We start from the raw sequence: 57671 nt of genomic DNA on the forward strand, positions 1-57671 counted from the left end.
CGCAAGAGATGCGATGGATGTCTGGTGATTTGTAGTCATAAATTTTAGTCCCCACTTGTTTTTAAGTGGGGACTAAATTAAGGCTTATAGGATGAATTCATAAGGTGTGTTCAGCGGACGCTTACCGAATGACACAATCTTTGCGGGAAGTGGTAATGACTTAATAGCAGCGGGTGCTGGTAATGATCAAATTCATGCTGGTGCAGGAAATGATTTAATTTCGAGTGGATTAGGTGTCGACACTGTCATTTACGAGGTATTGGATGATACAGATGCGACAGCAGGTCATGATGCTGATATTTGGATAGACTTTAATTTAGGTCATCAAAATGAAGGTACTTCTCTAGCAGATTTTGATGTCATTAAGTTTGGGGAAAAATTCTTCGATGGCTTATTTGATGTAAATCAAACTGATATTGAAAAATTTATACAAATTGAAGCAGATGAAAATAATCATGTGGTTCTAAAAGTTGACCGTGATGGTGACGGTGAGAAGTTCACATCGACCGCCTTGTTAGTACTTGAAAATCAGCAGGGGCTAACATTGCAGCAACTGTTAGATCTGCATCAAATTATTATTGCTTAATTCCATATTTTTAAATCATAAAAAAAGCAGCCAATGGCTGCTTTTTTTGCTTAAGGCACTAGTATTTTCAGGTCGCGTAAAATACTACAGAGCTTAATCATTGGCATGCCCATAAGTGTTGTTTGGTCTTGACCGATCATTTCTTCAAAAAGACTGATACCCAAACTTTCACATTTGAAGCTACCTGCACAGTGTAAAGGCTGTTCAACTTCAACATAGCGTTCAATTTCCGCTAAGCCCAACTTACGAAATTTCACTTTGTAATGTTCAACCAAGGTGTGTTCAAACCCAGTCGATTGTTGCTGAACGCTAAGTGCAGTACTGAAATAAACGATTTTATCTGAGTTGGCTTGAAGCTGTTTGATGGCTTTTTCATTGCATAGCGGTTTACCAATAAAAATATCTGGTGCGCCTTCACGCCAAGCGACTTGATCTGAACCAATCACGATAGCTTCTGGATATTGTGCGGCGATAGCACGTGCTTTTTCAAAAGCCAATCGCTTTGCTAACTCGTCTGCGTGGTTTTCACCACGGGGACTTTCATCTATATCTGGTACGATTGAGTGATAATCAATCCGTAAACGGTCCATGAGGTCTTTACGGGTTTGGCTGCTAGAAGCCAATATGATTTTGGGAGTACTCATTACACTGCATATTCCATAAGTACATCAAGCGGAACATATGAAAGCGCCGCTTGGTGACACGCTTGTAATTTAACAGGTGGAGCAAAACCCTCTTGGTATGCTTCCACCCAGCGGGTCACACAGATACACCAAAAGTCACCAGGTTGTAAGCCTGGAAAACCGACTTCGGGTAAGGGTGTGATTAAATCGTTACCAACTTTTTGAGAAAAGTTTAAGAATTCAGATGTCATCTGTACACACATGGTGTGCTGACCTAAATCAGTCGTTGCTGTATGGCAAAAACCATTTCTAAAATAACACGTGATTGGATCAAAACAACAACTGGCGAGCGGCTCGCCCAAAACATTTAAACGATTTATTTTAGGGTCTGGATGAATCGACATAAGCGCTGAATCTTTATAAGGCTTTTGCCTATCATAACAAAACTTTTCGCCTGCATAGCTTTTCTGCAAAAGAAGCTAACGTTTTTTTGCATAATCATTTAAAATCGTGGCGTTTTGACATAAATAAAGAGAGCAATACATGAACTTTCAGCGTATGACTGACCTCGATTTGGCAGGTAAGCGTGTTTTGATCCGCGAAGATCTAAACGTACCGGTTAAAAATGGCGTGATTACAAGCGATGCGCGTTTACGTGCAGCATTGCCAACAATTAAAGCAGCGGTAGAAAAAGGCGCTGCGGTAATGGTGTATTCACACTTAGGTCGTCCTGTTGAAGGTGAACCTAAAGCTGAACAATCTCTAGCACCTGTTGCGGCTTACCTAACAGAAGCTTTGGGTCAAGAAGTTCAATTAATTACTGATTATTTAGATGGTGTTGAAGTCGCAGCTGGTCAAGTTGTATTACTTGAAAACTGCCGTTTCAACGTCGGTGAAAAGAAAAACAACCCTGAATTGGCTGCTAAATATGCTGCACTTTGTGACGTTTACGTTATGGATGCATTTGGTACGGCACACCGTGCAGAAGCATCTACTGAAGGTGTAGCACGTTGTGCAAAAGTTGCGGCTGCTGGCCCGTTACTTGCTGCTGAATTAGATGCTTTAGGTCGTGCGCTTAAAACACCTGAAACACCAATGGTTGCAATTGTTGCTGGTTCAAAAGTTTCAACTAAGTTAGATGTATTAACTTCACTTTCTGATATTTGTGATCAATTGATTGTTGGTGGTGGTATTGCGAATACCTTCTTAGCTGCTGCAGGCTTCAACGTAGGTAAATCATTGTGTGAAAATGATTTAATCGATACAGCAAAAGCAATTGCTGCAAAAGTTTCAGTGCCACTTCCAACTGACGTCGTGGTTGCAGATGCTTCAGAAATCAACTTTGATGATTTCTTGGGTTCATTAGCAGCAGCCAAAGCAACTGTGAAAAAAGTTGAAGACGTTGCTGATAACGACATGATTTTAGATGTCGGCCCAGAAACTGCAAAAGCATTTGCTGAAATCTTAAAAACGTCTAAAACTATTCTTTGGAATGGCCCAGTAGGTGTGTTTGAAGTTGATCAATTTGGTGAAGGTACAAAAACTTTGTCTTTAGCAATTGCTGAATCTGCTGGTTTCTCTATTGCAGGTGGCGGTGATACTTTAGCTGCAATCGATAAATATGAAGTTGCAGACAAAATTGGTTACATCTCTACAGGTGGTGGTGCATTCCTTGAATTTGTTGAAGGTAAAACACTTCCTGCAGTTGCTGCATTGCTTGATCGCGCATAATTTAAAATTTTCAATAAGATAGTGTATTCATTGAAAAGGCTAACTTCGGTTAGCCTTTTTTTATGGCTATTCATTTGAGCGTCATCAAAGTGCAATATTTCTGCAATAAAATTCTTCACAATACTTAAGACGTTGCAGTAGGTAACACCAATGAAATTAAAATTAGCTTTAGCTGTTCTTATAATTGCACCATTAACACTTACAGCTTGTGCTAAAAAAGAACAAGCACCAGCAGCGGGCACAGAAGCTTCTGCTGTTGCAACTGATGATGTACAAACTACACCTGAGCAGCAAAAAGCCATTGATGCACTTGATAAGCCTATATTAGACGAGAAAAATCAAGATGTTCCTGCAGAAGTAGCGAATGCACCTGCGGATGAAGCGACTGCTGATGCTGAAACAGCGGGTTCTGAAGCTGCTGCGCATTAAGAATGCAGTGTTTATTTAAAAAGTCCCTGCAAATGCAGGGTTTTTTTTTAAATAGTGTTATTTGTTGCTGAATTGAAATGATTGAACATGTAGAATATGCGGCATTACCTGGGAGGATATTATGGCTCTTATTTCATTGCGCCAGCTCTTGGATCACGCCGGCGAACATGCTTACGGCGTACCAGCATTCAACGTAAACAACTTAGAACAAATGCGTGCAATTATGCTTGCAGCAGATGCAACGAATTCACCTGTAATCGTACAAGCATCTGCGGGTGCGCGTAAATATGCAGGCGCTCCGTTCTTACGTCATTTGATTTTGGCAGCGATCGAAGAATGGCCACACATTCCAGTGGTTATGCACCAAGACCATGGTACAAGTCCTGACGTATGTCAACGTTCGATTCAACTTGGCTTTTCATCAGTAATGATGGATGGTTCACTTGGTGAAGATGGTAAAACTCCAACTTCATACGAATACAACGTAGACGTTACTCGTCGTACAGTTGCAATGGCACATGCATGTGGCGTTTCTGTAGAAGGCGAAATTGGTTGCTTAGGTAGCCTTGAAACAGGTATGGCGGGTGAAGAAGATGGCGTAGGCGCTGAAGGCGTTCTTGACCATTCTCAATTACTTACATCTGTTGAAGAAGCTCGTTCATTCGTATCAGATACGAATGTTGATGCGCTTGCTATTGCAGTAGGTACTTCACACGGTGCGTACAAATTTACACGTCCACCTACAGGTGACATTCTAGCAATTGACCGTATCAAAGAAATTCATGCTGCGTTACCAAATACGCATCTTGTTATGCACGGCTCAAGCTCTGTGCCACAAGAATGGTTAGCTGTAATCAATGAATATGGGGGTAACATTGGCGAAACTTACGGTGTTCCTGTAGAGCAACTTGTAGATGCAATCAAACACGGTGTTCGTAAAATTAACATCGATACTGATTTACGTCTTGCTTCTACTGGTGCAATGCGTCGTATGATGGCTGAAAAACCAGCTGAATTCGATCCACGTAAATTCTTTGCTGCGACTGTAGATGCAATGAAACAAATTTGTATTGACCGTTATGAAGCATTCGGTACAGCAGGTAATGCTGACAAGATTCGCCCAATTTCTTTAGAGAAAATGGTGAGTCACTATAAATAATCTTTCATAGATCGATTATTTTGTAAGAAAAGCCCACTTCATGTGGGCTTTTCTTTATCATAATAAAAAACTGTTTATTTACTTCACTTTAATAACAAGAGCATGCAATGGAATTAATTTTTGCTGCGGCAATATGCAGTGTCCTTGTTTCGATCGTACTGAAAGCATGTCGAGCGAAAGGTTTTAACCCTGTACAAATGATTACGTGGAATTATGCTTCGGCAAGTTTACTGTGCTTTTTATGGTTTAAGCCAGACTTAGCACACATCTCCATATATAAAACGCCATGGATTTTAATTGTCGCATTGGGTGTCCTATTACCGGCAATTTTTTACTGTCTTGCACGCTCTTTGCAAACAGCTGGTATTTTAAAGACTGAACTTGCACAGCGACTATCTGTGGTTTTATCGCTCTGTGCTGCTTATTTTGTTTTTAACGAATATTTTAATGCGATCAAGTTGGTTGGCATCGCATTAGGTGTATTGGCAGTACTGCTGATCTTATTTTCACAACGAAAAGGCAATGCCAATAATGATAATTCGGGGATTATTTTTTTATTAAGTGTATGGGCAGGCTATGCATTGATTGATGTATTGCTAAAATTCGCATCGGGTTTGGGCATGCAGTTTGCTGTAACACTCAATTTGGTCTTTATTTGTGCATTTATCCTGTCGTCGATTTATAACCTCGTCCAATATAGTAATTTAGGTCAAACTAAAAATATCATCGCAGGTTTGGGACTTGGGGTACTTAATTTTGCCAATATTGCACTTTATGTAAAAGCACATATGTTATTAAAAGAAACACCTGCAGTTGTTTTCGCAGGAATGAATATTTTGGTGGTGATTTTTGGTGTTGTTGCAGGACTGATCATCTTTAAAGAGCGCCTCAGAACTGCAACGGTATTTGGTTTGATTGCCGGTATTATGAGTGTCGTTTGCTTAGCATATGCCATGTCTCTTTAAGATAGCTTGACGCAAATATCATTGGATGATGGAACACATCTCCCATTTCTGCGACACCCATTAATAAGCCGGCTTTCTGACAATCAGGGCAAGTCGGGTAATGGTGATCTTCATATTGATAATGGTGAACATAGCAATGATTGCAGTGCGTGCACTCAAACTTCATGGGCATTTTAAGAAGATAGGACATGCTTCACCTCGCTGATATTGTTGTTTTGATAGATAGAACTCAGCAAAAAATAGACCAAGTCGCTGTAAAAATGGCCAAAATGGAGTTGCGATATTGTTTCAGAATATATGCAAAATAAAAAAAGCCCTCAGTTTAGAGGGCTTTGTTTTATTGGACTTATTTTATCGACTGAATTATTGAAAGCGTTGTAGGGTATTTTCTAAATAGCATTTGCCAATTGCGACAGGGTGCTTCCAAAGGTCTTGTTTTTCAATTGTCCCTTGCAATTGACCTGGTTTCTGACAGGTAGGGCAGTTTGGATAGCTATGTAGCATGTCGCTAAAATAACGCTGTATATAAACTGTATTACATGAGGTGCAATTAAATTTCATCGGTAATTTTATTGAAGTCGGCATGTGGGAGAGACCTAAGTTTATTTTGTGCAAAATATACGCGATAAATGTTTAATTAATAAGTCCCGAAATGACAAAAAAGGGACTTTAAAGCCCCTTTCGTCGGTTTTATAGAAGGATTAAAGGTGTGTGAAAATTTCTTCTGCTTTTAGGCGTGATTTTGGCAATTTTGCATTGAAATCATTTTCGCTGCGATAGCCTAAAGTCATAATAACCGATGGAATCAAGCCTTTTTCTGTCAAGCCTAACTCGTCGCTAATAATTGCTTCATCAAAACCACCAATTGGGGTTGCATCCACGCCTTCAATACCCGCAGCCAATAGCATTTGACCAAGTGCAATAAAGGTTTGATTTTCAGCCCAACGTTGAATATCACCTTTTTCATTGCGGTAATAGTCAACATACCCTGTACGACTATCTTTTTGACCTTGCTTGGCCTTGTCATCTTTAAAACGACCACTGAGGTCATCTTGGTTTAAAAGATTGTCTAAATGTTCAGAAGTAATATCCGCCTTAGTACAAAATAAAATCGTATGAGATGAGTCCAAAACTTTTGGTGCGTTATAGGCATATTTGCCAACAAGAGCTTGGGCAATGCGTTGTTTAGCAGCATCATTATCTGCAATAAAAAAGTGCCATGGTTGAATGTTAATTGATGATGGTGCTAAACGTAGTATTTGTAATAAACGCTCAAATTGTTCTTGTGGGATCTTTTTTTTAGGATCGTAAGCTTTTGTGGTGTAGCGTTGTTTTGATACGTTTAACAAATCCATCGTAATTCTCCAATTAGATATAGCGTTATTTTAACGGATTTAAGCACTTGAGGTCTAAGCAGTTTATTTTCCAACAATAGATCTTAGTCGTATAAGCTGTGGGGAATAGAGCTAAATATAACAATTTATAGTGAAATATTACTGTATTAGAGTTATATAAAATCATGACATAGATAAATGCTATTGGTACTTTTTGCCAAAAGGCGTTTAATCAAGATGAGTGAATCATAGTTTTAGCATGAGTAAACAGCGATGGATTACACCAATCATTTTAAACAGAAGCTAAAAACCGAACAGCAGATTGGTTTGTGGGTGGGCCTAGCGGATGCCTATGGAACTGAGATTGCAGCCAATGCAGGTTATGACTGGTTGTTAATTGATGGAGAACATGCGCCTAGTGATTTGCGTACCACATTATCACAATTACAAAGTATTGCCGCTTATCCTTCACAAGCAGTCGTACGACCACCAATTGGTAGCGTGCAACTAATTAAACAATTATTAGATATTGGTGCACAGACCCTGTTAATACCAATGATTGAGACCGTTGAACAGGCTGAATTGATGGTAAAAGCAGTGCGTTATCCACCCGAGGGTATACGTGGTGTAGGAGCGGCACTTGCACGTGCGACACGTTGGAACAGTATCCCAGACTATTATGCGATTGCACATGAAAATATTTGTCTATTGATTCAAATTGAGTCTGTAGAAGGGATAAAAAACCTAGACGAAATTTTAAAAATTGAAGGCATTGATGGTGTATTTATTGGTGCTGTAGATTTGTCTGCAACGATGGGTTATCAAGGTAATCCAAATCATCCTGAAGTACAAAAAACAGTCATTAATGCAATTCAACGTATTCGTGCCGCGGGGAAGGCAGCAGGGATATTATCAACCTTGCACGAAGCAACTCAAAAGTACTTGGAGCTCGGAACAGAATTTGTAGCTGTGGGCGTTGATACCAGTGTGTTAATGAACTCGCTAAAAGAATTGCTATCTAAATACAAAGCAGATGCGCCTGTTGTAAAATCTGAAGGTGGTTATTAAATTTCTAAAATTTAAATACTTATATATCTGAAAAAGCGGCTGATGAAGTCGCTTTTTCTTTACTATAATTTTTGGTAGTGTTTAAAAGCTAACAGCTAATTTAAGTTGTGAGTTATATTGATAAGACTATTTTTAGCAGATACATGTTATATAAGTTTGCTTTTTTGTTGGGAATGGTGTATAAAACGGCCACTTCAGAGTAAGTATTGTTCTTACTATTTTTTTTAGCTTTTTGTGATTTATTTTTTCAGTCGTTTTAATTAATTTGAATCTGAAAATAATTGATGTACCCACATACTGTAACAACAGAAATATTATTAAATTTGTTTTTATTAATCTCTTCGCGTTCAATCACAAAAGCTCATATCATGAGTGAATATTTTGAAAAATTTAAATGAAAGTTATATCGCAACCGCTGTAAATGGTGGCGAAATCAGTGTGAAATTAATTCCGTTACAACGTAAGCAAAGTACACCGAATGGTTTTATTATGGTGGATGTTGGTCAAATGGTTGAGCTTGAATCGGGACAAATTTTACCGTTAAATATGGATGGTAAAAGCTTCTATACAGGCATTAATCAAATGTATCGTTTGTAATAGAAATAAAAGTTTAAACTTAGTTTTATAAAAAAGTGGTGTTTAATAACACCACTTTTTTAATTCTAGGGAGTGAATGGTTTGTTCAAGCTGAATTTCTAAAATCTGCGCTTCATGTTCACGCCAATCACCTAGAACGATTCGTTTTTTATCTTGTATCTGATGAATATTTGGGCGATGCGTATGTCCATGAATCAATACATCGACATTTTCTAGCGCCAAATTTACAGCTTGTGCATTTACATCCATAATGTCATAGGACTTCACTTGCTTGGTTTCGGCACTTTTTTTACGGAAGCCATTGGCAATTTTTTGCCTGAAGCTCAGCGGCAGACTTTTTAAAAAGCCGAGTAAAAGTGGATTGCGAATAATCTTTCGAAATTTCTGGTAAGACACATCATCGGTACAGAGTAAGTCACCATGTTCTAAACGGATTTTGATTGTCCCAATACTTAGATGATCGATGTCTTGAAGTAAATGGCCGTTAAATTTATCTAAGAATTTTTGACCCAGTGCAAAATCACGATTGCCGACTTGAAAGTAAATTTGATTGTTAGCTTCGGTAAAGACTTTTAAGGCATGAATGATTTCGTCTAACCACGGGGCAGTGAAGTCATCACCAATCCATGCATTAAACCAGTCACCTAAAATATAAAGCTGGGTATTTTGATTTTTGTATTGATCTAACAAAGCTAAAAACCCCCGAACGAGTCGAGGGTGTTCAGGTGACAAATGTAAATCAGAGATAAACAGATAGGTCACGGATCTTTTCCTTGTCATCCTCAAGGTTTCTCTAGATAGAGAAACCTTTTTCATTACTCCATTTTAAAGCGATGCTTTAAAACTCATAAAGAATGGAGAGGACGTTTTTTTATTCAGAAATGATTTTAGCTGATTCGATCACAACGTTCTCGAGAGGAACGTCTGCGTGGTAGCCACGGTTACCAGTACGAACGCCTTTGATCGCATCAACAACGTCAAGACCTTCAGTTACTTTACCAAATACTGCATAACCCCAACCTTGTGCTGTTTTACCAGTGTGGTTAAGGAAAGAGTTGTTTTTCACGTTAATGAAGAACTGAGCTGAAGCAGAGTGAGGAGCTTGAGTACGTGCCATAGCAATTGTGCCAGCATCATTGCTTAAACCGTTGTCAGCTTCGTTTTCAATAGAATCACGAGTCGTTTTTTCTTTGAAGTTTTCATCCATGCCACCGCCTTGGATCATGAAACCATCAATTACACGGTGGAAAATAACGCCGTCATAGAAACCGTCACGAACATACTGTAAGAAGTTTTCAGCAGTTTTAGGTGCTTTTTCAGTGTTAAGCTCAAGAACAATACGACCTTTATTGGTGTTTAATTCAACTTGAGGAAAACTCATTGTGTAATCTCCTATACATGGACATGAAAGCCATGGGTTTTTTGGTTGTGAGAAGCATAAGCAAACTGTAAACTACAAGGCAAGTAAAAACGTTACTTTCTTTGTTAAAAATGAAGAAAAGCGTTTTAATTGTCCTATTTTTCAATTTATAAGTGATTTTATTACCATGAAGCCAAATGATGTTGTTTCATCCCTGCCTAACAATCCGACAATAAATAGCAATGCCCCTGTCGAAGCTGCGCAGCAGGAACAACAGCCTGGCTTAGACTTTGTACGTCAGGTCATTACTGATGATTTATCTGCCGGTCGTACCCAGAAAGTGGTGACACGTTTCCCGCCAGAACCAAATGGTTATCTACATATTGGTCATGTTAAAGCGATTTGCTTAAACTTCGGTATTGCAGATGAGTTCAATGGTTTATGTAACCTGCGTTTTGATGATACGAACCCAGATGCTGAAGAACAAGAATATGTAGATGGTATTGCCAACGATGTGAAATGGTTAGGCTTTGAGTGGAACGGCGAGCCACGTTATGCGTCAAGCTATTTTGATCAGCTTTATACTTGGGCAGTTCAATTGATTGAACAAGGCGATGCTTATGTCGATTTGCAGTCACCAGAAGAAATTCGTTTAAACCGTGGTAACTTCGTAGAACCAGGTAAAAACTCACCACAACGTGATGCTTCTGTAGAAGAAAATCTTGCGCGTTTTGAGCAAATGCGTAACGGCGTGTTAGGTGAAGGTCAGGCTGTCCTTCGTGCCAAAATTGATATGACATCACCTAATATTCATATGCGTGATCCTATCTTGTACCGTATTTTACATTCGGAACATCACCAAACTGGTGATAAGTGGAAAATGTATCCAATGTACGACTATGCGCATCCTTTATCAGATGCCATTGAAGGCGTAACGCACTCACTTTGTACATTAGAATTTGTTGATCACCGTCCATTCTACGATTGGGTTGTAGAAAAAGTTAAATCACCAGCTGTACCGCGTCAGTATGAGTCAAGCCGTTTAAATGTCGATTACACCATTACCTCTAAGCGTAAATTACGTAAATTGGTTGAAGGCGGATTTGTAAATGGTTGGGATGATCCACGTATGCCAACTGTTGTCGGTATGCGTCGTCGTGGTTTTACACCTGAAGGTCTACGTGATTTCTGTAAGCGTGTTGGCGTTACTAAAGTTGATGGTAGTATTGTTGATGTTGCAATGCTCGAATATTGCATCCGTCAGTCTTTAGAAAATACTGCTGCTCGTGGTATGGCTGTGTTAAATCCACTAAAAGTGACTTTAACCAACTTGCCTGAAGCAATGGATTTAAGCCATGCGCGCCATCCAAACGTAGATATGGGCGACCGTATCATTCCATTGACACAAGATATTTACATTGACCGTAAAGACTTTGAAGAAGTGGCACCGAAAGGCTTTAAACGTCTTATTCCGGGCGGTGAAGTACGTTTACGTCATGCTTATGTAATTAAGTGTGATGAAGTGATTAAAGATGCGAATGGTGAAGTGGTTGAGCTGAAATGTTCAATTGACCCTGAAACTTTAGGTAAAAACCCTGAAGGCCGTAAAGTGAAAGGTGTCGTACATTGGGTTTCTGCGAGTAAAGGTGTTGCAGCTGAAGTTCGTATTTACGACCGTTTATTTACTGAATCTGATCCTGAAGTAGGTGATGACTTCCTCACTAACTTAACACCTGAATCTTTAAAAGTGGTTCAAGCTGTGATTGAGCCTGCGCTAGCTGAAGCTAAACCTGAAGATCGTTTCCAGTTCGAACGTGAAGGCTACTTTGTTGCAGATCAATATGATCATACAAGCGAAAAACCTGTGTTTAACCGTATTTTGGACTTAAAAGATAGCTTTAAGCCAGCTAAATAATACCTGTGTGTGAAATTGATATGAGCCCGAAATGTGAGAGTGCATAAAGGCTCATTAAGTTTTCGCTAAGATAAAAGCCCAACTTCGGTTGGGCTTTTACATGCTGCAAGTTTTGATTTCTCACGCATTTAAGGGATCTATCACCGTGATCATCCGTAATAAAAATAACAGTTTCAAATTACTCTTTGCTTGGCATGGCACAATTTTGCCAAAAGTAATGCCTGCACTGATGGTGGTGGTTTGTTTATCTGCATTATTGGTGTATTTAAGTGCCGAACATTTTTTGATGTTGCCTGAAGTACCTGCCATTGGTTTTACGATTTTTGGTGTGATTCTTTCAATATTTTTAAGTTTTAGAAATACGGCGTGTTATGACCGTTGGTGGGAAGGTCGTAAACTTTGGGGCGCTTTAATTGCCAATACACGGCATATTATCCGTGATAGTTATGTATTAGATGACAATCAGCGTCAGGTCTTAATGTACCGTGTCATGCTATTTTGTTATTTATTACGAGATCGTTTACGCCACCAGAGCCAGCCTATCGCGCATTTTCAAGATAAGGTTCAACTGACAGCCGAACAGTGGCAGCAATGTACTCAACATATCAATGCGCCACAGTACTTATTGGAAATAATTCAAAAGAACTTAGTGCAGAACTATAAGCAGGGGCAAATCAGCGATATTATTTATAGCACTTTAACCCGTCATACCGTGGCAATGGGCGATATTCACGCAGGTTGTGATCGAATTATGAGTACACCTTTACCGTTTTCATATTCGGTGCTATTACATCGGGCGGTATATTCATTTTGTTTGATTTTGCCTTTTAGTTTGGAAGCCAGTCTGGGGATTTGGACACCTGTGATCGTGGCTTTAATCGCTTACTTATTTTTAGGTTTAGACGCTTTGAGTGCAGAACTCGAAGAACCTTTTGGACTACAAGAAAATGACTTACCGCTTGACTCTATCGTGAGAAATATCGAGCGTGAAATGTTAAGTAGTTTGAATGAAGAATTGCCGCCTGTAATTGAGCCACATAACAGTAACTTACGCTAAATCTAGAATTTATTTAGCTAAATTGGGTGAAATAAACCACGGAAAGTCATGTTGGAAATACTGCTCTAAATGTTGGATTAAGGCTTGAACTTTTGCGGGTACAAAATTTCGATGAGGGATAACTGCATAGATAGCGGTACTTTGTACTTGCAAACTCGGCAGAATTTGAATGAGACGGTCAGATTGCAGGTCATTGTCTACATGCCATAAAGAATGATTCGAAATACCTAAACCTGCCAGTGCAGCTTGGCGCACACCTTCACCCGAATTAATTTGATAATGACCTGAGACAGGGATTTGAATGACCTGCTGCTCTTGAATAAAATTCCAAGTCTGCATTAACCCCTTGGGATATTTTTGTAAGATACAGTTGTGCCGAGATAAATCATCTAGCGTTTTTGGTTCGCCCGCCTGTGCAATATAGCTTGGCGATGCACACAGAATACGTTTATTTAAACTCAGCGGTTTAGCAATTAATGATGAGCTCTCAAGTTGTCCAATACGAATGGCAAGATCGATCCCTGAACTGATTAAATCTAAGTTCTGATCTGTTTGTTCAATATCTAAAGTTAAATTTGAATGTTTTTGAGCAAACGCTGCGAATGCTTGGCTGAGAATACGATTGCCAAAGACTTCAGAGCAGGTGATTTTTAGCGTGCCATAAAGTACTAGCGGCTGAGTATTCAATTGATTAAGTAATGAATTAAATTGTTGGAGTAGTGGATAACCCTGTTCAAGCAACATCGCACCTTCTTGTGTCAGATGAAGCTGTCGCGTGGTGCGATGAAAAAGCCGAACTTTTAAATGTTGTTCGAGTCGCATAAGGCGGGCACTGGCAACTGAAACTGAAATGTTGGCTTCATTGGCGGCCTGGCTGATTGAACCCAGTATTGCCATACGGCTAAATAGATTAAAGTCTTCAGTCTGCATTATCAAAAAATTCAAGAAAGTATTTCTAGATATTCATAGTTTTTCAAATAATGTTCAGTACTTATTCTGTGTATAAATTCAACACAGGACAGTAAAAATGAACTATCGAAATCTAGGTCTATCTGGCTTACTTGTATCAGAGTTTGGCTTTGGTGCCGGTACTTTTGGTGGGCAAGGCCCGATATTTTCAGCTTGGGGACAAGCCAACTTAGCGGAAGCTCAACGAATGATTGATCTTTGCATAGATCATGGGGTGAACTATTTCGACACCGCAGATGCATATTCCAATGGGGCATCTGAGCAGATGTTGGGTGAATTGCTTGGGTCGAAACGCCAAGATGTAATTATTTCCACCAAAGTTGGAATACGTTTACAGGATGGAATTAATCAAGGTGGATATTCAAGAAGCTATTTAATAGCCGCCGTAGATGCTTCTTTAAAACGATTAGCTACAGATTATATTGATGTTTTACAACTGCATCAGTTTGACAGTATGACATCGCTTGAACAGTTGATGAGCACGCTTGATGATTTGGTTCGAAGTGGCAAAGTTCGTTATATCTGCGCTTCGAATTTTTCTGGTTGGCAATTGATGAAAGCGCAATCAATCGCACAGCAACAAGGCTATGAGAAATTAAGTGTGCATCAAGTATATTATTCTTTAATTGGGCGAGACTATGAATGGGAGTTCATGCCGGCACAACACGATCAGCATATTGGTGCCGTGGTGTGGAGTCCTCTGGGCTGGGGGCGCTTAACGGGGAAATTTGATCGTGAACATGCAATACCTCAGCAAAGTCGATTACATGAAACAGCGCAATTTGCCCCGCCTGTAAACCAAGAAAGATTATTTGCTGTGCTCGATGTGATGAATGAAATCGCCCTAGAAACACAGCGTTCGATACCGCAGATTGCTTTAAATTGGCTCAAAACACGTCCAACGATTTCTAGTATTTTGATTGGTGCGCGCAATGAAAAACAACTAATCGATAACCTTGCGGCTCTAGAATGGTCATTAACTTTAGAGCAGTTAGAGCGACTAAACCGTGTGAGTGCAGTCTATCCGCCGTATCCATACTATCCGTATTGGAATGGGCAATTTAGCGAAAAAAATCCAACTTTGGTGTCTTCGCAATTCATACATACAAATTGAATGTCTAATTCATCAATAACAAATCAGTGATAGCCATATTTGGAACGTATGTGCTATCACTGATAGAAAACAACGTAGGATAAAACATGGGTACCGTGATCGAAACGCAAATGCTAATCCGAAAATCCGTCAATATTGTGTTCAATGCTTTTGTTGATCCATTAATTACCACTCAGTTTTGGTTTAATGAATCATCAGGATATTTAGAAGCAGAAAAAACTGTTCAGTGGTATTGGCCTAAATATAAGGCGTCAGCAGAGGTAAATGTTTTAAAAATTAAAGAAAATGAGTTAATTCAGATTGAGTGGGGAGAACCTAAAACCAAAGTAGATTTTATTTTTGAAAAAATCACCAGTATGCAAACCTATGTCAAAATTAGAAATTATGATATTCCTTTGCAGGATCAAGCGCTCATCGACTTTGTGATTGATAGTACAGGCGGTTTTACCACAGTATTGGATGCAGCTAAAATCTATTTAGAACATGATATCGTAACAAAACTGGTTGAGGATAAATTTCCCCCATTTACAGAAGAAACTACGGCCAAAGCGTGATATTAGCGATTTTTATGTTGTGGTGGCTTTAAATAGCTCGCAGGCATTTGCATCTTGGCTTTTTCGCGTAATTTCTTTTTAATATAAAATACTAAAGCGAAGCAGGTTGTGGTGACAGTAAGCATCATGCTGCTCATATAACTCATAATTGAGCTGACGTAACCAATTGTGGTCAGGCGATTCATCATGCGAAATACTTGAGGGCTGCTTTCTACGCCAGTTATCGCCCAAGTACACAAATGCTCGCAGTTATTAATAATCAGATGATAATTGTTTTCATGCATACGAGAACGCATACGGCGTACTACTTTTCGACCCTTAAATTTTGGCTGGCTATAATGTTGAACCATTATTTTTTTGCCATGACTAAATCGGTCGATAGTGGTGATTTCAATAGGATGTTTTTTAAATAGGTGCGCAAAACCTGAGTAATGAATCACTCGTCCACGACCAGCATAGATACCATGATGGGTATAGCCGAAGTGTTTAACAATCAGATGTGCTCCTAATGGATAACCATCTTTCTGCGCGTGCATACTTATGCCAATCCTACTTTGATATCCAAACAATTTTTAAGTATTAGTCTACTTTTAATCTGTGAATTAATCGACTATTTTAGCGGGGATTTCATCGTATTTTTGATCAATTTTGTGTATATGGGGAGGGATGTAGCGTGTACTTAGAATATTTAAAGACAAGTGTAAAAATTTTGAGTGCGCTACTCATTATAAACCTCGGTATTGCTTCGACTTATGCAGAAAGTAGCGTTCGGGTATTTCAGGTTAAAAAACCGATTTTAGCGGATGTTGTCGAAATTGGTGATTTTAAAAATTTAAAACTTCATTTGAATGATACAAATAGTCAGCCCTACCAATTTATTTCACGACTTGCAGCAGATTTGCAAAAGAACTGTCGTACTATGCAGTTTGCAATGAATGCAGGTATGTACCACGCAGATTTGAGTCCTGTCGGCCTATATATTGAAGGTGCTGTAGAAGAGAAAGCTTTAAATCGCGCAACACGTGGTTTTGGTAATTTCTTAATACAACCGAATGGTGTCTTGGCCTGGAATCATGCACAAGCCAAAGTTGAAACTACCCAAAGTTATGCGAAATCATCATTTAAAGCCTTATATGCGACTCAGTCTGGCCCCATGTTGGTGATCAATGGTCAGATTAATCCAAACTTTATTAAAAATTCAGATTCATTAAAAATACGTAATGGGGTAGGGATTAAAGACGGTAAGTTGTATTTTGTGATAACAAATGAGCGTGTCTCTTTCTACAATTTTGCAGATTACTTTAAAACGACGCTTGGTGTGAAAAATGCCTTGTATTTAGATGGTTCGGTTTCAAGTGCATATATTGGTGAACTTAAGCGTAATGATCAGTTGAGGCCCTTAGGACCAATTGTTGCATATAGCCAAGTATTTAATTGTCGTTAGTCTTAGATGGGTATTTAAATGTCGTTTGAGCTTGATAGATGATCAAAGCTCAAACCTATGTAGTTTGTAGGCCATTTTTTGCCAGTTATTTCCAATCTATTTATTTGCCGACTAAACCTAGAAAATTAGATTGTGTTTGGCAGATTTGAATGGCTTCTTCTTTAGAATGCTTTTTAATCCCGTCTTCAAATTGAACTTTTTGTTGTTTAATTTGCTCTTCACTCAAGCCCATTTGCTTGGAAAAGGATTCGAGTTTTTCCCATGACTCTTCGCACTCTTTGGGCATATTGCTACATGCGCTCAGGCTGAAGCAAACAGTGGTCATTAAGGCTAAAGTTAAATGATTCATTTTTCTATTCCGTTGTTATCTACGTTTTATTTGTATGGTTTAATATGCTAAGTATTAAAATAAATTTATTTAAAATAACAATTTATGGATTTTAATTATAGTGTTTGTTTGGCAAATAGCGAGCAATATCTTTATGGCTTTGTCCATAGCATTGGAGAAGCGCTAAGCTTTACATGCTAGAAATGATGGAGTCGCGTAAAATAATGGGTCTATATTTTAAGCATATACATCAGACATGAAAAAAGGCATGCTGCCAAAACAGTATGCCTTTTTGATCTTGCTCTATTCAGATGTTACTGAAGAGGTAGATGCTGGATTTCATTGAGTTCCTTGCGGCTATAGCCTCGTGCTGCAAGCACTTTTTTAATACCAAGGATGACATCTTCATCTGTTGCTTTTGTAAGAGCAGCAATAAGCTGTTCATTGGTTTTACAAGAGCAATCATTTTCAACACAGGCAATTTGATTCTTATGCCCGTTTTGCTGTTCATTTGAGAACAACTTTTGCCAAAAACTCATAGAGCCTTCATTTACGACCTAACATAGGACGAAATATAACCAATCTATTAAATAAAGCAAGACTACTAAAGTGATATTTTAATCAATTGAACAATCGTTTTTTCGATTGGACTTTTGATGTTATGTCTTTTAATAGGCATATTTGAGTGGTGTTCAACGCATGTTTTTGCAATATATAAGAATTTTAGTAAATTAAAAGGGAGCTAAATTTAAGCTCCCTCAATGACATTTGTATGACATGAAATAATTTGTTTAAATTTTTTCAAGTAAAACGCCAGATTCCACATGGTGGGTGTAAGGAAATTGATCAAACAAAGCAAATTGGGTAATTTTGTGAGTTTGTGCTAATTGCTGCAAATTGTCATGCAGCGTATCTGGGTTACATGAGATATAGATAATACGTTCAAAGCGCTGTAGGAGCGTTAAAGTATCATCATCAATACCTGCACGTGGCGGATCGACAAATACTGTATCGAAGTCGTAGCTCGCAATATCAATTTCAGCTTCTTCTAGACGACGGAATTCACGTTCACCGTTATAAGCTTGGGTAAATTCTTCTGCTGAAAGTCGAGCAACTTGAATGTTATCTATGTTGTTTTTTTCAATATTCCATTGAGCAGCATATACAGATGACTTGGCTAGCTCTGTTGCGAGCACACGATTAAAATGCTTAGACAATGGCAAAGTAAAGTTACCATTCCCACAATAAAGTTCTAATAGGTCTTTATCAGACTGCTTCGCGGCATTACAAGCCCATTCCAACATTTTTTGGCAAACGCGTGCGTTAGGCTGTGTAAAGCTACTTTCGATTTGTTTGTATTGATAGCTTTGATCAAAAACCTGAAGCTCTTCGACAACGTAATCATCTGTCAAAATGACACGCTGGCCACGGCTACGACCATAAATTTTGATATTTAATTTATCTGACAGTGCTTTTGCAGCAATTTCCCATTCTACATTGAGTGGGCAGCGATACACCAGTGAAACCAGCATTTCGCCTTTTAAGGTTGCTAGGAAGTGAACTTCAAATAAGCGTTTCGATAAAATTTCAGTCGCTTTTAGTTCATTCAAAAGAACTGGCATTAAAGCATTAATGCTTTTATCTGCAATTGGAAATTCATCAATGCGAATGACTTGTTTTTGATTATCTGCATCACGTTCAAACATTGCATAGAACATATCATCTTCAGTATGCCAAATACGGAATTCCGCACGCATACGAAAGTTATGTTCTGCAGAAGAGAAAACTTCTAAAGAGGGAGGATTGTATTTTGAAAATTGAGCCGTGATACGCGCAACTTTGGCATCAAGTTGTTGCTGATAAGTTGAAGTCATATGCAGTAAAAAATCGCAAACATATTAAAAAAAGTCATGTTAGCAAAATTAGCCTCATAAGACTAAATTAATTGTCGTTAATTCGGGGATATCATTTGTCATGGTAGGATTTAACGCGCGTTAATTTTAAAATATTTATCGCGTTATTTGCATAAAAAAACTCAGTCTTTATGGAACATTCATAAAGACTGAGCAAGCCGAGGAAAAAGTTAACTCATTGTCATTAAGCTGGCATTACCGCCAGCCGCAGCTGTATTGACACTAATTGCACGTTCAATGACGAAGCGTTCAATTGGAATATCAAAATTGCCTGAGTTTAAATGGGTGATACCAATAATTGTACCTTCACGTGAAGCAATCACTTGCTGTAATTTAAGTAACTCATTTTTTTCACCATGATGTAATATCGCATCAAAGTCACCGTTATAAAGATCGGTAATTACTTTGAATTGATCCATCAGTGTTTTAGGCATGCTACTTAAATACTTCAGCACAAAAGTATTCTCCGCTAATACGACAGGTTGGCTGCCTACAGAGAGTATTGCTGCAAGTTGATGTAGTTGATCGACATCGTTTTGCGCTAAGGAAAGTACACGTGAACGTGGCAAAATTGCGTATTGGTTATTTTCACCTGTTGGGCCTTGTAGTTCAAAACTTTGTCCAGCAGCAATTGCATTTGGAGGTGTGAGTTGTATTTGAGCAAATTGCTGTGCCGCCCAAGTCTTAAATGCATCATAAGCAGGGAAGTGAGCTGTTGGCGTTTCTACTTTTGCTGCATAAGGTGTAGCGAGTTTCTTTTCAGATACTTGATGCATTAAACGATAGAGATAAAGCGGACCACCTGCTTTCGGGCCAGTACCTGATAAGCCTTCACCACCAAATGGTTGTACACCAACGACAGCACCTACAATATTACGGTTAATGTATAAGTTACCCACTTCTGCATGAGCAATGACTTTTTGAATGGTGTCATCAATACGGGTATGTAGACCCATGGTTAGGCCATAGCCTTTTTGATTAATTTGCTCGAGTAGGTTTTCAATCTCACCATATTTATAGGTAATAAGGTGCAGTACTGGACCAAAGACTTCACGTTCTAAATCATTCAAATTAGGCAGTTCAATTAACGTTGGTGGAACAAACGTTCCAGCAGTCAATTCGCTCGCATCTGCATTAAACATGATTTGATGAACTGGATAGCCTTTGCTGCGCATTTTATCAATGTGGCGTTGAATGTTTTGCTGAGCTTCAACGTCAATAACAGGGCCAATATCAGTTTTTAACAGACTTGGATTGCCTAAATGAAGTTGCTTCATTGCGCCCTTAAGCATAGTACGTACAATATCAACATTATCTTCTTGAACACATAAGATGCGTAGTGCAGAGCAACGTTGACCTGCGCTGTCGTAGGCTGAATTTACAACATCTAATACAACTTGTTCAGTAAGTGCAGAAGAGTCGACAATCATGGCATTTTGACCGCCTGTTTCAGCAATCAGAGCAACACTTTCACCAAATTGGTTGAGGCGCTGTGCAGCGGTTTTTTGCAAAATACGTGCAACTTCGGTTGAACCGGTAAACATGATGCCTTGAATACGATTATCACTACTGAGCTTGGCACCCACTGTTTCACCACGGCCTGGAAGCAGTTGTAATACATCTTGTGGAATGCCGGCTTCCCATAGAATTTTTACTGCTTGAGCAGCAATTAATGGGGTTTGTTCCGCAGGTTTTGCAATAACGGTATTCCCTGCAACCAATGCGGCAGCAATTTGTCCTGAGAAAATCGCTAATGGGAAATTCCAAGGACTAATACATAACACAGTACCCAGCGGTGTGATTTGCGTATCTTTTACAAGATCAATCATTTGTGCGGCATAGTAGCGAAGGAAGTCGACTGCTTCACGAACTTCTGCAATGGCGTTGGTGTAGGTTTTACCGCTTTCACGAGATAGTAAAATCATGAATGGCTGTAACTGAGCTTCCATCAAATCTGCTGCACGATTTAAGCAGGCTGCACGTTCATCTTTTGGACGGTTTTGCCATGATGTTTGGGCTGCTACAGCATGATTTAAAGCAAGATCTGCTTGTTCAATACTAGCTTCGACCACTTGACCAACGATATCTTGATGATTTGCTGGATTAACGATTTGAATTGCATTTTCATTGCTAAGATCGTGAAAAGCAGCTCCCATTGCTTGAGCTTGCCATTGAACTTTGGCTAATTCGATTGCGGTTGTATTTAAAGCAGACAAATCATGGTCGTTAGCGAGGTCTAAACCTTTTGAATTAGTACGGTTGTGGCCGTATAAATCTTTTGGATAGGGGATAGATAAATGCTTTGCACCAACTACATTTTCATTTTTTGCTGCCGCTAAAATGGTTTGACGTGGTTCTTCAATTAAATCTTCAATTTTAAGATTTTTGTCAGCAATACGGTTTACGAAAGAGGTATTTGCACCATTTTCCAATAGTCGACGCACTAAGTACGCTAACAACGTTTCATGGTTACCAACAGGGGCATAAATACGGCAAGGAATGCCCAATTTATTTTCAGATTTAGCACCAACAACTTGTTCATAAAGAGGTTCGCCCATACCATGTAGGCATTGGAATTCGTATTGGCCTGGATAATAGTGTTCAGGTTGTGCTAGTTGATAAATCGTTGCCACGGTTTGAGCATTATGGGTCGCAAATTGTGGGTAAACTTGCTCAGGAGCAGCCAATAGTTTTTTCGCACATGCAACATATGAAAGGTCGGTGTGCACTTTTCGGGTAAAGACAGGGTAGTCAGTCATTCCTTCAATTTGTGCTTTCTTGATTTCGCTGTCCCAATATGCACCTTTAACTAACCGAATCATCAGGCGTTTTTGACTACGCTTTGCCAAATCAATGACATAATCAACAACATAGAAGCAGCGCTTTTGGTAAGCCTGAATAACAAAACCAATGCCTTTCCAGTCTTCAAGTTTTGGCTCAAAGCACAGACGTTCTAACAATTCTAAAGAAATTTCTAAACGATCGGTTTCTTCGGCATCAATGTTTAAACCGATGTTGTAATGTTTCGCAAGTTGAGCGAGTTCAAGTACTTTGCCATATAATTCATCATGCACACGGTCCATTTGCGAACGCTGGTAACGTGGATGTAAGGCAGACAATTTAATTGAAATGCCAGGGCCATTATAGACGTCTTTACCTGCTGACGCTTGACCAATAGCATGAATGGCATCGGTATAGTCTTGGTAATAACGTTCAGCATCTGGATCGGTTAATGCTGCTTCGCCCAACATGTCATAAGAATATTGGAAGCCTTTATCTTCAAGTACTTCTGCATGTTTTAATGCTTCTTCAATCGTTTCACCTGTAACAAATTGCTCACCCATCATGCGCATTGCCACATCGACAGCTTTACGAATAATGCCTCGGCCGCTTCGCGCTAAAATACCAGTGAGCAGGCTAGATAGGCTTTTTTGTTGTGGCGTTTCCATTAATTTGCCTGTCAGCATTAAACCCCAAGCTGCTGCATTCACAAACATCAAGCTGCTTTGGCCAACATGGTCTTTCCAGTTACCTTGGTTAATTTTGTCTTTGATTAAAAGATCACGCGTGGCTTTATCTGGAATACGCAGCAGTGCTTCAGCCAAACACATCAATGCAATGCCTTCTTGTGAAGAGAGTGAGAACTCTTGCAATAGACCTTGAACAATACCTGCCTTGCCGCTACCGCTCTTACGTTCACGTAATGAATGGGCTAAGTCGAAAGCCAGTTTTTGAATCTGTTCGCAAATTGGAGAGGGAATTTCACTGTGTGCTAAAAGGTTTTCGACACATTCTGTTTCAGCACGACGCCATGCTGTATTTATAGATTGCTCAAAGCTGTTTTTGTCTTGAAATTCCGTGATGAAATCATCGCTTCCCGCGACTTCAAATACTTTTCCATTCATGTGTCAATTTTCCGTGTCAATGTTCTATGACGTTCAAATAAATCTTGAGCAAGGTGCTAAATTTAATTTATCATCACAGAATATTTACCGAATAACTCACTATAGTTTTAATTATATTTAGAGAAAAATTCAGATGACTAGCCCATATTTGAGCTTAGACCGTATAGATATTCGAATTTTAGAGCTACTGCAACAAGATGGAAAATTGTCCAATATTAAGCTCGCAGAATTGGTTAATCTTTCACCTACTGCGGCTTTGGCGCGCGTGCAAAAATTATCCAAGGAAGGCTTCATTTTAGGTTACGAAGCACGTTTAAATCCAGTGCTATTGAACAATGGATTTGTGGTTTTTGTTGAGATATTACTGGATAAAACCACACCGAACGTACTCGAAGATTTCTCTGATGCCGTACGTCAAATACCAGAAATTGTGGAATGTCATATGATCAGTGGTGGCTTCGATTTTGTTGTTAAAATTCGCTGTGCCAATATGGAAGAGTTTAGAAAAATTTCGGGGCAGGTGCTTTGGCAACTTCCGGGGATAAAAGAAACGCGGAGCTATCCGGTGATGGAAGTGATTAAAGAAAGTCTGCAAATTAAGCTGAAACCTGCCAGTCGTCCACAATAACTACCGATTTAAAAACAAAAAAATAGGAGCATTTAGCTCCTATTTTTTTTACATTGGGTGGGTTGTTAAAGATTATTTACCAATTTCAGCCATTTCTTTTTGATATTGCGCTTCGGCTTTTTCAAAGCGGTCTGTCACTTCTGCTGAAGGTGCTTTGCCCATTAAACTCACCACGACAATACCAATCCATGACAGGATGAATCCTGGAATGATTTCGTATAAGCCAGTGTGGCCCATGTAATTTTTCCACACGATAACGGTTACAGCGCCTAGAATCATGCCGACAATCGCACCATTCAATGTCATGCGTTTCCATAACAACGAAAGAATGATTAATGGGCCAAATGCAGCACCAAAGCCAGCCCAAGCATATGATACTAAACCAAGTACTTTACTTGCAGGGTTCATGGCAAGGGTAATCGCTAAGATCGCAATTGCTAGAACCATGGCACGGCCAATCCAAACTAACTCTTTTTGTGACGCGTTTTTACGAATGAAACCTTTGTACAAATCTTCAGTCAAAGTCGTAGAACACACCAAGAGTTGACAACTTAAAGTACTCATAACTGCGGCTAGAATTGCAGCCAAGACAATGCCGGCAATCCATGGATTAAACAGGATTTTGGTTAATTCCATAAATACAGTTTCAGGATTAGCATTCACTACAGCTGCCAATTCTGGATGTGCTTGGAAGTAAGCAATACCGACGTAGCCAGCAGCAACTGCGCCACCTAAGCATAGAATCATCCACGTCATACCAATGCGACGTGCCGCAGGAATTGACTTCACAGAGTCCGCAGCCATAAAACGCACTAAAATATGTGGTTGACCAAAATAACCTAGACCCCATGCCATACTTGATAAAATCGCAACTGTACTTAAACCTTCAAATAAATTTGAAGCCTGCGGACGCGCAGTTTCAAGGAGTAGCGCCATATCATGACTGTTAGTTCCTAATGATAAGTAGGCAATAACGGGGGTAAGCAGTAAGGCAAAAATCATCAAGCCAGCTTGAAAAGTATCGGTCCAACTAATAGCGAGGAAGCCGCCAATACAAACATAGCTGATGGTGGCAATTGCGCCAATCCAAAGCGCTGTTGTGTAGTTCCAGCCAAACAGACTTTCAAATAAACGAGCACCAGCAACCATGCCAGATGCACAGTAAATTGCAAAGAATACCAAAATCACAACAGCAGATAATATTCGTAAAATACGCTTTTTATCTGCAAAACGGCTGGTGAAATAATCCGGTAAGGTGAGTGCATTATTCTGATATTCAGTATGTACACGTAGTCGACCTGCAACGATGAGCCAGTTCAGCCAAGCACCAATGATTAAACCAATAGCAATCCATGCTTCAGAAAGTCCTGATAGATAAATTGCACCTGGTAAACCCATGAGTAACCAACCACTCATGTCGGATGCACCTGCTGAAAGTGCGGTGACAACACTGCCTAAACTTCGGCCACCCAAAATATATTCATCAAAGTTTTTTGTTGCTCTATAGGCATACAGGCCAATAGCAAGCATGGCGATGATATAGAAAATAAAAGTGACTAATGTCGGGTTCAATTGGCTCATAGGCAGTTCATCCTTATTTGAACAGATTCATCTCATTCCTAGATGAAAATTTGTACTTGTTACTTAGGTCGCTGATATAAGCATGATTTAAAAATTACACTCTGTAACATTTAAGCGTGTTTTGTGTATGGTTTATGTAAATTTCATATTTTTTTCTTACAAAGTCTTTTTTTTTGCAAAGTGAGTTCATTCCTTAATCTAATTAGATCCTGAACATAAAAATGAAAGTTAAGGGTATGGCTTGCTCTACAAATTAAAACGTAAGCATAATGAGGTAAATTACATAACTTTACATTATATACATGAAGCACTTAATAGATATATTTGCTTTCAATTTCGCTGTATTTGTGATGTAGAGCAATAAGTGTGATTGATTAAATATCATAGTGCACAAAGATGGTGCGTTAGAAGTGAGTATCAGCAGTGACGACGGTTCAGATGGAAAAAACAAGAATTGAGCATGATTTGTTAGGGGAAAAAGTCGTCCCACAATCGAGCTATTATGGCATTCATACTTTAAGGGCAATGGAAAACTTTCAGATTTCATCCCAAACGGTAGGTATGAATCTCAATTTTATTCGTGCGATTGCGCAAGTTAAAAAAGCATCGGCACAAACCAATCAAAAATTTAATTTAATACAGGATGAAATCGCAGAGGCGATTCAATCGGCATGTGACAATTTAATTTTGCATCCAGAACATTGGCAGACTGCATTTCCAATTGATATTTATCAAGGTGGAGCGGGTACTTCTATTAATATGAATGCCAATGAAGTGATTGCTAATTTGTCATTAGAGTTATTGGGCGAAGCGAAGGGAAGTTATCACAGAGTTCATCCTAATGATCATGTGAATAAGTCGCAATCGACCAATGACGTATATCCAACAGCGCTACGCCTTGCAACATATAGTTCATTCGATGGTTTACTGACAGTTATAGCTCAGTTAATTGATGCACTTTATATAAAGGCAGAAGAATTTGCGCATGTCATTAAAATGGGACGTACTCAATTACAAGATGCTGTTCCAATGACACTGGGGCAAGAATTTCGTGCGTTTGCAACTTTATTAAAAGAAGACTTAAAGCTAATCGACCAAACACGTCAACTTTTATTGGAAATTAACTTAGGTGCAACAGCAATTGGTACAGGTGTGAATTCACCCAAAGGCTATGCAACTGAAGTGGTGCAAAATCTCGCAAATTTAACGGGCTTACAATTAAAAGGTGCTGAAGACTATGTTGAAGCAACCAGTGATTGTGGTGTCTTTATTATTTTATCAAGCTGTTTAAAACGACTCGCGGTGAAACTCTCAAAAATTTGCAATGACTTACGTTTATTAAGTTCTGGCCCACGTACAGGACTTGCAGAAATTCGCTTACCTGAGCTTCAAGCTGGTTCTTCAATTATGCCGGCAAAGGTTAATCCAGTGATTCCTGAAGTAGTGAATCAAATTGCATTTCGAGTCATGGGGAATGATTTGACCATCACTTTAGCTGCTGAAGCAGGGCAGCTGCAATTGAACGTAATGGAACCTGTGATTGCAGTTTCAATGAATGAGTCAATTGAATTACTGATTAATGCAATTACCACCTTAGAAACGAAATGTATTCAAGGTATTCAAGCAAATGAACAAGCTTGTTTTGATGCAGTTATGCGCAGTGTGGGGATTGTTACCTTGCTTGATCCATATTTAGGGCATGCAAAATGTGATGAAATTGGAAAGCAATGTATCGCAGAGAATAAAACTATCCGCCAAGTGGTGCTTGAACAGCAATTATTAACTGCACAGCAATTGGATAAAATTTTCTCCATAGAAAATCTAGTTTCAGAAGTTACACCTTGGCAGGCGCCATTGGCTCAAGTGAGCTAATTGTAATTGACTTACAGTCTCAATGAAAAAGCCATTTAAAAGTGAAGATTCGTCTTCACTTTTCTATTTATAGAGTTAAAAAGTGTATAAATCAGTGAAATGAACCGTTTGGTGAATGATTTCAAATAATTCAACGCAGCAAAGAGCAAATACGCAGTACAATAGTTTTTAATTTTGTTTTAATCGCTATGTTTAATAAGTTAAGCCAACTTTTTAAAGGTTCAAAAGAATCACCTGAACAATTGTACTTAGATGAACATCGCATTCAGTTTGATGATGTGAAAGGCTATATTATTGATGGTGTCGTTTTAAACAGTTTGTCAGAGCGTTTGGAATATTTGTCAAATCGAAAATTAACGCATTTTGACGATTTAAAGCAACTCTATTCAGCTGCAATGATTATCAATGAAAAGATTGATTTAGAAATTGCCAATCAACGCTTTGTTGCTCGATTAGGGAATACAGAAGAAAACTTATTGCAATTTAAGCAATATCTAAAATTGTTAAATGATTACTATCGACAGTTTATTCGAGACAAAAAATAAAGCCGGAAAATTTGGCTTTTAATTTTGCGATTCAATATTCTTTGCCATGTTTTAACTTATCGATTGTGTTGTAATTTCACCTGAACATCATTAGAAAATCACGCATGTAAAATGCATCGTGTTAATATGTTGCTCAGGTGATTAAAACATTAAAAGCTTATTACATCATGTTCCAGCAAGAAATTTCACAACTCAATCTTAAGCAGCTTAAAGCTGGTGAAAAGCGATGGGTCGGTAACTTACAAGGCTCATCTGCGGCATTATTATTTAAAGAAATTAGTAAGCAATCGAAGCAGCTTTTTATTATTGTTGCGCGAAATAACCAGCATCTGGGGCAGCTTGAAAGTGAGCTGGAATTTTACGGAATTAAGCCCACAATTTTCCCTGATTGGGAAATTTTGCCCTATGATCGACTTTCTCCACATCAAGATATTGTCTCTGAGCGATTAGCAATATTATCGAATATGCCGCAGCAGGGAGTATTGTTACTGTCAGCTTCAACCTTAGCACAGCGTGTTGCGCCTGCATCTTGGGTGTTGGGTGAACATTTTGATATAAATGTTGGGCAAAAGTTTGACCTAGAACAACAAAAAATGCGTTTGATTCAGGCAGGTTATCACTTGGTTGATACTGTTTATGATCATGGTGAATTTGCTGTACGTGGAAGCATTATGGATATTTATGCATCGGGACAAAGTGCACCGATTCGCATAGATTTATTCGATGATGAAATTGATACTTTAAAGTTTTTTGACCCTGAAACGCAGCGTACCACACAAAATCTAGAACAATTTACAGTCTTGCCTGCCAAGGAGTTTCCGCTGAAAGAAGCACGTTCATTGTTTCGTGATCGTTATGCGGAAAGCTTTCCAAATGCAAATCCAAAGAAAAACCCAATTTACCAAGATGTACAAGAAGGTATTGCATCACCGGGTATTGAGTTTTATTTACCCTTATTTTTCTCTGAAAAAGCCATGCAAGAGCAAAGTACGCTATTTTCGTACTTACCAAAGAATGGCGTTGTCATTACAGATAAGGCTGTCGATGACAGTTTATTGCAATTTTGGGCAGATGTAGTTCGTCGTTATGAAGACCGTCGTCATAATGTCGACCAACCGATATTGCTGCCTGAACAATTATTTTTACAACCTAACCACATTTTAGAACAACTCAATAAGTTGCGTCGTATTGTGGCATCAGCAGAACCTTTTGATGAAAAAGCAGGTGTGCTCAACCTCGCTGCTGAAATTCCACCACGTTTACCAGTCGATCCAAAAAAAGAAAAACCGTTTAGCGCAGTTAAGCAATATATTGATAATGCAAATTATCCAGTATTGTTAGTTGCTGAGAGTGCTGGTCGCCGAGAAACACTTAAAGATGCATTACGTCCGAGTTTAGGTGATATTCCAACTGTTGAAAGTTTTGATGATTTCATTACTTCAATGCATGCAATTGCGATCACCAACGCACCTTTAGATCGTGGCTTGCTACTGAGTAATAAGCTCAGTGTAATCTCTGAAAATCAGTTATATGAACATCGTGTGGTACAGCGTCGTCGAAAGCGGCAACAGGAAGTCTCAGAAGAGTTTCTTGTACGCAGTCTGACTGAGCTGAGTATTGGTGCACCTGTTGTTCATATCGACTATGGTGTTGGGCGTTATGCAGGTTTAATCACTTTAAGTATTGATGATCAAGATCACGAATTTCTACAATTAGACTATGCAGATGCAGCGAAAGTTTATGTACCTGTCACGAATTTACATTTAATTAGCCGTTATAGCGGCGGCGACCCTGACCTTGCACCTTTACATAAGTTAGGTACGGATGCTTGGAGTAAAGCCAAACGTAAGGCTTTAGAACAAATACATGATGTTGCAGCGGAGCTGCTGCATATTCAGGCACGTCGCCATTCGAAGCCAGGTTATGGTTTTGAGTTAGATCAAAGTTTATATATGCAGTTTGCGAGCGGTTTTGCATATGAAGAAACCCTTGATCAAGCCAATGCAATTGAAGCCACTTTGTATGATATGCAACAAGCTAAACCGATGGATCGTTTGGTCTGTGGTGATGTCGGCTTTGGTAAAACTGAAGTTGCAATGCGTGCGGCTTTCGTTGCTGTACAAAATAACAAACAAGTAGCGGTTCTCGTGCCGACGACCTTGTTGGCACAGCAACATTATGAGTCGTTCAAAGATCGTTTTGCCGATTGGCCTGTCAGAATTGAAGTACTTTCTCGATTCGGTTCGTCTAAGAGTCATACAAAAACCATTGAAGACTTAGCCGACGGCAAAGTTGATATTGTGATTGGAACGCACAAAATTTTGCAGGAAAGTATTCAATTTAAAAACCTAGGTTTAATGATTGTCGACGAGGAACACCGCTTCGGAGTGCGTGATAAAGAACGTATAAAAGCATTACGTGCAGATGTTGATATGTTGACACTTACTGCTACTCCAATTCCACGAACTTTAAATATGGCTTTTAGTGGTATGCGTGATCTTTCGATTATTGCAACACCACCGGCACGTCGTTTAGCGGTGAAAACTTTCGTGCAAGAACATACTGGTGATGCCATTAAAGAGGCTGTATTACGCGAGTTGTTACGTGGTGGTCAAGTATATTTCTTGCATAATGAGGTCGACACAATTGAACGTGCAGCGGAAAGTTTACGTGAACTGGTGCCTGAAGCACGTGTCGCAGTTGCGCATGGTCAAATGAGGGAGCGTGAACTTGAACAAGTGATGCAGCAGTTTTATCACAAAGAATACAATGTATTGGTGTGTTCAACCATTATCGAAACTGGTATTGATGTGCCAAATGCCAATACCATTTTGATTGAACGTGCTGATAAACTTGGCTTGGCGCAATTACACCAATTACGTGGTCGTGTTGGACGTTCCCATCATCAAGCTTATGCTTATTTATTGGTGCCTTCAATTAAAGGTCTGAAAGGTGATGCTGAAAAACGTCTAGATGCAATTTCTCGCGCTTCAACTTTAGGTGCCGGTTTTATGCTCGCCACTGAAGATTTGGAAATTCGTGGCGCAGGTGAATTATTGGGTGAACAACAAAGTGGTTCTATGCAAACCATTGGTTATAGCTTGTATATGGAAATGTTGGAAAAAGCCACCAAAGCCATCCAAAAAGGAAAAACGCCTAACTTTGATTCGCCATTGTCGTTGACTGCTGAAATTAGCTTACATATGCCTGCATTGATTCCTGATGATTATTTAGGTGATGTTCATCAGCGACTATTATTTTATAAGCGTATTAGTAATACAGATACGCAAGAAAAACTCGATAATATTCGAATGGAATTGATTGATCGCTTTGGTTTACCGCCACAGTCGGTAAAACAATTGTTCTCTGTCCATCAATTACGCCTCAAAGCAGAGCAATTGGGTATTACCAAAATTGATATTAGTTCACATGGCGGTAGTATCGAATTTTCACCAGATACACCTGTACAAGCGATTTCAATTATTCAAATGATGCAGAAACATCCAACCTTCTTCAGAATGGAAGGCGGGCAACGTTTAAAAGTTATGGTAATGCTTGAAGAGTACGATAAACGTATTAAATTTATCAATGACTTACTCGATAGCCTATTGAAAGAATTATCTTAAATCATCAGCCGAATATGAAAAAAATGCAGCTTAACTTGAACAAGTTGCTGCATTGCACTGATCAGGTAGTGTTTCTTATGAAGAAACGCTTGATTTTTCTTAAAAATTTATTAAAGTCGTAATTAAGCAGAGCGTTATTTCAAATGCAGTTTATTTGTAATGAAAGGCTCTGTGCAGAATATTCACACCTCTAAGGATGTGATAGTATTAGCCATCATTCTAATTTTGCATCATTTATAAAGATATGTTTAGTTTACATCCACAACTTGCTCAAGATACGTTTTATGTAGGCGACTTTCCACTGTCAACATGTCGTTTAATGAATGATATGCAATTTCCGTGGTTAATTTTGATTCCACGTGTGCCTGGAATTACTGAACTTTATGAATTGAGTCAGGCAGACCAAGAACAATTCTTACGTGAATCTAGTTGGTTATCAAGCCAATTATCACGTGTATTCCGTGCGGACAAAATGAATGTTGCTGCTTTAGGTAACATGGTTCCACAATTGCATTTTCATCATGTAGTACGTTATCAAAATGATGTGGCTTGGCCTAAACCAGTTTGGGGTACGCCAGCAGTTCCTTACAACAATGATGTATTGGCTCATATGCGTCAAACATTAATGCTTGCGCTTCGTGGCCAAGGTGATATGCCATTTGACTGGCGTATGGACTAATCCCGATTTACGGACAATATCAGGATGGTAGAAGAATGAATGTCCGTAATGGAGCGACTAAGTGCCGTTAGACAACTTAATCAGCAAAGAACCTAAACAGTTTGAGTATTTCCATCGTATGATGGGATATATCATGCTGTCTTTGGTGGTTGTTGTCTATCATTACACCCAGCCGGATACGCAATACCAAATTTACATTCCTGTATTTTTGTTCTTTCTTTTACTGATTACTCCAAAACTTTCTCACTGGTTAATTTATCGTTATAGCAATCGGGTAAAGCGTAGTGTTTTATTCCTCATTGATATTGTGATTATTTCAGTGATGCTGTCGGCAGTTCATTTAAGTTTAGTGCTGACGTTCTTAGCTATTTTTGCTCTGCTCTATACTTCAATTTACAACAAAATTAATTTTCTCTTATTGTCATTAGCAAGCCTGATTGGAATTGCAGTATTTTACATCTGTAATATCTATGTATTTGGATTCCAAGAATATTTCGAGGCAACAAGCAGTGAGTTAACTGTTCTTGGTTTTATGTGTTTGATTACCTACTTTGGTGTAGGTACCTTTTATCAACGTAGTCAAGTTCAATATATCAGCAATAAAAAAGACCACTATTACGATCAAATGAATCGTTATATGGAGTTTGCAAACCAACTTAGTCGCTATGCGCCAATGCAGCTTTGGCAATCGATTATGAAAGGTGAGTCTGAAGCTAAAATTGAATATAAACGTAAGAAGATGACTATTTTCTTTTCAGATATTCAGGGTTTTACCGAACTTTCTGAAACGCTTATTCCAGATGATTTAGCATTCTTACTCAATGACTATCTCAGTCACATGACCGAAATTGCTAAGCAATATGAAGCCACGGTTGATAAGTTTATGGGCGATGCAATCCTCATTTTCTTTGGTGATCCACACAGTCAAGGTGTTGAGCAAGACGCGAAAATTTGTCTTGAAATGGCGATGGTCATGCGTCAACAAATGAAATTGTTGCGCGAACGTTGGATTAAAATGGGCTATCCACCGTTACATATCCGTATGGGTATTTCGACGGGTTATTGTCACGTAGGGAATTATGGTGCTGCACATCGTATGGCTTATACCATTGTCGGTCGTGATGCCAATTTGGCAGCTCGTTTACAAAGTGCTGCAGAAGTCGATGAAATCTTAATTTCTGATGATACGCACCATTTAATTAAAAGTGATTACCTCTGTGCGCCTAAAGCACCTATTTTCCTAAAAGGGATTAAGGGGCCAGTTCGTACATGGCAAGTCATGGAAAAATACACATCACAAAAAACCGATTACCAACGCTGGTTCGATTACGAGTATAAAGGTTTTCATTTACTGTTGAACTTGGATGAAGTTCAAAACTTTGAATATCCTGAGTTGATTCATGTATTAGAGCGAATGATTAAACGCCTTCAAACCCAGCAAAAAATGACAAATTCCGAAGGTATTGTTAAGTTAAATCTAGAAGATGAAGTGATCGAGGAAGTGAAAAAGACCGAATTTCACTAACTATAATTAAAAGTCACATTCGGACATTTTACTTTTCATTGCGAACCATTTCTCTAGAGCAATCCATTTTTATAATGTTGGTAAGTTTTATAAAGCTTATTGTTTGTAAGTAAACGGATTGAATTGTTTTCATCAAAAAAGCCAGCGTAAACACTGGCTTCTTAGAATCACAAATTTTATTACAAGACTTTAGTTTTTAGTGGTTTTCAGAAGCATGGTTAATGGTGTACTTCGGAATTTCAACTTCTAAGTCTTCATTTTCAATTTTAACTTGGCAAGATAAGCGTGAGTCAGGTTCTAAGCCCCAAGCACGATCAAGTAGATCTGCTTCAACATCATCCATTTCATCTAAGCCATCAAAACCTTTACGTACAATCACGTGACATGTTGTACATGCTTTAGACATATCACAAGCATGTTCAATTTTAATGCCGTTTTTTAACATGCTTTCACACAGGTTGGCATCTGCTTCTACTTCAAACTCAGCGCCATTTGGGCAAATCGTTGCGTGAGGCAATACTTTAATACGTGGCATAGTCTTTACCTATAAATTAATTTGAGTTTGACCAGTCATCGAGTTTTGTGCCTTTTAATGCGGCATCAATGTGCTGATTCATACGTGCAGCGGCAAATGCATCGCTATGTATTTTAAGCTGTTCTACAGCATGTTCAATAGCTTTGATATCTGTTGTCTCTAATGCTTCATCAAGTACAGAGCGAGCAGATGCTAAAGACGCTTGTTGCGCTTCAGTCATCAAATGCGCATCAACTTTTAGTGCTTGGTCAAGCGCTTCGAGTTCACGTTTTGCTTCTACTTTTGTTTCTTGTAGATGACGTAAATTTTTGTCTTCTTCAGCAAACTTATAGCCATCTAAAAGCAAACGTTCGGTATCTTCGCTTGATAAACCATAAGATGGTTTGATATCAATTTGTGCATGTACGCCAGAAGTTGTTTCTTTCGCTGAAACACTCAGTAAGCCATCAGCATCAACTTGGAAAGTCACTTCGATGCGTGCTTGACCAGCTGTCATTGGTGGAATGCCACGAAGCACAAAACGGCCCAAGCTACGGCAATGCTCAACCAAATCACGCTCACCTTGAACAACGTGAATCAACATCGCTGTTTGACCATCTTGATAAGTGGTAAATTCTTGGCGACGCGCAACTGGAATGGCAGTATTACGTGAAATTAAACGTTCTACTAATCCACCCATTGTTTCTAGGCCGAGTGAGAGTGGTGTAACATCAAGCAGTAAAGAGCCATCTTTCGAGTTACCAATCAACTGATTGGCTGTAATTGATGCACCAATTGCAACGACTTCATCTGGGTTGATTGTGCAAAGTGGTTCTTGATTAAAGACTTCAGCAACTGCTTTTTGCACCGCATAAGAACGTGTCGAACCACCGACCAAAACCACATTTTTGATGTCGTCTAGTTCAAGCTTGGCATCACGCATCACGCGTTTACACACACTGATGGTTTTGTCTAAAGCAATTTTAATGATAGCTTCAAAGGTAGGGCGGTCTAAAGTTAAAGATTGGTCTAAAACTTTAAGCTCTACACTTTCAGCATCTGTTAGCGCTTCTTTGGCTTTACGTGCAGAAACAATAAAATGTGCGTATTCGGCATCATCTAGGGTTTCAATATTGAGTTGTTTCTTTGCCCATTTCACAATAAGACGGTCTAAGTCATCGCCACCAAGAGCAGTGTGACCACCTGTAGCTAGAACTTCAAATACACCTTGTGAAAAACGTAAAATAGAAACGTCAAAAGTACCACCACCTAAATCATAGATCACGTAGTTTTGGTCATGAGCTAGATTGGTGTCTTGGTCTAAACCGTATGCCACCGCTGCAGCAGTCGGTTCATTCAATAAACGTAGAACATTTAGGCCAGCAAGTTGCGCTGCATCACGTGTCGCTTGACGTTGAGCTTCATCGAAATAAGCAGGAACAGTAATTACCGCGCCATTTACAGGATTTTTTAAACTGTTTTCTGCACGGTCTTTCAGTTGTTTTAAAATTTCTGCAGACACTTCAACAGGCGTTTTACGGCCTTGAATGGTTTCAAAAGCAGGCATCTCATTCGTTTCACCTACAAGTTCGTAGGGATGTTGAAACTTAATATCTGCTTTAGAACGACCCATAAAACGTTTAACAGACACAATGGTATTTTTTGGATCCGTCGTTAAAAACGGTTTTGCATCATCACCATATTGCGATGTGTTTTCGCTGTAATGTGCAATTGACGGAAGTAACACTCGACCGTGTTCGTCGTTGAGCACTTTTGCTTTGCCTGAAAGTACCGTGGCTACTAACGAGTGTGTCGTGCCAAGATCGATACCAATTGCAATACGGTGTTCATGCGGCGCACTTGATTGACCAGGTTCTGCAATTTGCAAGAGAGCCATGTGTTACATCCTTTGAGCGTCAAATATTAAAAATAAATTAAAAATCATCATCTAAGTCAAAACTGTCATCGTCTAAGAAGCGATCTTCAGTTTTGTCGATATCAGCCATTACTTTTTGGAAGAAGCGGAGTTTACGAACGGTATCGCGCGCTTCAGCCCAGTCTTGGTCGTCATAATCAATTTTGAACTCACGTACCAAGCCGTCAATCCATTGCTGAACTTCAGTTTTAAGAGAGCTTAGATCATCGGCTGATTGAGCCTCATCTAACTGCTCACGAATTTCTAAAGCATCCTGCAAAAATTCAAAATCACTAATCGATTGATCGAGATGATAATCTTGTTTTTTTAAACTTAGGAGGTACGCAGCGCGGCTATCTACATTGGATAAAGCTTTAAACGCTTGATTAATTTCACTTGATTTAATCAGCGCAAGATCTTTGTCTTCAGCTTTATCTGGGTGATATTGTTGCTGCAACTTTAAAAACTCTGATTTTAAAACTGCTAAATCAATATCGAGTGCTACGGGAAGGTTAAACAACTCAAAATGATTCATGGGAGATAATGTCCGCAATAGATGTGCAAAAAGTGGTGCTTTAAATGCAATTAAAACAGTGAATATTACACTGTTTTAATGCCAAAAGAGAGAAGTGTAGGGTTAAACAGTGAACGATTCACCACAGCCACATTCACCTTTTTTATTCGGGTTGTTAAATTCGAAGCCTTCGTTTAAACCGTTTTTGACGTAATCCATCTCCATACCTTCAAGATAAACTAAGCTTTTAGGGTCAACAAAAACTTTAACACCGTGCTGATCAAATACTTGGTCATGTGTGTCGATTTCATCTACGAATTCGAGTACATAAGCCAAGCCTGAACAGCCTGAAGTTTTCACGCCAACGCGAATGCCTTCACCCTTACCGCGATTTGATAGGTAATTGCTGATATGAGTTGCAGCATTTTCAGTTAAATGGATCATGAAAACTCCGTTAATCTTTCTTAAAACGCGTGAACAATTAAGCTTTTACTTTCTTGCTACGGTAATCTTCTACAGCAGCTTTAATTGCATCTTCAGCAAGTACAGAGCAGTGTACTTTTACTGGTGGAAGAGCAAGTTCAGTTGCAATATCAATATTTTTGATTGCTTGAGCTTCATCAAGCGTTTTGCCTTTTAGCCATTCTGTTACTAAAGAGCTAGAAGCAATTGCAGAACCACAGCCATAAGTTTTGAAGCGAGCTTCTTCAATTACGCCGTTGTCATCTACTTGAATTTGTAAACGCATTACATCGCCACATGCAGGTGCACCGACCATACCTGTACCAACGTTTTCTGCATTTTTATCTAAAATACCAACATTACGAGGGTTTTCGTAATGATCAATTACTTTTTCGCTATAAGCCATGATGCGTCTCCAAACCTCGGGGTCAGCCTTAAGATTTAATATGAGGGTGAAATTACGTTAATCAATGAAATCGCCTCAATAAAAAGCGATTTCATTGGAATGAATTAGTGTTCAGCCCACTCTACAGAGTTAAGGTCGATACCTTCTTTGTACATATCCCAAAGTGGAGAAAGATCACGTAATTTTTCTACAGCAGCTTGAGTAATTTCAAGTACATGGTCAATATCTTCTTCAGTTGTGTATTTACCGAAGCTGAAACGAATTGAGCTGTGCGCTAGTTCGTCAGATAAACCAAGTGCACGTAGCACATAAGATGGTTCTAAGGTTGCAGATGTACATGCTGAACCTGAAGATACTGCTGCATCTTTTAGTGCCATCATCAACGATTCGCCTTCAACAAAGTTGAAGCTTACGTTTAAGTAGTTTGCAACGTTGTGTTCTGGGTGGCCGTTTAGGAAAACCTGTTCAAGACCTTGTAGGCCATTCCAAAGTTTGTCACGAAGTACACGTAGACGAGTTTGTTCTGCAATTAGGTTTTTACCCGCTAACTCGAATGCTTCACCCATACCCACAATTTGGTGAGTTGCAAGTGTACCAGAACGCATGCCACGTTCATGACCACCGCCATGCATTTGCGCTTTAATACGTACACGTGGTTGACGACGTACATAAAGTGCACCAATGCCTTTAGGGCCATAGATTTTATGGCCAGAGAAACTCATCAAGTCAACTTTCATAGTTGAAAGATCAATTTCTACTTTACCAGCAGCTTGAGCAGCATCTACGTGGAAATAAGTTTTGTTTGCGCGAGTTAATTCGCCAATTGCAGCAACGTCAGTAACAGTACCAATTTCGTTGTTTACCATCATGAGTGAAACAAGAATTGTGTCTGGACGAAGTGCAGCTTGAACCATTTCAGGTGTAATTAAACCTGTTTTAGCTTCTGGCTCAAGGTAAGTAATTTCGAAGCCTTCTTCTTCAAGCTCACGACATGTATCAAGAATCGCTTTATGTTCGATTTTACTTGTAATGATGTGTTTGCCTTTAGAACCGTAGAACTGAGCAATACCTTTTAGTGCAAGGTTGTCAGATTCAGTTGCGCCTGAAGTCCATACGATTTCGCGTGGATCAGCTTTTACAAGATTGGCTACTTGTTCACGAGCATATTCTACTTTTTCTTCTGCCTGCCAGCCGTAAGCGTGAGAACGTGACGCTGCGTTACCAAAAGTACCGTCAAACGTTAAACATTCCATCATACGTTCTGCGACTTGAGGGTCTACAGGAGTAGTTGCTGCATAGTCAAGATAAATAGGACGCTTCATGTCAAATACCTGTAACCGATAAAAGGGCTGAATCAAAATTTGTTGAGTTTTGGCGAAGTGATACGGTTTGAACGTTGTCACGTGCTACTAGGTCAGCAAGGGTGATTTTTGCAAGATAATCGGCAATGTGGTGGGAGAGTTCCTGCCATAAATCATGAGTTAAACACATCGCACCATTTTGGCAGTTGCCTTTATGGTCACAACGCGTTGCGTCAACTGTTTCATTTACAGCTTCAATAATTTCCAAAACAGTGATGTCTTCAGCACTACGAGCAAGGTGATAACCACCATTTGCTCCACGGATACTGGACACTAAGCCGTGACGCTTCAATTTAGCAAATAACTGCTCTAAATAAGCTACTGAAATGGTTTGACGAGCTGCAATTTCGGCAAGAGTAATCGTCTGTTCAGTAGGCTGCAAAGCGAGATCAAGTAGGGCAGTCACTGCGTAGCGACCGCGAGTTGTTAAGCGCATGATTCGATACACATGTTAAGTCTAGATGTGCAGATTTTATGAATCCTGACTAAAATAGTCAAGTTTTTTTGAGGTTGTTTAAATGTTTTATTTTATGTGAAAAATTATGTATTTAATTGAACCACACATTATACACTAATAACGTTATTAAAAGAACAGATATTAGACTAAATGCGATATTAATTCGCTTTTGACGACGTTCAATACGTTTAATACGGTTTTTATATTGCTTCACTTCAACCTGTAATGTATTGATTTTTGAACGTTGTTGCTCAATTTTTTCTAAAAGCGGGGCAATACGTTTCTTAGATGCAACAACATTGTTTTCATCGACAGGTTCAGATAACCAATGTTTCCAATCAGCTAAAATTTTTGGAACACTAAATAATGAAACTAAATCACGGAATTCGTCTTTGAGGACGATGTCACCATCAATACGCATGCTTTTGATACTTTTGCGATTACCAAAAACAAAAATTTTAACCAAGTCCATCAATGTGGTACGCACGTCTAGGTCAATAGCTTTGCTTGGTGATTTAGTATCAAATAAGATGCCATGCTCAGTAAACTGAACATAAAAGTCAAAATAAGGAATGTAGCTATTTATTTTTAAAGCAACCTTTTGATCGACAAATTTCTTCGCTTGTAATGCGACAACACGGTCATGTTTGAGAATAAAGGTAAAAATAGTCTCTAGAACAATCAATGTCATCGTCAGCAACAAATGAGGTTGAGCTTGACCTTGTTGCGTATCGCTCATAAAAAATCGGTCCTTTAAAAAACATCAATGCATTGTGTAATGAGCTTCCTGCCCATCTTCGAACTAAGAATATACCAAAAACTTTGCAATTCACCAGCTTTGTAGAACAGTTTAACGAATCTATCAAGTATTATGTTTGCTATTCTATTGAGAATTTGTAGGATTACATGTCAGTACGCACATAAAACAATCAGGAGAAGTGCAGCTTATGGAAAATACCGAAAGCGTGAACGATGATGTGCAAGAACAGGTAGAAAAACCACCAAAGTCAAGAAATCGAGGATTTTCAGACCGAAAATCTAAGATGGATTTTCGTAAATATACTAAGCAAATTTGGTTGGCAGGTTTAGGTGCTTTTTCACGTGCTGAAGGTGAGGGAAATAAACTTTTTGACTCATTGGTCAAGGTTGGAGAAGAGCTTGAATCAAAAACCATTGATATTGCAGACCAAACTGTAGAAAAAGTCTCTGAAAAAGCCAAAGAGTCGGTTACAGATACAAAAGATAAAGTTGAAAAAATCTTAGATAATGGTGTTAATCATTCCTTAAACCGTTTAGGATTGGTCACTGTAAAGGATTTACAGCACTTAGAAAGGCTTATACTTCAATTACATACAAAGATTGACCAATTAGCCGAAGAAAATGCCCAATTGCGGACAGAAATACGAAAAAAACAGTAATGTTTTAACTATTATTTAATTTTCAAGGTTTTTTCGCCATTTTTTTGCATAAAAAGAGGTTCAGAAGTATTGCGTTTGACCCTAAAGCATTGCTATAAAGGCGCTATGGCGTTTTAAACACATTCTTGGACCTTAAATAAACGATATTAAGAGGACGTAATTTTCATGAATAAATCAGAATTAATTGATGCAATTGCAGACAATGGGGGATTATCTAAGGCTGACGCTGGTAAAGCTTTAGATGCAACGATTGCTGCTGTTACCAACGCGCTTAAAGCTGGTGATACAGTAACTTTAGTTGGTTTTGGTACTTTCAGCGTTAAAGAACGCGCTGCACGTACTGGTCGTAACCCACAAACTGGTGCGACTTTAGAAATCAAAGCAAGCAAAGTACCTAGCTTCAAAGCTGGTAAAGGCTTGAAAGATTCTGTAGCTTAATTCTGTTAAGCACATGAAACGCGCCATTTTTGGCGCGTTTTTTATTGGTAAATGTGATTAATCAATATATCGCATTCATTCATCACGGGTTTTCGGTTAAAATTCACCGCAAATAAAATATTGGAATACTTATGGAATCGTTTCGTAAAGTCATTAAGGGTTGGTTGGGCAAGGTCTTGCTCGTTTTGTTTTTGACCCCTTTAGCACTTGTAGGTATTGAAGGATATTTTAGTGGTGGATCAAAAGATACAGCAAAGACTGTAAACGGTACTGAAATTTCTCAAAAAGAACTCGAAGCACTCACGAACTCTTTAAAAGAACAATATCTTGCTTATGCTCAAGGTGATGAGACCTTATTAAACCAAAATTTCATTAGCAATAAAGCAATGGACACTTTGGTATCACGCCAATTGTTATTACAACAAGCTGACAAGTTAGGCATTAGTTTGAGTGATGCACAAATTGTGCAAATGATTCATCAGCAGCCGAGTTTCCAAGTCAATGGTCAGTTTTCTGATGAGCAGTTTGCGAAATACCTTGAATCAATTGGTATGACGAATCGCGCATTCATTGATAATTTACGTAAAGACCATGCATTGAAAATGTTATCTACAACATTTATGAATTATGCATTAGTAAGTAAGCTAGATATTCTGCAAATTGCTAATTTGCAAACTGAACAGCGTACTATTCAGTTAGCGAGTATCAATCTTGAAGATTATAAGAAAAATGTGAAAGTGAGTGATGCAGAACTTGCAGCTTACTATGAAAAGCATAAAAACTTGTTTAAACAAGTAACGAGCGTGGATGCAGACTTTGTTGTGTTAACACCAGCAAATGTCGCTGCGCCGGCTACACCAGCGACTGATGCTGAATTGCAAGAGGCTTATAACCAATATGTAGAAACAGCACAGCAAGCGATGAAGCCTGTTGTGAAGCATATTATGATTACTGCAGATACGCGTTCTGATGCAGAAGCTAAGAAATTAGTAGATAGTATTGCTGCGAAAATTAAAGCAGGTATGAGTTTTGATCAAGCTGCAGCTCAGTTTTCTGAAGATCCTGCATCTAAAGCTAAAGGCGGTGAGCTTGCAACGTATGAAAAAGGTGTATTTGGTGATGCCTTTGATGCTGCTGTAGTAAGTTCAAAATCTGGACAAGTCTCTGCACCAGTGAAAACTGATGCGGGATATCATTTAATTGAAACGGTAACGCCAAAAGCAAATGTTGGTAGTTTGGAGCAAGAAAAAGCGCGTCTACAAGCTGAAGTTGCGCAAGCGAAAACTGCTAATGTCTTTTCAGATACTGTAAATAGTCTGAATGATATGGTTGTAAGCAGCGATGCTCTTGATGTGGTAGGTCAGGAAGTTAAAGGTGTACAAGTTCAATCAATCAATGGCTTGACGCTATCTTCACAACATCCTGTATTAAGCGATGCTAACGTTAAAGTTAAATTGTTTAATGATGATGTGAAAAATGGTGATCGTAACGTATCTTCAAGCATTCAGTTAAAAAATGGCGATGTGGTTTGGGTTAAAGTACGTAATTATCATCCAGCAGGCGTTCAAACTTTAGCTGAAGCGAAAGCGAAGGTAAAAGCGAAATTGATTGAGCAAAAAGCTTCAGATGCGGCTAAAGCTCAAATTCAAACAGCATTAAAAGAGTTTGCTGCTAAACCGGCTGCGTCAGTTGCTAAAGGTAATTTAAACTTTGAAAATGCAGGCACATTCACGCGTGCTGATGGTTTATTAAAACGTGAAATTCAGCGTGCTGCATTTAGTGTAAAAGCACCTAAAGAAGGTTTCTGGTCAGTGACAACAACAAATTTACCAAATGAATTGGTGGTTGTTGCTGTAACAAACGTGAAAAAACAAGCTGATGATGCTTTAACTGGTGAGCAGTTAGGTGAACTTGCGAAACTTTATCAACAGTTACGTGGTCAGCAAGAATTTGATGATTACACACGTTATTTAAAAGATCATGCAAAAATCAAATAATTGATTTTGGATTAAAGACCAGCCTTCGGGCTGGTTTTTTTTGGCTAAATTGCTCAATTAAGAAATTTATTTTAGCGAGTGTGCAAATGCCAAGATGGATTAAATCAGTTAGATTAAAAGTTAAAACTGAAAATTACGTATAAAAATAATGTAATAGCAATAAAGGATAAATGTGATGGATCACTTAACCCGTTTGAATCTTAAAAATTTTATCGATTACAGAAAAGCTTTAATTTCCTATTCTTCCTTTAAAGTAATCATAGGATTACTGCTTACGATGTTTAGCATGTGCACTTTTTCTGTCGAAATAAATTTTCAAAGTGTATTGCAACAAGAAAGAGCATGGGCTGGATTAACGAGTAAGAAAGTAAAAAATAACGATATTGAGTGGGCGTATAGCGAGGGTGGAGATCCGCGGAAGCCAACACTACTACTGCTACATGGTTTGTCAGGTACACGTGATAACTGGAACCGTGTAGCCCGTTACTTAACACCGAATTATCATGTTGTTATTCCTGATTTGCCCGCGCATGGGGAAACGATTGTTACAGATCAGTTTGACCTATCTATACCGAACCAAACAGAAAAGTTAAGACGGTTTATTGATGCTGCTCAGCTGAATCCAAACTTGCATGTGGCCGGTCACTCAATGGGTGGTGCAGTTGCTATGCTCTATACAGCACAGTATCCATTAGAGGTGAGATCATTGATGCTTGTCGATACAGCGGGTGTATTTAAAACTGCAAATACGATTTACTTAAAGGATACAACGAAGCTTAATGATTTAGTTGTGCGTAAAACAGGTGATTTTGATCGACTAATGAGCCTAGCAATGCAAAGTCCACCTTTTATTCCGCAGGAAATTAAAACTGGACAGGAAAAGCTCATGATCAACCAATCGAAAAATACAACAAAAATGGTTGATCAATTGGTTGCGATGTCTAAATATTATACTCCAGACGCATTCGCTTTATTGGTTAGAGGCATTGATGTACCTGTGTTTATCGTGTGGGGAAAGCAAGATAAAATTATTAATGTGGATGTGGCTAATGAGTTAAAAGCGCTATTTAAAAATGCTGAACAACCTTTGATATTGAATGGTGTTGGACATATGCCGATACTTGAAGCAGAGCAGTTGGTGGTACAGCCTTATTTGATGTTTTTATCAAAAGTGAAATAACCGTCTATTGAGCAGTACAATCTAAAAATAAAAGCGAGATATTTCTCGCTTTTATTTTGCTTATTAGAAGATTTAATAGATTATGTACGTACCTTAATCTCGTAACCCGTGTATTTACGTATATTGATTACACCGGTATCTAGAATTAAATACTGACCTTTAATGCCTTGTAATTTTCCACGAATAATCGGAGTCTTATCCAAATTATGTGACTTGATCTTTTCAGGATATTCGTCCACAGGATAAATAAATTGACGAGGCAATTCATCTTCAAGTAATTCAACCGTTTCATTGAATTCGAGCTTTTGACTGAATTCATCACGAATGGTTTGAATTTTGGGTGCAAACTCTTCAACCAATTGATCTCGGATTTCAATTAGGTTAATAGGATCAGCTTCGCCTTTAAGCAATTTACGCCAATCTGTTTTATCGGCAACCTGTGTACCAAACATGACTTCAAGCTGTCCTGAAAGACGGCGAGAACCAACTTTCATAATGGGGAGAGCTTGTGTAGCGCCTTGATCTAACCAACGCGTTGGCATTTGTCCAAGACGGGTAATACCCACTTTCAAGGCACTCGAATTTGCTAAATAGACGATATGCGGTTGGAAGCAAACTTCATGTGCAAAATCGTCTTCACGGCATGTGCCTAAATGATAATGGCAAGTTTCAGGCTTCATAATGCACATATCACAAGAGGCTTTGGTTTTCATGCATTTAAAGCAATGACCTTGTGAATATGATTTTGGCGTTTTTGCTCCGCAAGAAACGCAGTAAATATTTCCAGTCGCTTCGATCTCAATTTCTTGACCTAAATTAAATGGTAGGTCAACTTCTGAACGATCTAGAATAAATTTATACTCAACATTTGCCTTGTGTGTATGTTGATCAGTTACACTAAGGTCCTTAAGACCTGCATGCATTTTATGGCAAATGCCTTGTAGTTCCATACGAATTCTCTCTTCAATAATAAGGATGCGGCAAATGGCTGAACAAAATGTCATCACTTCTATGCTAGACGATTTGTCGAAAGAGCAGCCTATTTCAACCGCAATCTGTATTGGTCAAAATCTTGAACAATACAATCAATTTCATCCAATTCTATGGCATCATTTTAACGTAACTGAGTTTTTAAGTCTGCCTTTTACCCAGCGATTTGATCTTGGCTTTGTGATTTTGGATAGCGAAATGATGCGAGACTTAGATGAGCAACAAAAATCTCAGATGCTGGTCAAACTACGGGACTTGCTGGCAAAACGAATCGTGGTGGTGAGTACATTACAAGATGAACAATTATTGCGTGCACTAGGCTTCACTCAGTTAATTGATAAGACCACTCATGATAGTGACTTTGCATTGTGGCAATTTAATATTTTAACCTATAAACATATCCCAGATTGGTTTAACTCTAAGTTTTGGGCGAACCCAGAAAATTGGAATAAATTCCGTTGGTAACAATGATTTAGTTGTCTAATCTTTGCAAAAAATAACAAACTGCACTTATTGAATTGTCTTTTCCCACGTATGCTGTAACGAGGTTTATCTAGGAATAATAAAATGACAAATTTAAATAGCATTGTGGAAATTTTAGCAAAGCAAGCGTTAGGTGGAGTAGGTGCTCAAAACCAACAAGGTGGCTTAGGCGGTATTTTAGGTTCTGTATTGGGTCAGTTGGGTAATAATGCAAATACTCAAAACACACAAACCAACGCTCAAAATCAGGCAGGTGGTTTGGGTGGTATTTTAGGTTCTGTACTGGGTCAGTTGGGTGGCGCTGCGCAACCACAGCAACGTACTTCTGGCGGTGGCGCATCTACAATTTTAATTGCAGTATTGCCTTTGGTCTTGGCATGGATTCAAAAGCAAGGTGGTTTACAAGGTGCATTGGATAAATTACGTGGACAAGGTCTAACCAGTCAAGTAGATGACTGGGTGTCTACAGGACCGGGCGAGAATGCAGCTGTAAACACTCAGCAAGTACAAAATTTATTTGATGATGCTGAAATTGAACAAGTGGCGCAGGAAACACAAACACCGAAGCAAGATGTTTATAGTGCAATCTCAACTGTATTACCACAAATTATTGATTCATTAACACCGCAAGCGGGTCAAACAAATCAAAATGAAGCCAATGATGATATTCAACAAGTACTCAATATGGTTTCAGGTTTCTTAAAACGTTAAGTCTGATTGAATGTAAAAAGCCAGTTTAGACTGGCTTTTTTTATGGGCGTTAACACAATTAATAATTTGATTTGTGGTTGCAAGTTCAAGAAGGATTAAAGAGTCGGTTGGATAAGCAGATTTTTTTGCCGACATAATGTGATTTTTTTTGCCGAATTAAAATAATTTGAGATTGAAATTCAAGTTCCCCAAATTCAGGTTCAACTTGTACATAATGTAGTTGACCAAATTCATCTCGTACACGTGCTTGAGCAGAAAAGCCGGGTCGAGCATTACCACTCGAAATCGTCGCTAAACGGCCAAGTAAATTGACTGAATGTTTTTTATATTTTGGTGGTACGACTTGATCTAAGCAATGAATCATAAAAACTGTAAAAAATATTGCGATAATCAGTGCAGGAAGGAATAAATAATATGAAGGTACAAAGTGTCCTTCTTGTGCATGAATGCAAAATTGCAGCACATAGCCTGCAAAACTAAAATTCATTAACAAGAAAAATAAAATCAAAGATTTAGAGAATTTCACATTGAGCAATGCTAATTCATGTAAACGCTGTGGAAATATGCGCTTTATTAATTGTGTCGGTCTAAAATTAATGTAATAGCCAATGGTTTCCACCATGCCCAACAAAAGCACAGCCAATAAACTTAAATGAAAAATAATTAAGTTGCTGTCTGTGATAAATGCGGACATGGCGAAGTTCCAAAGGTTATTCTTCTGTGAGGTAAATTCCACCATCAGAATGCACGTTAATACTTACTTTTTCAAGCGCTTGACCTTGGCAAGGGCCAGAAATACATTCGCCTGTTTCTACAGTGAATAGAGCACCATGTGTTGAGCATTCAATGAACTCTTGGTCACGGTCTAGAAACTGGTTTTCTAAAAACTCTAATTCGACTTGTAAGTGCGGACATAAATTTTGGTAAGCATAAAACATACCATCACGTTGAGTGATGAAAATGGTATCGCCATCTGGTGTTTCAAAAGAGCGTGCTTCACGTTCAGGCACGTCATCTGTCATACAGATTTTAAACATTAAGCACATTCCTTTTGGAAAGACTGTAATAGGGCAGCATAGTCTTCAACGTCTAAGCGAGGACCAAATTGAGAAACAACTTCACTTGAAATTAAAATCGCAAGTTGTGCAGCAGTTTTATAATCATGACCTGCATTGAGTGCATATAAGAAAGCACCTGCAAAAGCATCACCCGCACCATTGGCATCAACCGCAGTCACTTTACGGCCAGGAACGATAAATGTCGCTGATTCGTTATGAATTAAAGCACCTTTGGCACTTAATGTAATGACAATGTGTTTGCTTAGTGTTTGCAATTTAGTAAGTGCAGATTCTAAATTATCAGTTTCTGTGTACATAAGTGCTTCTTGTTCATTGCAGAACAAAAGGTCAACGCCATCATCAAGTAATTCATCTAAGCCTTGACGTGCATATTGCACCATCGCTGGATCTGAGAGTGTTAATGCAATTTGCACACCATTGGCTTTCGCTATTTCGCGGGCTTGTTTGACTGCTTGACGAGCTGTGTCAGATGTTGAGAGATAGCCTTCAATATATAACCATTTCGCAGTATTTAATGTGCTGAAGTCAATTTGAGCATCAGTCAATTCAGCAGTAATACCAAGATAGGTATGCATTGTGCGTTCAGAGTCAGGGCTGACAAGTACCATACATGTACCAGTCACACCTTCACTGATTGATTGAGTTGCAGTTTGAATGCCAGCTTCGTTTAAACCATTTAAGTAAACTTGACTAAGATCATCATTACCTACACGGCATGCATAAAATGCAGAACCACCTAATGCACTGAAAGCTACAGTTGTATTGGCAGCAGAACCACCTGAAGCTTGACCTTTATATTCCTGAGTCGCTTGAAGGTTGTTATACAAAGCTGCCTGAGTATCACCATCAGTCAATTGCATGGTGCCTTTTTGCAGATTTTGTTGAGTTAGGAAGTCATCGGAGACTTTGAATTCCTGGTCAATAAGTGCGTTACCAATTGCAAAAAGGTCAACTGTTGCCATGTTGTTCAATCACATCAAAAAATGAAAGTGTTAAGTTTACACGATTGCTCAGGATTGCTGTAGTTTGTTGAAGAAAATTCAATTAGAAGACAAGTGTGTATATATTTCACTCATATTGATCATTTTTTTGAATATTTTTTTTAAATTGTTGCCGTTTTAATCAGCTTTGCTATTGTATAAAAGCTATTTTTTTAATCTTATAGAGCTACAGGGTTTAAGTGCAGTAAGTTGAATTTTGCTGTCGATATAAATAGATAAATTGATTAAAAAGTGTGGATATATGGAAATAACTATTCGCCAAGCTGACCAATTGCCAGCTCAAATTGAAAATATTGCTGCTTTAGCGCAGCATGAAGGCTATGTGTTTATACACCGTTTAATCGAAGAATTTCGTAGTGGTAAAAACCGTTTTGATCAAACTGGCGAACAGCTTTTATTGGCTTATGATGGCGATAAACTAATTGCTTGTGGCGGCTTGAATCAACAATGGGGTGATACTGGTATTGAAGAACGTATTGGTCGTGTGCGCCGTTTTTATGTGCATCCGCAGTACCGTCAACATGGCGTGGGTAAGCAATTGCTCATCGAACTTGAAAAGGGTGCAAAAAAACATTTTTCAGCACTGTGTCTAAATACAGATACCAAATCCGCAGCAAGTTTTTATCAAAAGCAAAACTATGTGTTTGTAGAGAGTCATCCAAACTACAACTATTTTAAATATTTAGTTTAGCGGCACCTTTTTCAGCTAATAGGTTTAAATCTTAAAGTTTAAAATGGTCTATAAACTCTCAAAGCATCCTTCGGGATGCTTTTTTGTATCTATAGTTTGGTGAGATGCTTTAATTTAACTGAATGAAAGGATGAGCTGAATTTGAAGATGAATAAAATAGCCTAAGCAGATTAATATTTAATTTGACTCATATAACTTCATACAGCACCTTAATAAATAATTAAGTTTTGCAGTCAATGATAAGGATAAATATTTATAGAGAAATAAGGTATGGATACAACTGAGCTTCGGTAGCATTTAATCAAAGTTCCTGCCATTACCGCTTTGTTTTGGATCACGAAGATTTTTGCGACCACTTTTGGTGAAACCGGTGGTGATGCACTTTCAATGTCCATGAATTTGGGATATTTGGTCAGTACCTTTATTTTCGCAGCGATATTTATAGTATTACTATATTTTCAGATACAAGCCAAAAGTTATAAGTCATATCTGTATTGGGCAACCATTATTGCCAGTACCACAGTAGGGACGACCTTGGCAGATTTTGTTGATCGTTCCTTAGGTATTGGCTATTTAGGCGGAACTTTAATTTTAATTGGGCTGGTACTGGTTTCTTTATTCAGTTGGTACAAAGTTGAAGGCACAATTAATCCGCATAGTGTCAATCAGCCACGGGCAGAGATTTTTTATTGGCTGACCATTACCTTTTCCCAAACCTTGGGTACGGCTTTAGGAGATTGGGCTTCTGATAGTGCAGGTTTGGGGTATATCGGTGACATGGTGTTATTTTCCAGTCTCATCGTGTTAATGGCATTGCTGTATTACTTTAGTTCTGTATCACGGACTTTACTGTTCTGGACTACCTTTGTTTTAACGCGCCCATTAGGCGCTGTGGTTGGCGACTTTTTGGATAAGCCGCTAAGTTTAGGTGGTTTGGATTTAAGTCGATTTGCTGCTTCCTTTGTGTTGCTGATTGCAATTTTGATCTGTATTTATTGGTCAACATGTCAAGATAAGTATCAAAACAAATCCATTCAGTAGCGCCTTTCTATCACAATAATAGTTGATAGGTTAGACATAGAACATGATTGGATAGGTCGATGGCTTTAAGTAGATTAAAACGGTTGGAAATATCGTTTCATTGAATCCTGATCGGATTTTTTAAGGTATACTTTGCCGTATCTTATAAAGTAATAGATTAGGAGCACACATGACTGTAGATGTCACTGAAACCATTTCTCAAACTGTTCATCCCGCGTTTCAGTTGATACGTCAACACCATGTTGAAGCCTTAGACATTTTAGTCTCTGAATATAAACATAAAGTTACTGGTGCAGTGCATTATCACTTAGCCACCAATCATGACGAAAATGTATTCTTAGTAGCGTTTCGTACTCAGCCGATGGACTCGAAAGGCGAAGCGCACATTCTTGAACATACAGCATTATGCGGTTCTGAAAAATTTCCTGTACGTGATCCGTTTTTCTTGATGATTCGTCGTTCATTAAATACCTTTATGAACGCATTTACTGCGGCAGATTGGACAGCTTATCCATTTGCAACGCAAAACAAAAAAGATTTCCAAAATTTGCTTGAAGTCTATATGGATGCGGCTTTTGCTGCGAATTTGAATCCTTTGGATTTTGCGCAAGAAGGTATTCGTATTGAGCTAGAAAATGGTGAGCCAGTTTATAAAGGCGTGGTCTTTAATGAAATGAAAGGTGCAATGAGTTCACCTTCAGATCAGCTTTATCATCAACTTGCACATCATTTATTCCCAGAAACGACCTATCATTACAACTCTGGTGGTGATCCGAAAGACATTCCAGATTTAAGCTATGAAGAACTGGTTTCCTTCTACAAATCACATTATCACCCAAGTAATGCTGTGTTCATGACCTTTGGTAATGAGCCTGCTTATAACTTGCAAGAACAATTTCAAACTTTAGCCTTGTCTAAGTTTGAACAAGGGGAAACGCTGCACTCTAAACCAGAGCGTCGTTTAGCAGCACCTGTCACTGTGACTGAGACCTATGCAGTGGATGCAGAAGACCTGAAAGACAAGACTTATCATGTTCTTTCATGGTTATTGCCTGAAGCGAGCAATATCAAATTGCGTTTAGGAATGCGTTTGGTTGAAGGTGTATTGTTGGAAGACTCAGCATCACCGCTGCGCCATTACCTAGAAACGTGTGGTTATGCACAATCAACAGGCCCATTCATGGGTGTGGATGATTCAAACTTTGAAATGACTTTCTTCTGTGCAGTTCAAGGTTCAAATCCTGAACATGCTGAAGAGTTTAAAAATGGCGTATTCAAAGTACTTAAAGATGTTGCATCGAAGCCTGTAGATGCTGCGCTGGTTGAAGCGATTTTGCATCAGATTGAATTGCATCAACGTGAGATCAATGGCGATGGTATGCCATATGGTTTAAGCTTGATTTTAAATGGCTTGAGTAGTGCAATTCACCATTCAGACCCAATTGATGTTTGGGATGTGGATACTGCCATTGAACAAGTCAAAGAAGAGTTGAAAGACCCAATGTGGCTTTCAAACCTAATTCAAGAATACTTGCTAGATAATCCACATCGCGTACAACTGACTTTAGTTCCAGATGCAGAGAAAAATGCGGTAGAAGCAGCTGCTGAAAAAGCACGTTTAGCTGAAATTGGCGCTCAACTCACTGAAGAGCAGAAAGCTGAAATCATTGCGCAAACTGAAGCGCTGAATGTGCGTCAAGATACCCCAGATGATTTGAACTTGTTGCCAAAAGTAGGCTTAGAAGATATTCCTGCACAATTACAAATTGTGCAAGGTCAACTCCGTGAAATTATCAGTAATGGCTTAGATACGCCTTTAAATCTTTATCATGCTGGTACGAATGGTATTTACTACCAACAAGTATTGATTCAAATACCTGATGAAGTCGTACAATCGCCATACTTCAACTTACTGTCTATTTTGATGGGTGAAGTGGGTGCAGGCGAATATGGTTATTTAGAGCTGCAACAATTACAAACTGCTGTAAGCGGTGGTTTAGGTATGGGCGCATCATTGCGTTCAAAAACTGATGATAAAGGTCAAATCAGTGCTTGGTTAACACTAACTACTAAATCACTGGTCAATAATCTTGAAGCGATTCGTTTATTAAAATTAGCCTTTGAACAACTGCGCTTTGATGAAAAGAACCGTATTGTTGAATTGTTGCAACAACGTAAAGCACGCTGGCAGTCTCGTGTTTCTGGTTCGGGACACAGCTATGCCATGCAAGTGGCTAGCCGTCAGCACAGTGCACTTGCTTTACGTGATTATCACAATACTGGCTTAGGCGCATTGAACTGGTTATCTGATCTAGTTGCGAATATTGAAAAAGATGAAACGGCTTACAACGCTTTAATTGAAGAGCTACAACTGATTCATAACCGTTTGCTAAAAGCCCCTAAACAATTCTTGTTGGTATGTGAAGAGCATCAATCAGACCGTTTGGTTGAAGAAGTGCAAACCGTTTGGGATAAAGTTGCGATTGAAAATATTCAGCATGAACTTACACAGGTTGATTTTGCCAATAGCAGCAATGACGAAGCATGGTTAATTCAAGCCAATGTTCAATTCTGTGCTTCAGCATATGCTGCGGTTGAAGTGTCACATCCAGATTCTGCGGCACTGATGATTCTTGCGGCTTATTTGCGTAATGGCTTCTTACACAGTGCTATTCGTGAAAAAGGTGGCGCTTATGGTGGTGGGGCGAGCTACGATGGCAATGCATGTTCATTCCGTTTTTATAGTTACCGTGACCCACGCTTAGCAGAAACTTTTAAAGATTTTGAAGCGAGTGTGCAGTGGTTACTGAATGCTGAGCAACAACCGCATCAATTGGAAGAAGCAATTTTAGGTTTGATTGCGAGCATGGATAAACCGGGTTCGCCAGCAGGTGAAGCGATTACTGCATGTTATGCATTGTTACATAAGCGTACGCCAGCATTCCGTCAAATGTTACGTGAACGCCTGTTAAATGTAACTTTGGACGACTTAAAACGCGTTGCTGTTAAGTATCTGCTTGAACAAAAACCGACTAAATCAGTCGTTGCGCCTGTGGCAAAACGTGAAGCATTGGTTGAGCTAGGCTTTGATATCAAACAAGTAAATTAAAACAATAAGGGGTAGATATGGCGTTCAAATCTCTTGAGCGTACTACATTGCAACTGAGCCTAATTGCGCTCAGTTCGATGTATGTCAGCAGTGCTTATGCACTTAATGGTGAAGTAACAGCTAATCCTGCCACGCCAGAAGCTTGCGTTGCACTTGAATCGAATGCTGAGCGTTTGTCATGTTATGACGCGTTGTTTAAGATTCCTGAAGAAGTTAAACCAACGCTTGTTTCTGAGCGTCAGGCTGCGCAAGAAATTAAGCCAGAGCCAACTGAGCCTTTAAGCCTAAAAGAAAAAGTTTCTCATGCTTTTTCAGATCGCTTATTCGCAGTTGAGGCACCAAGTTTAAATCCGAATTTGTCTTTATTGGACAGTCGTTGGGAGCTGTCACAAGAAAGTAAATTGGGGACGTGGAATATTCGTGGTTATCAACCTGTGTATTTAATGCCAGGTTATTGGACTTCAGAAAAAAATGAACGTCCATCGAGCCCAAATGAAAACTATACTGTCAATGCCGATCAGGAACAAAACCTGAAGTCGATGGAAGCGAAATTCCAATTGTCTCTTAAGACCAAAGCGGTTGAAAACTTATTTGGAAATAATGGTGATGTTTGGTTGGGCTATACGCAGTCATCACGTTGGCAGGTTTATAATGAGGACGAATCACGTCCATTTCGTGAAACCAATTACGAGCCTGAAGCAAGCTTAGTATTCCGTACGAACTATGAATTGCTGGGTTTAAATTGGCGTATGCTGGGTGTAACTTTCAACCATCAGTCTAATGGTCGTTCTGACCCACTTTCACGTAGTTGGAACCGCGTCATGCTGAACCTAGGTTTCGAGCGTGATAACTTTGCTTTAATGCTGCGTCCATGGTATCGCTTAGAAGAAGATGCTAAGGACGATAATAACCCAGATATTAAAGACTATATGGGACGTGGAGATTTAACAGCGTTCTATCGCAAAAATAATCATGATTTTAGCTTGATGCTGCGCCATTCTTTAAAGGGTGGAGATGATTCTCATGGAGCGGTACAGTTCGATTGGTCATTCCCAATTAACGGTAAGCTACGTGGTCAATTCCAAGTATTTGATGGTTATGGAGAAAGTTTGATTGATTATAATCACCGTGCAACCTATGTAGGGCTAGGTGTTTCTCTGCTGAATTGGTTCTAAAACGTTGAATTAAAAAAACCACGCTTTGGCGTGGTTTTTTTGTGCTATTTAGTTGTGATTTTGGCTATTAGCCAATTTGTATTTCCGAAGGTGGGTGTTTAAGGCGACTTTTTTTCGGAGTAGCAATTAAGTAGGCCAAAGTTAGGGGGCCGAGTCGTCCAGCAAACATCAATAACATGAGCGCTACTAAGCTTGCTGGTTGTAATTCGCTGGTTATGCCTCGTGACAAACCTACGGTACATGCAGCGGAAACTGCTTCAAATAACAAATCTAAGAAATGGTGTCTAGGCTCAAGTAACAATAGGCTAAATAGGCCAAAGAAGATTAAAGTGACGGTAATAAAAATCACTGCAAGGGCTTTAAATGTAGTTTTTTCAGAAATAGAGTGATTAAACACACGCAGTTCATCTTCACGTCTTAAAAAACTAATTACACTCAAGACCACAATAATGAAAGTACCGACTTTAATACCACCAGCGGTACTTAGAGAACCACCGCCAATAAACATTAATAACATCGTTACTAAGGATGATGCATCCGTCATGCTTTGCATAGGTAAGCTGTTAAAGCCAGAAGAACGAGGAACTGTGGCATGGAACCATGCGTTTAGCGCTTGATCGCCAATTGACATGTTGGCAAGCGTCGCAGGATTTGTTGCTTCTAAAGCCCAAATCACGACAAATGCAACCACATTCAGTCCCGCTATGGTAGAAAGTATTAACTTGCTATTGGTTGTAAGCTTTTTCCAACTTTTATTACGCTTAATATCCATGAGAACCAAGAAACCGATCCCACCAATGATATATAGCATACTAATGGTAAAAGTAATGAAATAGCGATCTGCGAAGCTCATTAAGCTATTGGGGAACAGTGAAAAGCCACCATTGTTAAAGGCGGAAACACTATAAAAGGCTGCATAAAATAGGGCCTGGTTGAAGTTATATTCTTGCATCCAAGCAATGGTTAAAATGACAGTGCCGATCAGCTCAAAAAATAAAGAATAGAGAAATACACCTTTAATAGTCATCGAAACTTTGGTGAGACTGGTTTGTCCAATTGTTTCCTGCGCCATAATTTGCTGTTTGAGGCCCATTTTAGGAGACAAACTCATTGCTGCTAAAATGGCAAAACTCATAAAGCCGAGCCCGCCACATTGCAGTAGTCCCATAATCACAATTTTACCGAATACCGTATATGCTTCTCCGACATTAACGACAGATAACCCGGTAATGGTGACAGCTGATGTTGAGGTGAACAGGGCATTTAACCAAGACAAATCACCATGATGTGAAATGGGTAGTTTGAGTAAAAGCGTACCTAATATAATCAAACCTAAGAAGCCTAGCGCTAATATGCTAGGTGGACTGAGGTTAATGGTATTTTGCTTTTTATTGTGTAATTTCATTTTAGCTATTCAATCTATACTTAAAGCGTGGAAGATCAATTAAGTTAATGGAATTTAATTGCTGACCTTAAAGTATTTAGCAAGTCTGCGCAGGGGCTCAATCAGGCCTTCAATGACAAGAATATCGCCAGTTTGTAAAATCAAATTTGGGTCTAGACTGTATTGAATATCTGTTCCGCGTTTATGCAAAATTGTTTTGACCTCGGGTACATGGTCCATCATTTGATTTAAACGTGTCCCTTGCTGAGACTCTTTAATCTCAACTTTCACTAAGTAGTGGTCGTCTTCCAACACCATATAGCGACTCACCATCGGGTAGCTCAGTGATTGTGCAACACGTACACCCATGTCTTCTTCAGGGTGAATGATTTTGTCGACACCGAGATGTGTCAAAATCATATGATGCGCTTTGGATTTTGCTTTGGCCCAAATTTTATGGATACCCATGTTTTTTAAATGCAGTACACACAAAATGCTGGCTTCAATATCTTCACCAATCGCAACAACGACGGCTTCACAGTTTTGAATATTCAGCTCTTGCAGCACATGCTCATCTGTTGCATCTGCAATGACTGCATGTGTTAGTTGGTCTGAGATATTTTCAACAAATTTTTTGTTGCTATCGATCCCAATCACATCATGTTTCAAGCCCATGAGTTCAGTTGCAACTGTAGCGCCGAAGCTACCCAAACCAATTACCGCGAATTGAGCCATAAAATCCCTAAGTTATTTTAAAGTTATAAATTGAGTAAATGGTAGCGTGTTCCTTTAAAGGCGGCTATTACAAATTACATAATCCATTTAAATAGAAAAGCTCTAATTTTTTATTTCTTCATCGTTTTGATAGGCATAAAATTCAGCAATATTGGGACAATTTTCCATAACTTGTTGGTATTTAAAAATTTCATAGCCTAATTTATTTTTTAGAATGTATTGAAATTGATGCTGATCATCTTTGATGACATTTAGGGTGGCTTTACGAACGAGTTCGGAGTTGTTCTTTAAACGGTTTAAGCTATCGCATGAAAATTCACGTATGATGGCTTGAACAGATTCCGGAGCGGTTTGATCACTCAGCTCATCAAAGCGAATATATACAATGTAATTTGGATATTGATTCAGCATTTCAGCTTGCGCGGTATAGCCGTAAATATTTTCTAGATTTTGCGTACGGGACTGATTTGGAATTTGTTTCATACTTTGACGAATCTTATCTTCCTCTTGCGTAAGTTGATAAGCCGGATATGCATAAAAATATCCACCTAAACCCACAATAGCGATCATAAATAAGGCATAAAAATTCAATTTAAATATCCATTTTGTTTTATTTTCAATGGATTATAGAGTGCGGTGAATTTAACGACAATGACGGCGTTGATGAATTAAATAGATGAATATCTTTATTTTGATGTAGAAAATAGTTGCTGCAAATAAAAAAGCTGGAATCTAGATCCCAGCTTTTTTATAGAAGTTTTATTTATTTCAAGAAACGTTGGTAACCCAAGTTATTGGTAATTTCAACGTATGGATAAGTAATACTTTCCAATGTTTCAACTAAACCATCTGGGTTTTGTTTCGCATCAGTTGCTTCCATGCCAACAAGTACTCGACCTTCAGCTGCTCCGTGGTTACGGTAGTGGAATAGGGTAATGTTATGTGTTGGGCCAAGACGTTCTAAGAATGTTAATAAAGCACCTGGACGTTCTGGGAATTCCACACGGAATAAACGTTCATTTTCAATATCTGCATGACCGCCAATTAAATAACGAATATGCAATTTCGCTACTTCATCATCAGATAAGTCATCAACATCATAT

57 protein-coding genes (1 of these 57 running past the window's edge) are annotated in these 57671 nt (G+C 38.9%); 28 read left to right on the top strand and 29 right to left on the bottom strand.

Translation table 11 applies throughout. The features are described 5' to 3' along the window. Nucleotides 1–106 precede the first annotated feature (106 nt). Nucleotides 107–586 carry a hypothetical protein gene (locus FTV09_RS03840; protein WP_180056821.1) on the top strand — a complete coding sequence of 160 codons (480 nt, stop codon included), beginning with the start codon at nucleotides 107–109 and terminating at the stop codon, nucleotides 584–586. A 50-nt stretch (nucleotides 587–636) separates the two neighbouring features. Here FTV09_RS03840 and FTV09_RS03845 read toward each other — a convergent pair whose 3' ends face one another. After that, nucleotides 637–1230, bottom strand: coding sequence for a nucleoside triphosphate pyrophosphatase (locus FTV09_RS03845; protein ID WP_067762543.1), 594 nt, complete (start codon nucleotides 1228–1230; stop codon nucleotides 637–639). After that, the gene (locus FTV09_RS03850; protein WP_180056823.1) at nucleotides 1230–1613 is read right to left on the bottom strand and encodes a DUF2237 family protein; all 384 of its coding nucleotides are present in this window, start codon (nucleotides 1611–1613) and stop codon (nucleotides 1230–1232) included. Before FTV09_RS03850 ends, FTV09_RS03845 begins: the two co-directional genes overlap by 1 nt. Before the next feature lie 139 nt (nucleotides 1614–1752). On the opposite strand from FTV09_RS03850, the gene FTV09_RS03855 reads away from it, so the two are divergent. The 4 genes from FTV09_RS03855 (at nucleotide 1753) to FTV09_RS03870 (ending at nucleotide 5493) form a co-directional block, all read left to right on the top strand. Then, nucleotides 1753–2940: a phosphoglycerate kinase gene (locus FTV09_RS03855; protein WP_067762545.1), complete on the top strand. Its 1188-nt coding sequence runs from the start codon at nucleotides 1753–1755 to the stop codon at nucleotides 2938–2940. 150 nt (nucleotides 2941–3090) lie between these two features. Then, on the top strand, nucleotides 3091–3369 hold the full coding sequence (locus FTV09_RS03860) for a hypothetical protein (protein ID WP_180056825.1): 279 nt from the start codon (nucleotides 3091–3093) through the stop codon (nucleotides 3367–3369). Nucleotides 3370–3490: 121 nt separating this feature from the next. After that, the gene (gene fba, locus FTV09_RS03865) at nucleotides 3491–4528 is read left to right on the top strand and encodes a class II fructose-bisphosphate aldolase (RefSeq protein WP_180056827.1); all 1038 of its coding nucleotides are present in this window, start codon (nucleotides 3491–3493) and stop codon (nucleotides 4526–4528) included. A gap of 107 nt (nucleotides 4529–4635) precedes the next feature. Then, complete coding sequence (locus tag FTV09_RS03870) at nucleotides 4636–5493, top strand: DMT family transporter (protein WP_067762548.1); 858 nt, start codon at nucleotides 4636–4638, stop codon at nucleotides 5491–5493. 363 nt (nucleotides 5494–5856) lie between these two features. Here the strand turns inward: FTV09_RS03870 and FTV09_RS03875 are convergent, their stop codons facing one another. Next, nucleotides 5857–6078: a hypothetical protein gene (locus tag FTV09_RS03875; RefSeq protein WP_180056829.1), complete on the bottom strand. Its 222-nt coding sequence runs from the start codon at nucleotides 6076–6078 to the stop codon at nucleotides 5857–5859. 116 nt (nucleotides 6079–6194) lie between these two features. Further along, nucleotides 6195–6848 carry an oxygen-insensitive NAD(P)H nitroreductase gene (gene nfsB, locus FTV09_RS03880; protein ID WP_180056830.1) on the bottom strand — a complete coding sequence of 218 codons (654 nt, stop codon included), beginning with the start codon at nucleotides 6846–6848 and terminating at the stop codon, nucleotides 6195–6197. A 252-nt stretch (nucleotides 6849–7100) separates the two neighbouring features. Between nfsB and hpaI the strand changes: the two genes are divergently transcribed. Together hpaI and FTV09_RS03890 are read left to right on the top strand one after the other, a co-directional pair. Beyond that, entirely contained in the window at nucleotides 7101–7895 is a 795-nt protein-coding gene (gene hpaI, locus FTV09_RS03885) for a 4-hydroxy-2-oxoheptanedioate aldolase (protein ID WP_180056831.1), read from the top strand. 381 nt (nucleotides 7896–8276) lie between these two features. Continuing rightward, nucleotides 8277–8492, top strand: coding sequence for a transposase (locus FTV09_RS03890; protein ID WP_081410255.1), 216 nt, complete (start codon nucleotides 8277–8279; stop codon nucleotides 8490–8492). Nucleotides 8493–8534: 42 nt separating this feature from the next. Here the strand turns inward: FTV09_RS03890 and FTV09_RS03895 are convergent, their stop codons facing one another. Beyond that, nucleotides 8535–9254 carry a UDP-2,3-diacylglucosamine diphosphatase gene (locus FTV09_RS03895; protein ID WP_067762553.1) on the bottom strand — a complete coding sequence of 240 codons (720 nt, stop codon included), beginning with the start codon at nucleotides 9252–9254 and terminating at the stop codon, nucleotides 8535–8537. A gap of 109 nt (nucleotides 9255–9363) precedes the next feature. Then, nucleotides 9364–9873, bottom strand: coding sequence for a peptidylprolyl isomerase (locus tag FTV09_RS03900; RefSeq protein ID WP_180056832.1), 510 nt, complete (start codon nucleotides 9871–9873; stop codon nucleotides 9364–9366). A 166-nt stretch (nucleotides 9874–10039) separates the two neighbouring features. Here FTV09_RS03900 and FTV09_RS03905 point away from each other — a divergent pair, with 166 nt between their 5' ends. Together FTV09_RS03905 and FTV09_RS03910 are read left to right on the top strand one after the other, a co-directional pair. Beyond that, entirely contained in the window at nucleotides 10040–11767 is a 1728-nt protein-coding gene (locus FTV09_RS03905; protein ID WP_180056833.1) for a glutamine--tRNA ligase/YqeY domain fusion protein, read from the top strand. 145 nt (nucleotides 11768–11912) lie between these two features. Beyond that, nucleotides 11913–12824, top strand: a complete 912-nt coding sequence (locus FTV09_RS03910; protein ID WP_180056882.1) for a bestrophin family protein — start codon at nucleotides 11913–11915, stop codon at nucleotides 12822–12824. Between the two features lie 9 nt (nucleotides 12825–12833). Here FTV09_RS03910 and FTV09_RS03915 read toward each other — a convergent pair whose 3' ends face one another. Beyond that, a complete protein-coding gene (locus tag FTV09_RS03915; RefSeq protein WP_180056834.1) occupies nucleotides 12834–13754 on the bottom strand; it encodes a LysR family transcriptional regulator in 921 nt (306 codons plus the stop codon). A 97-nt stretch (nucleotides 13755–13851) separates the two neighbouring features. On the opposite strand from FTV09_RS03915, the gene FTV09_RS03920 reads away from it, so the two are divergent. Together FTV09_RS03920 and FTV09_RS03925 are read left to right on the top strand one after the other, a co-directional pair. Then, complete coding sequence (locus FTV09_RS03920; RefSeq protein ID WP_180056835.1) at nucleotides 13852–14907, top strand: aldo/keto reductase; 1056 nt, start codon at nucleotides 13852–13854, stop codon at nucleotides 14905–14907. Between the two features lie 86 nt (nucleotides 14908–14993). Then, nucleotides 14994–15461, top strand: a complete 468-nt coding sequence (locus tag FTV09_RS03925; protein WP_180056838.1) for an SRPBCC domain-containing protein — start codon at nucleotides 14994–14996, stop codon at nucleotides 15459–15461. A gap of 2 nt (nucleotides 15462–15463) precedes the next feature. Here the strand turns inward: FTV09_RS03925 and FTV09_RS03930 are convergent, their stop codons facing one another. Then, on the bottom strand, nucleotides 15464–15997 hold the full coding sequence (locus FTV09_RS03930) for a lecithin retinol acyltransferase family protein (RefSeq protein WP_180056840.1): 534 nt from the start codon (nucleotides 15995–15997) through the stop codon (nucleotides 15464–15466). Between the two features lie 137 nt (nucleotides 15998–16134). On the opposite strand from FTV09_RS03930, the gene FTV09_RS03935 reads away from it, so the two are divergent. Further along, a complete protein-coding gene (locus FTV09_RS03935; protein WP_373685008.1) occupies nucleotides 16135–16905 on the top strand; it encodes a phosphodiester glycosidase family protein in 771 nt (256 codons plus the stop codon). Nucleotides 16906–17005: 100 nt separating this feature from the next. On the opposite strand, the gene FTV09_RS03940 is transcribed toward FTV09_RS03935, so the two are convergent. The 4 genes from FTV09_RS03940 to putA form a co-directional block, all read right to left on the bottom strand. Further along, a complete protein-coding gene (locus FTV09_RS03940; RefSeq protein ID WP_257222794.1) occupies nucleotides 17006–17254 on the bottom strand; it encodes a hypothetical protein in 249 nt (82 codons plus the stop codon). A 293-nt stretch (nucleotides 17255–17547) separates the two neighbouring features. Then, on the bottom strand, nucleotides 17548–17772 hold the full coding sequence (locus tag FTV09_RS03945) for a hypothetical protein (RefSeq protein WP_067762562.1): 225 nt from the start codon (nucleotides 17770–17772) through the stop codon (nucleotides 17548–17550). A gap of 252 nt (nucleotides 17773–18024) precedes the next feature. After that, nucleotides 18025–19107, bottom strand: a complete 1083-nt coding sequence (trmA, locus tag FTV09_RS03950; protein WP_180056842.1) for a tRNA (uridine(54)-C5)-methyltransferase TrmA — start codon at nucleotides 19105–19107, stop codon at nucleotides 18025–18027. 209 nt (nucleotides 19108–19316) lie between these two features. Next, a complete protein-coding gene (putA, locus tag FTV09_RS03955) occupies nucleotides 19317–23051 on the bottom strand; it encodes a trifunctional transcriptional regulator/proline dehydrogenase/L-glutamate gamma-semialdehyde dehydrogenase (RefSeq protein WP_180056844.1) in 3735 nt (1244 codons plus the stop codon). A gap of 133 nt (nucleotides 23052–23184) precedes the next feature. Between putA and FTV09_RS03960 the strand changes: the two genes are divergently transcribed. Further along, nucleotides 23185–23679: an Lrp/AsnC ligand binding domain-containing protein gene (locus tag FTV09_RS03960; RefSeq protein ID WP_067762565.1), complete on the top strand. Its 495-nt coding sequence runs from the start codon at nucleotides 23185–23187 to the stop codon at nucleotides 23677–23679. A 72-nt stretch (nucleotides 23680–23751) separates the two neighbouring features. Here FTV09_RS03960 and putP read toward each other — a convergent pair whose 3' ends face one another. Next, nucleotides 23752–25260 (bottom strand): sodium/proline symporter PutP, encoded by a 1509-nt coding sequence (gene putP, locus FTV09_RS03965; protein WP_067762566.1) that lies wholly within the window; start codon nucleotides 25258–25260, stop codon nucleotides 23752–23754. A 438-nt stretch (nucleotides 25261–25698) separates the two neighbouring features. Between putP and aspA the strand changes: the two genes are divergently transcribed. The 5 genes from aspA (at nucleotide 25699) to FTV09_RS03990 (ending at nucleotide 33507) form a co-directional block, all read left to right on the top strand. Continuing rightward, nucleotides 25699–27132, top strand: a complete 1434-nt coding sequence (gene aspA / locus FTV09_RS03970; RefSeq protein ID WP_180056846.1) for an aspartate ammonia-lyase — start codon at nucleotides 25699–25701, stop codon at nucleotides 27130–27132. A 188-nt stretch (nucleotides 27133–27320) separates the two neighbouring features. Continuing rightward, complete coding sequence (locus FTV09_RS03975) at nucleotides 27321–27677, top strand: hypothetical protein (protein ID WP_180056848.1); 357 nt, start codon at nucleotides 27321–27323, stop codon at nucleotides 27675–27677. Between the two features lie 167 nt (nucleotides 27678–27844). Then, nucleotides 27845–31303 (top strand): transcription-repair coupling factor, encoded by a 3459-nt coding sequence (gene mfd / locus FTV09_RS03980; protein WP_180056888.1) that lies wholly within the window; start codon nucleotides 27845–27847, stop codon nucleotides 31301–31303. A gap of 244 nt (nucleotides 31304–31547) precedes the next feature. Then, entirely contained in the window at nucleotides 31548–31982 is a 435-nt protein-coding gene (locus FTV09_RS03985) for an HIT domain-containing protein (protein WP_067762788.1), read from the top strand. Nucleotides 31983–32043: 61 nt separating this feature from the next. Further along, nucleotides 32044–33507: an adenylate/guanylate cyclase domain-containing protein gene (locus FTV09_RS03990; protein WP_180056850.1), complete on the top strand. Its 1464-nt coding sequence runs from the start codon at nucleotides 32044–32046 to the stop codon at nucleotides 33505–33507. Between the two features lie 196 nt (nucleotides 33508–33703). Here FTV09_RS03990 and fdx read toward each other — a convergent pair whose 3' ends face one another. The 8 genes from fdx to FTV09_RS04030 all read right to left on the bottom strand — a co-directional run bounded on the left by fdx (nucleotide 33704) and on the right by FTV09_RS04030 (nucleotide 39875). Further along, on the bottom strand, nucleotides 33704–34042 hold the full coding sequence (fdx, locus tag FTV09_RS03995) for an ISC system 2Fe-2S type ferredoxin (RefSeq protein WP_180056852.1): 339 nt from the start codon (nucleotides 34040–34042) through the stop codon (nucleotides 33704–33706). Between the two features lie 16 nt (nucleotides 34043–34058). Continuing rightward, nucleotides 34059–35918, bottom strand: coding sequence for a Fe-S protein assembly chaperone HscA (gene hscA, locus FTV09_RS04000; protein WP_180056854.1), 1860 nt, complete (start codon nucleotides 35916–35918; stop codon nucleotides 34059–34061). Between the two features lie 37 nt (nucleotides 35919–35955). Further along, complete coding sequence (gene hscB, locus FTV09_RS04005) at nucleotides 35956–36471, bottom strand: Fe-S protein assembly co-chaperone HscB (RefSeq protein ID WP_067762792.1); 516 nt, start codon at nucleotides 36469–36471, stop codon at nucleotides 35956–35958. A 102-nt stretch (nucleotides 36472–36573) separates the two neighbouring features. Next, on the bottom strand, nucleotides 36574–36894 hold the full coding sequence (gene iscA, locus FTV09_RS04010; RefSeq protein ID WP_180056856.1) for an iron-sulfur cluster assembly protein IscA: 321 nt from the start codon (nucleotides 36892–36894) through the stop codon (nucleotides 36574–36576). Between the two features lie 37 nt (nucleotides 36895–36931). Further along, complete coding sequence (gene iscU, locus FTV09_RS04015) at nucleotides 36932–37318, bottom strand: Fe-S cluster assembly scaffold IscU (protein WP_067762794.1); 387 nt, start codon at nucleotides 37316–37318, stop codon at nucleotides 36932–36934. Nucleotides 37319–37422: 104 nt separating this feature from the next. After that, nucleotides 37423–38640, bottom strand: coding sequence for an IscS subfamily cysteine desulfurase (locus FTV09_RS04020; protein WP_067762795.1), 1218 nt, complete (start codon nucleotides 38638–38640; stop codon nucleotides 37423–37425). Nucleotide 38641: 1 nt separating this feature from the next. After that, on the bottom strand, nucleotides 38642–39115 hold the full coding sequence (locus FTV09_RS04025; RefSeq protein ID WP_067762796.1) for an Rrf2 family transcriptional regulator: 474 nt from the start codon (nucleotides 39113–39115) through the stop codon (nucleotides 38642–38644). Nucleotides 39116–39227: 112 nt separating this feature from the next. Continuing rightward, nucleotides 39228–39875 carry a hypothetical protein gene (locus FTV09_RS04030; RefSeq protein WP_180056858.1) on the bottom strand — a complete coding sequence of 216 codons (648 nt, stop codon included), beginning with the start codon at nucleotides 39873–39875 and terminating at the stop codon, nucleotides 39228–39230. Between the two features lie 208 nt (nucleotides 39876–40083). On the opposite strand from FTV09_RS04030, the gene FTV09_RS04035 reads away from it, so the two are divergent. The 4 genes from FTV09_RS04035 (at nucleotide 40084) to FTV09_RS04050 (ending at nucleotide 44169) form a co-directional block, all read left to right on the top strand. Further along, nucleotides 40084–40554, top strand: coding sequence for a phasin family protein (locus tag FTV09_RS04035; RefSeq protein WP_067762798.1), 471 nt, complete (start codon nucleotides 40084–40086; stop codon nucleotides 40552–40554). Between the two features lie 165 nt (nucleotides 40555–40719). After that, nucleotides 40720–40992, top strand: a complete 273-nt coding sequence (locus tag FTV09_RS04040) for an HU family DNA-binding protein (RefSeq protein WP_067762799.1) — start codon at nucleotides 40720–40722, stop codon at nucleotides 40990–40992. A 131-nt stretch (nucleotides 40993–41123) separates the two neighbouring features. Beyond that, on the top strand, nucleotides 41124–42989 hold the full coding sequence (locus FTV09_RS04045) for a SurA N-terminal domain-containing protein (protein WP_067762800.1): 1866 nt from the start codon (nucleotides 41124–41126) through the stop codon (nucleotides 42987–42989). Between the two features lie 277 nt (nucleotides 42990–43266). Next, the gene (locus tag FTV09_RS04050) at nucleotides 43267–44169 is read left to right on the top strand and encodes an alpha/beta fold hydrolase (RefSeq protein ID WP_180056860.1); all 903 of its coding nucleotides are present in this window, start codon (nucleotides 43267–43269) and stop codon (nucleotides 44167–44169) included. 80 nt (nucleotides 44170–44249) lie between these two features. Here the strand turns inward: FTV09_RS04050 and FTV09_RS04055 are convergent, their stop codons facing one another. Beyond that, on the bottom strand, nucleotides 44250–45119 hold the full coding sequence (locus FTV09_RS04055; protein WP_067762833.1) for a DUF2797 domain-containing protein: 870 nt from the start codon (nucleotides 45117–45119) through the stop codon (nucleotides 44250–44252). Nucleotides 45120–45153: 34 nt separating this feature from the next. On the opposite strand from FTV09_RS04055, the gene FTV09_RS04060 reads away from it, so the two are divergent. Both FTV09_RS04060 and FTV09_RS04065 read left to right on the top strand, forming a co-directional pair. Beyond that, nucleotides 45154–45624, top strand: a complete 471-nt coding sequence (locus FTV09_RS04060) for a DUF6231 family protein (RefSeq protein WP_180056862.1) — start codon at nucleotides 45154–45156, stop codon at nucleotides 45622–45624. A gap of 102 nt (nucleotides 45625–45726) precedes the next feature. Then, nucleotides 45727–46353, top strand: coding sequence for a YidB family protein (locus FTV09_RS04065; protein ID WP_180056864.1), 627 nt, complete (start codon nucleotides 45727–45729; stop codon nucleotides 46351–46353). 85 nt (nucleotides 46354–46438) lie between these two features. Here FTV09_RS04065 and FTV09_RS04070 read toward each other — a convergent pair whose 3' ends face one another. From FTV09_RS04070 to FTV09_RS04080, 3 genes are read right to left on the bottom strand one after another with little or no spacing between them, the layout of a single operon-like run. Next, nucleotides 46439–47047, bottom strand: a complete 609-nt coding sequence (locus FTV09_RS04070) for an OB-fold-containig protein (RefSeq protein WP_180056866.1) — start codon at nucleotides 47045–47047, stop codon at nucleotides 46439–46441. Nucleotides 47048–47063: 16 nt separating this feature from the next. After that, nucleotides 47064–47375, bottom strand: a complete 312-nt coding sequence (locus FTV09_RS04075; protein WP_171256669.1) for a Rieske (2Fe-2S) protein — start codon at nucleotides 47373–47375, stop codon at nucleotides 47064–47066. A gap of 14 nt (nucleotides 47376–47389) precedes the next feature. Beyond that, nucleotides 47390–48394, bottom strand: a complete 1005-nt coding sequence (locus FTV09_RS04080) for an adenosine kinase (RefSeq protein ID WP_180056868.1) — start codon at nucleotides 48392–48394, stop codon at nucleotides 47390–47392. Between the two features lie 280 nt (nucleotides 48395–48674). Here FTV09_RS04080 and FTV09_RS04085 point away from each other — a divergent pair, with 280 nt between their 5' ends. The 4 genes from FTV09_RS04085 (at nucleotide 48675) to FTV09_RS04100 (ending at nucleotide 54449) form a co-directional block, all read left to right on the top strand. Next, nucleotides 48675–49124: a GNAT family N-acetyltransferase gene (locus FTV09_RS04085; protein ID WP_067762807.1), complete on the top strand. Its 450-nt coding sequence runs from the start codon at nucleotides 48675–48677 to the stop codon at nucleotides 49122–49124. A 324-nt stretch (nucleotides 49125–49448) separates the two neighbouring features. Next, a complete protein-coding gene (locus FTV09_RS04090; protein ID WP_257222798.1) occupies nucleotides 49449–50165 on the top strand; it encodes a hypothetical protein in 717 nt (238 codons plus the stop codon). 169 nt (nucleotides 50166–50334) lie between these two features. After that, on the top strand, nucleotides 50335–53274 hold the full coding sequence (locus tag FTV09_RS04095) for an insulinase family protein (protein WP_180056870.1): 2940 nt from the start codon (nucleotides 50335–50337) through the stop codon (nucleotides 53272–53274). 77 nt (nucleotides 53275–53351) lie between these two features. Further along, complete coding sequence (locus FTV09_RS04100; RefSeq protein WP_373687689.1) at nucleotides 53352–54449, top strand: phospholipase A; 1098 nt, start codon at nucleotides 53352–53354, stop codon at nucleotides 54447–54449. Nucleotides 54450–54516: 67 nt separating this feature from the next. Here the strand turns inward: FTV09_RS04100 and FTV09_RS04105 are convergent, their stop codons facing one another. The 4 genes from FTV09_RS04105 to ilvA all read right to left on the bottom strand — a co-directional run. Further along, a complete protein-coding gene (locus tag FTV09_RS04105; protein WP_180056875.1) occupies nucleotides 54517–55854 on the bottom strand; it encodes a TrkH family potassium uptake protein in 1338 nt (445 codons plus the stop codon). Nucleotides 55855–55908: 54 nt separating this feature from the next. Continuing rightward, complete coding sequence (locus FTV09_RS04110) at nucleotides 55909–56568, bottom strand: TrkA family potassium uptake protein (RefSeq protein WP_180056876.1); 660 nt, start codon at nucleotides 56566–56568, stop codon at nucleotides 55909–55911. 102 nt (nucleotides 56569–56670) lie between these two features. After that, a complete protein-coding gene (locus FTV09_RS04115) occupies nucleotides 56671–57159 on the bottom strand; it encodes a hypothetical protein (protein ID WP_180056877.1) in 489 nt (162 codons plus the stop codon). 172 nt (nucleotides 57160–57331) lie between these two features. Beyond that, on the bottom strand, nucleotides 57332–57671 hold the 3' portion of the coding sequence (gene ilvA / locus FTV09_RS04120) for a threonine ammonia-lyase, biosynthetic (RefSeq protein ID WP_180056878.1). The gene runs 1199 nt beyond the window's last position; the window shows 340 of its 1539 coding nt (coding positions 1200–1539); its start codon lies off the right edge, out of view — the gene reads right to left on this strand; the stop codon is at nucleotides 57332–57334.

The sequence above is a fragment of the Acinetobacter sp. YH12227 genome (genome assembly GCF_013417785.1).
GTDB lineage: Bacteria > Pseudomonadota > Gammaproteobacteria > Pseudomonadales > Moraxellaceae > Acinetobacter > Acinetobacter gandensis.

Bases quoted from the DNA above. Each gene is read 5' to 3' on its own strand.
- FTV09_RS03845 (WP_067762543.1), bottom strand. From the start codon at position 1,230: ATGAGTACTCCCAAAATCATATTGGCTTCTAGCAGCCAAACCCGTAAA.
- FTV09_RS03850 (WP_180056823.1), bottom strand. From the start codon at position 1,613: ATGTCGATTCATCCAGACCCTAAAATAAATCGTTTAAATGTTTTGGGC.
- FTV09_RS03855 (WP_067762545.1), top strand. From the start codon at position 1,753: ATGAACTTTCAGCGTATGACTGACCTCGATTTGGCAGGTAAGCGTGTT.
- FTV09_RS03860 (WP_180056825.1), top strand. From the start codon at position 3,091: ATGAAATTAAAATTAGCTTTAGCTGTTCTTATAATTGCACCATTAACA.
- fba (WP_180056827.1), top strand. From the start codon at position 3,491: ATGGCTCTTATTTCATTGCGCCAGCTCTTGGATCACGCCGGCGAACAT.
- FTV09_RS03870 (WP_067762548.1), top strand. From the start codon at position 4,636: ATGGAATTAATTTTTGCTGCGGCAATATGCAGTGTCCTTGTTTCGATC.
- FTV09_RS03875 (WP_180056829.1), bottom strand. From the start codon at position 6,078: ATGCCGACTTCAATAAAATTACCGATGAAATTTAATTGCACCTCATGT.
- nfsB (WP_180056830.1), bottom strand. From the start codon at position 6,848: ATGGATTTGTTAAACGTATCAAAACAACGCTACACCACAAAAGCTTAC.
- hpaI (WP_180056831.1), top strand. From the start codon at position 7,101: ATGGATTACACCAATCATTTTAAACAGAAGCTAAAAACCGAACAGCAG.
- FTV09_RS03900 (WP_180056832.1), bottom strand. From the start codon at position 9,873: ATGAGTTTTCCTCAAGTTGAATTAAACACCAATAAAGGTCGTATTGTT.
- FTV09_RS03905 (WP_180056833.1), top strand. From the start codon at position 10,040: ATGAAGCCAAATGATGTTGTTTCATCCCTGCCTAACAATCCGACAATA.
- FTV09_RS03915 (WP_180056834.1), bottom strand. From the start codon at position 13,754: ATGCAGACTGAAGACTTTAATCTATTTAGCCGTATGGCAATACTGGGT.
- FTV09_RS03920 (WP_180056835.1), top strand. From the start codon at position 13,852: ATGAACTATCGAAATCTAGGTCTATCTGGCTTACTTGTATCAGAGTTT.
- FTV09_RS03925 (WP_180056838.1), top strand. From the start codon at position 14,994: ATGGGTACCGTGATCGAAACGCAAATGCTAATCCGAAAATCCGTCAAT.
- FTV09_RS03930 (WP_180056840.1), bottom strand. From the start codon at position 15,997: ATGCACGCGCAGAAAGATGGTTATCCATTAGGAGCACATCTGATTGTT.
- FTV09_RS03940 (WP_257222794.1), bottom strand. From the start codon at position 17,254: ATGAATCATTTAACTTTAGCCTTAATGACCACTGTTTGCTTCAGCCTG.
- FTV09_RS03945 (WP_067762562.1), bottom strand. From the start codon at position 17,772: ATGAGTTTTTGGCAAAAGTTGTTCTCAAATGAACAGCAAAACGGGCAT.
- trmA (WP_180056842.1), bottom strand. From the start codon at position 19,107: ATGACTTCAACTTATCAGCAACAACTTGATGCCAAAGTTGCGCGTATC.
- putA (WP_180056844.1), bottom strand. From the start codon at position 23,051: ATGAATGGAAAAGTATTTGAAGTCGCGGGAAGCGATGATTTCATCACG.
- FTV09_RS03960 (WP_067762565.1), top strand. From the start codon at position 23,185: ATGACTAGCCCATATTTGAGCTTAGACCGTATAGATATTCGAATTTTA.
- putP (WP_067762566.1), bottom strand. From the start codon at position 25,260: ATGAGCCAATTGAACCCGACATTAGTCACTTTTATTTTCTATATCATC.
- aspA (WP_180056846.1), top strand. From the start codon at position 25,699: ATGGAAAAAACAAGAATTGAGCATGATTTGTTAGGGGAAAAAGTCGTC.
- FTV09_RS03975 (WP_180056848.1), top strand. From the start codon at position 27,321: ATGTTTAATAAGTTAAGCCAACTTTTTAAAGGTTCAAAAGAATCACCT.
- mfd (WP_180056888.1), top strand. From the start codon at position 27,845: ATGTTCCAGCAAGAAATTTCACAACTCAATCTTAAGCAGCTTAAAGCT.
- FTV09_RS03985 (WP_067762788.1), top strand. From the start codon at position 31,548: ATGTTTAGTTTACATCCACAACTTGCTCAAGATACGTTTTATGTAGGC.
- fdx (WP_180056852.1), bottom strand. From the start codon at position 34,042: ATGCCACGTATTAAAGTATTGCCTCACGCAACGATTTGCCCAAATGGC.
- hscA (WP_180056854.1), bottom strand. From the start codon at position 35,918: ATGGCTCTCTTGCAAATTGCAGAACCTGGTCAATCAAGTGCGCCGCAT.
- hscB (WP_067762792.1), bottom strand. From the start codon at position 36,471: ATGAATCATTTTGAGTTGTTTAACCTTCCCGTAGCACTCGATATTGAT.
- iscA (WP_180056856.1), bottom strand. From the start codon at position 36,894: ATGATCCATTTAACTGAAAATGCTGCAACTCATATCAGCAATTACCTA.
- iscU (WP_067762794.1), bottom strand. From the start codon at position 37,318: ATGGCTTATAGCGAAAAAGTAATTGATCATTACGAAAACCCTCGTAAT.
- FTV09_RS04020 (WP_067762795.1), bottom strand. From the start codon at position 38,640: ATGAAGCGTCCTATTTATCTTGACTATGCAGCAACTACTCCTGTAGAC.
- FTV09_RS04025 (WP_067762796.1), bottom strand. From the start codon at position 39,115: ATGCGCTTAACAACTCGCGGTCGCTACGCAGTGACTGCCCTACTTGAT.
- FTV09_RS04030 (WP_180056858.1), bottom strand. From the start codon at position 39,875: ATGAGCGATACGCAACAAGGTCAAGCTCAACCTCATTTGTTGCTGACG.
- FTV09_RS04035 (WP_067762798.1), top strand. From the start codon at position 40,084: ATGGAAAATACCGAAAGCGTGAACGATGATGTGCAAGAACAGGTAGAA.
- FTV09_RS04040 (WP_067762799.1), top strand. From the start codon at position 40,720: ATGAATAAATCAGAATTAATTGATGCAATTGCAGACAATGGGGGATTA.
- FTV09_RS04045 (WP_067762800.1), top strand. From the start codon at position 41,124: ATGGAATCGTTTCGTAAAGTCATTAAGGGTTGGTTGGGCAAGGTCTTG.
- FTV09_RS04050 (WP_180056860.1), top strand. From the start codon at position 43,267: ATGTTTAGCATGTGCACTTTTTCTGTCGAAATAAATTTTCAAAGTGTA.
- FTV09_RS04055 (WP_067762833.1), bottom strand. From the start codon at position 45,119: ATGGAACTACAAGGCATTTGCCATAAAATGCATGCAGGTCTTAAGGAC.
- FTV09_RS04060 (WP_180056862.1), top strand. From the start codon at position 45,154: ATGGCTGAACAAAATGTCATCACTTCTATGCTAGACGATTTGTCGAAA.
- FTV09_RS04065 (WP_180056864.1), top strand. From the start codon at position 45,727: ATGACAAATTTAAATAGCATTGTGGAAATTTTAGCAAAGCAAGCGTTA.
- FTV09_RS04070 (WP_180056866.1), bottom strand. From the start codon at position 47,047: ATGTCCGCATTTATCACAGACAGCAACTTAATTATTTTTCATTTAAGT.
- FTV09_RS04075 (WP_171256669.1), bottom strand. From the start codon at position 47,375: ATGACAGATGACGTGCCTGAACGTGAAGCACGCTCTTTTGAAACACCA.
- FTV09_RS04080 (WP_180056868.1), bottom strand. From the start codon at position 48,394: ATGGCAACAGTTGACCTTTTTGCAATTGGTAACGCACTTATTGACCAG.
- FTV09_RS04085 (WP_067762807.1), top strand. From the start codon at position 48,675: ATGGAAATAACTATTCGCCAAGCTGACCAATTGCCAGCTCAAATTGAA.
- FTV09_RS04095 (WP_180056870.1), top strand. From the start codon at position 50,335: ATGACTGTAGATGTCACTGAAACCATTTCTCAAACTGTTCATCCCGCG.
- FTV09_RS04100 (WP_373687689.1), top strand. From the start codon at position 53,352: ATGTATGTCAGCAGTGCTTATGCACTTAATGGTGAAGTAACAGCTAAT.
- FTV09_RS04105 (WP_180056875.1), bottom strand. From the start codon at position 55,854: ATGAAATTACACAATAAAAAGCAAAATACCATTAACCTCAGTCCACCT.
- FTV09_RS04110 (WP_180056876.1), bottom strand. From the start codon at position 56,568: ATGGCTCAATTCGCGGTAATTGGTTTGGGTAGCTTCGGCGCTACAGTT.